This window comes from Streptomyces sp. 3-6 (genome assembly GCF_056323165.1).
Genome location: NZ_JBWHZP010000028.1, coordinates 1 through 48,809, shown reverse-complemented (window position 1 = coordinate 48,809; position 48,809 = coordinate 1). Strand labels below are relative to the sequence as shown.

The following is a 48,809-nucleotide window of genomic DNA, read 5'->3' as shown; positions in this document are numbered from 1 at the left end:
GGGCGGACAGTGCTGCGCTCCAGCCCGGGGAACAGCCCGGCCGTGGAACCGAGCGGCCGTCGAAGAGTCCGTGGCGGACATGCGGAAGGCCCGCGTCCCTCACGGGCGCGGGCCTTCTCGGTGATGCGGTCCTGACGGGATTTGAACCCGCGGCCTCCACCTTGACAGGGTGGCGAGCACTCCAAACTGCTCCACAGGACCAGGTTCGCGGCGCGTTCACTGCTCTGCGCTGCGAAAAGAGACTGTACAGGAGGGCGGCCGCCTGGTCGAACTCACCCTGGGTGGCCGTACCGTCACGGTGCCAGCGCGTCGATCGCCTTGATGATCCGCTTGTCCGAGACGGGGTGCGCGGTGCCCAGCGCGTGCGCGAAGTAGCTGACCCGCAGCTCCTCGATCATCCACCGGACGTCCCGCACCTGCTGCGGAACCGGGCGGCCCTGGGGCATCTGCTCCAGCAGCCACGCGTACTCGTCCTGCATCTCCCGGACCTTCTCCATGCGGGTGGTGTCCCGCTGGACGTTGGCCGGCATCTGCTGGAGACGCCGGTCGGCGGCCACCAGATAGCGCATCAGGTCCGGCAGCCTGCGCAGGCCGGCGGACGTCACGAAGCCCGGCCGCACCAACGCGTCCAACTGCTCCCGCACGTCCCGCAGGTTCGCCAGGAGCGCCGGGCTGCGGACCGACTTCAGCCGTCGCTCGCACGCCTGCCAGGCGGCCAGCACCTGCTGCACCTGCCCCACCGCCCGGACGGTGGTGTCCACGATCTCGGCGCGCACCCGGTCGAACAGCTTGCGGTAGGACTCCTCGTCCCACACCGGCCCGCCGAAGTCGGCGATCAGCCGGTCCGCCGCCGCCATCGCGCAGTCGTCGAACAGCGCCTGCATCGAACCGTGCGGATTCGCGGACAGCGCCAGCTTCTGCTGGTTCGTCAGCTTTTCGGATGCGAACTTCGCGGGGTTGACCGGGATGTTGCGCAGGACGAGGCGGCGGGTGCCCTTCCACATCGCCTCCTGCTGCTCGGCCTCGGTGTCGAACAGCCGCACCGACACGGTGTCACCGTCGTCCACCAGCGCCGGGTAGGCCCTGACCGGCTGGCCGGCCCGGCGGGTCTCGAAGACCCGGGTGAGCGTGCCGACGGTCCAGTCGGTCAGCCCCGAGCGTTCCAGGGACTCGCCGCCGCTGCGCTCGGCGGTGGCCGCGGCGGCGCGGCTCAGCGCCTTGCGGGCGCGCGGCTTCAGCCGCAGGCGCAGCGCCTCCAGGTCCTTGTCCTCGGCGAGCGTGCGGCGCCGCTCGTCGACGATCCGGAAGGTGATCCGCAGGTGGTCGGGGACCCGCGACCAGTCGAAGTCCTCCGCGTCGAAGGGGACACCCACCATGCGTTTCAGCTCGCGGGCCATCGTCACGGTCAGCGGCTCCTGGAGCGGGACCGCCCGCTCCAGGAACGCCTTGGCGTAGTTGGGCGCCGGGACGTAGTGCCGGCGCACCGGCTTGGGCAGGGAGCGGATCAGCTCCGTGACGACCTGTTCGCGCAGGCCGGGGATCTGCCAGTCGAAGCCCTCGTCGGTGACCTGGTTCAGGACCTGGAGCGGGATGTGGACGGTCACGCCGTCGGCGTCGGCGCCGGGCTCGAACTGGTACGTCACCCGGAACTTCAGCGGGCCCTGCCGCCAGGTGTCCGGGTAGTCGGCCTTGGTGACGGCCTCCGCCGACTCCCGGATGAGCATCTCCCGCTCGAAGTCCAGGTAGTCGGGCTGCTCATGCCGCTTGTGCTTCCACCAGGAGTCGAAGTGGGCGCCCGAGACGACGTGTTCGGGGACCCGCTGCTCGTAGAAGTCGAAGAGGGTCTCGTCGTCGACCAGGATGTCCCGCCGCCGGGCCCGGTGCTCCAGTTCCTCCACCTCGGTCAGCAGCCGGCGGTTGTCGGCGAAGAACTTGTGGTGGGTGCGCCAGTCGCCCTCCACCAGGGCGTGGCGGATGAACAGCTCGCGGGAGGCCTCCGGGTCGATCCGGCCGTAGTTCATCTTGCGGTGCGCCACGATCGGCACCCCGTACAGGGTGACCTTCTCGTAGGCCATCACGGCCGCCTGGTCCTTCTCCCAGTGCGGTTCGCTGTAGGTGCGCTTGAGCAGGTGCTCCGCGAGCGGCTCCACCCACTCCGGCTCGATCTTCGCGTTGACCCGTGCCCACAGCCGGGACGTCTCGACCAGCTCCGCGGACATCACGAACCGCGGCGGCTTCTTGAACAGGGCGGAGCCCGGGAAGATCGCGAACTTGGCGTTGCGGGCGCCGATGTACTCGCCGCGCCCGCCGTCCTTGCGGCCGGCCGGGGCGGAGTCCTTGGACTCCTTGACGTCCTTCATGCCGATGTGGGACAGCAGACCCGCCAGCAGCGAGACGTGGATCCGGTCGGCCGGGGCGTCCTGGTCGTTGAGGTGGATGCCCATCTGCTTGGCGACCGTGCGCAGCTGGGTGTAGATGTCCTGCCACTCGCGGATGCGCAGGAAGTTGAGGTACTCCTGCTTGCACATGCGGCGGAACGAGGAGGAGCCCCGTTCCTTCTGCTGCTCGCGCACGTAGCGCCACAGGTTGAGGTAGGCGAGGAAGTCGCTGGTCTCGTCGCGGAAGCGGGCGTGCTGCTGGTCGGCCTGGGTCTGCCGGTCGGCCGGGCGCTCGCGCGGGTCCTGGATGGACAGGGCAGCGGCGATCACCATGACCTCGCGGACGCAGCCGTTGCGGTCGGCCTCCAGCACCATGCGTGCGAGCCGCGGGTCCACCGGCAGCTGGGCCAGCTTGCGGCCGGTCTGGGTGAGCCGCTTGCGCGGGTCCTTCTGCGAGGCGTCCAGCGCGCCCAGTTCCTGGAGCAGCTGCACGCCGTCCCGGATGTTGCGGTGGTCGGGCGGGTCGATGAAGGGGAACTTCTCGATGTCGCCGAGTCCGGCCGCGGTCATCTGCAGGATGACGGAGGCCAGGTTGGTGCGGAGGATCTCCGCGTCGGTGAACTCCGGACGGGACAGGAAGTCGTCCTCGCTGTACAGCCGGATGCAGATGCCGTCCGAGGTCCGGCCGCAGCGGCCCTTGCGCTGGTTGGCGCTGGCCTGCGAGACGGGCTCGATGGGCAGCCGCTGCACCTTGGTGCGGTGGCTGTAGCGGGAGATGCGGGCGAAGCCCGGGTCGATGACGTACTTGATGCCCGGGACGGTCAGGGAGGTCTCGGCCACGTTGGTGGCCAGAACGATCCTGCGGCCGCTGTGCTGCTGGAACACGCGGTGCTGCTCGGCGTGGGAGAGCCGCGCGTACAGGGGCAGCACCTCGGTCGACCGGTACCGCTTCTTCGTCAGCGCGTCGGCGGTGTCCCGGATCTCGCGCTCACCGGACAGGAAGACCAGGATGTCCCCGGGCCCCTCGGCCATCAGCTCCTCGACCGCGTCCGTGATGGCCGTGATCTGGTCGCGGTCCGCGTCCTCGGAGTCCTCCTCCAGCAGCGGGCGGTAGCGCACCTCCACCGGGTAGGTCCGGCCGCTGACCTCGATGACGGGGGCGTCGCCGAAGTGCCGGGAGAAGCGCTCCGGGTCGATGGTCGCCGAGGTGATGACGACCTTGAGGTCCGGACGCTTCGGGAGCAGCTGGGCGAGGTAGCCGAGCAGGAAGTCGATGTTCAGCGACCGCTCGTGCGCCTCGTCGATGATGATCGTGTCGTAGGCACGCAGTTCGCGGTCGGTCTGGATCTCCGCGAGCAGGATGCCGTCGGTCATCAGCTTGATGAAGGTGGCGTCGGGGTTCACCTGGTCGGTGAAGCGGACCTTCCAGCCGACGGTCTCCCCGAGCGGGGAGTCGAGCTCCTCGGCCACCCGCTCGGCCACCGTGCGGGCCGCGATCCGCCGGGGCTGGGTGTGCCCGATCATGCCCCGCACGCCGCGGCCCAGTTCCAGGCAGATCTTCGGGATCTGCGTGGTCTTGCCGGACCCGGTCTCACCCGCGACGATCACCACCTGGTGATCGCGGATCGCCTCGGCGATCTCGTCCTTCTTCTGGCTGACCGGCAGCTGCTCCGGATACCGCACCTCGGGCACGCGCGAGCGGCGCGTGGCCATGCGCTCCTCGGCCCCGGTGACCTCCGTCTCGATCTCCGCGAGCACGGCGGCCCGCGCCTCCGGCTTGCGGATCTTGCGCGCGCCCTCCAGCCGCCGGCCGAGCCGGTGCGCGTCGCGCAGCGACAGGTCGGCGAGGCGGGAGGCGAGGGAACCGAGAGCGGGGGCAGGGTGCGTAGACATACGGATTCCAGGATCTCATCCCGCGGAAAGACGCGGCCAACGGTTTTGCCGGGGAGCCGGGCCACAGGACCCGGGGGACGCAACAAGGCCCCGATCGGTGATCGGGGCCTTTGCTGTGGCTGGGGCCGGGGTCGAACCGGCGACCTTCCGCTTTTCAGGCGGACGCTCGTACCAACTGAGCTACCCAGCCGCGATGTTTCACGTGAAACACCAGCGGTCCTGACGGGATTTGAACCCGCGGCCTCCACCTTGACAGGGTGGCGAGCACTCCAAACTGCTCCACAGGACCAAGCGTGTCGTACGACAGTGTCGCACAGGGTGGTGCGTGCCCCCAACGGGATTCGAACCCGTGCTACCGCCTTGAAAGGGCGGCGTCCTAGGCCGCTAGACGATGAGGGCTATCGGCCCGCCTGGGCGCTTCTCAGCGCGTCGGGGACGTGAGAAGCATATGGGATGGCGGGACCTATCGCCAAAACGGTTTACGGGGTGGCCGTCGGGCGGGTCGCGGGCGGGGACGGACGGGACGGCGAGGGCGCCGGGGTGGGGGCCGGCGAGGGGCTGGACGAGGGCGAGGACGAGGGTGAGCCCGACGGCGACGGCGAGTCCGCGCCGGGCTGGTTCTCCTCGGGCAGATGGCGGCTCACCTCGGCCGTCGTCAGACCGAGCCCGCCCAGCTTGATGGAGTCCCACGCCTGCAGCCGGCGGGTGTCGCGGTCGAAGTAGAGGATCGACGTCTCGATCGGATCCGGGTGCTCGCCCTCGACGGCACGCAGCCCGCTGCCGCCGGTCGACCCCTCGATCCGCAGCCGGGTGCCGTACTCCATGACCTCCATGTCCTGACGGTGGTAGTGGCCGGCGAGGACCAGCGGCACGGTGCCGTCCACCTCGCGTGCGGCGGACGGTTCGTGGGCGAGCGCCACGTCCACCGGCGTCCCGGCCGCCGCCTGGTCGCGCAGCGCGGAGGCGAGACGGGCGCCGGCCAGCTCCTGGGACTCCTCGGCGCCCTTGGTCTTGGAACGGTCGGGGGTGAACTGCGGGTCGCCGATGCCGGCGAAGCGCAGGCCCGCGATGGACTCGGCCCGGCCGTCGTCCAGGACGTGCACGTTCTTCAGGTCCTCCAGATAGCTCTGGGTGACCCGGGAGTCGTGGTTGCCGCGGACCCAGACATAGGGGGCGCCGAGGTTCTCGATGGGGTCGAGGAACCCGTTCTCGGCGGCGGTGCCGTGGTCCATGGTGTCGCCGGTGTCGACGATGACGTCCACCCGGTACTGCTTCACCAGCGAGCCGATGATCGCCCAGCTCGCCGGATTGAGGTGGATGTCGGAGACGTGCAGCACCCGGATGGTGGTCGGGTCCGGCTGGTAGGTGGGCAGGGTGGACGTGGCGTCGTAGAGCTTGGTCACGTTGGTGACCAGGCGGGCCAGCTCCTGCTGGTACACGTCGAACTCGGTGACGATGCTGCGCGCGTCGCCGACCAGCGACGGGGCGGACGACAGCAGGCCCGAGAACCGCGGCTCCAGGACGGAGTCCGGGTTCCAGGTGGCGTAGGCGGTCCCGCCGGAGGCCGCCAGCAGGGCGAACGCCAGCCCCCCGGCGGCCAGGGCCCTGCGCGGACGGCGGTAGACGATCAGGCCCAGGGCGGTGGCACCCGTCACCACGGCGATGCAGGAGCGCACGGCGAGGTCGGCCGTGCCGGTGCTGACGTCCCGGGTCACCTCGTCCTGGAGCCCGGAGATGCGCTCGGGGTGGTCGACGAGGGCCTGGGCGCGCTCCGGGTCCAGCTGGTCCACGTTGACGTCGAGACGCACGGGAGCGGTGTGGCTGTCGAGCTGCAGCGCGCCCAGCGGCGAGACGTTGATCTTCGTGCCGCCGGTGAAGGAGGGGCGCAGGGTCATGGTCGTGTCCATGGGCCCGACGGGCACCCGCACATTGCCCACCACCAGGAGCCCGAGCCAGGCGCCCACCAGCACCACCGCCACGAGGCCCAGGGCCCGCGCCCAGGGGTGACGGCGGGGGGCGAGTTCCACCGCGGCTGCGGAGCCGGGGCGTCGGGAACGGCGGAGGAGGGAGCGCGGCGCGCTCCGGGCGCGGCGGAGCACGGTCGACACGGCGGCGGGAACGCGGGCCATTGATCCCGTATGCCCATGTCGGCCGACGGATATGCGAGGTGCGGGGGTGACTCGTACGGACGGGTCGTGGACGACAATGGCGGTGTGCTGGAGATGACACGCGAGGAGTTCGAGGAGCTGGTCGCCGAGGCGTTGGACCGGATCCCGCCGGAGCTGACGCGGCTGATGGACAACGTGGCGGTGTTCGTCGAGGACGAGCCCCCGGCGGACGACCCGGAGCTGCTCGGCCTGTACGAGGGCACGCCGCTCACCGAACGCGGGGAGTGGTACGCCGGAGTCCTGCCGGACCGCATCACCATCTACCGGATGCCGACGCTGCGGATGTGCGCGTCCCGGGAGGACGTGGTCGCCGAGGCGGAGATCACCGTGGTGCACGAGATCGCGCACCACTTCGGGATCGACGACGCCCGGCTGCACGCCCTCGGCTACGGATAGGTCACTTGTGCGTCCCGCGCGTGTCCTCCTGCGGGTGCCGGGAGTTGGGCCTGTCGACCCAGAACTCCCCACGGAGGTGGCCCCGTGCGCCGCTTGTACGTACCCGCCCGTCTGGCCGCCACGCTGGTCGCCGTCGCCGCTGCCGCCGGCTGCGTGAGCGTCGGCGCCGACGGGGCCGACGGGAGCGCCGGACCGTCCCGGTCGGCTGGCCAGCGGGGCGACGACGCGCCGGGCGAGGAGCGGGCGGTGTCGGGCGGAGGCCCCGCCGGGCACGACGCGGCCTCCGCCGACGGGGCCCGGGGGAGCGACAAGGACGGGAAGGGCAAGGGCGGCAAGGACAATAAGCGCAAGGACGGCGAGTCCCCGGACGCCGACGCCTCGCCGTCGGCGTCGGCGAGCAGACCGGAACCCGGGGACACCGGCCCCGGCGGCCCGGCGCGGCCCCCTGCGGACGGCCCGGCACAGCCCGCCCCGTCCCGCACCCCGGACGCGCAGCCCACCGACCCGGCGCCCGAGCCGCCCCCGCCGGTCGAACCGACGGCCGCGGAGCCCTCCTCGTCGGCCCACGAGCCGCCGGACACCCAGTTGGAGCAGCGCGAACCGGCACCGAGGGCGGGCGCGCCGGCGTAGGGCACCGGCGTAGGCGGGAGCGGCTGGACGGACTGGTTCGTGGGGCCCGGTTGGACAGTTGGTCCGTGGGGACCGGCTGGACGGCTGGTCTGCGGGGCCTGGCTGGACGGCTGGTCTGCGGGGCGGCGTGGGCGTCGGTCGCCGGCAGGGCGGGGCGGACGGCGAGGCGGGGAGGGAGCAGGCCCCGTCGGAGGGCGGGGCGGGCGGCGACGGCGGCGAGCGAACGATCCGGTCTTCGTCAGGTTGACGGCCTGACCTGCGGTTCCTTTCCGCACGGGGGAAGCGGTTTGCTTTGAGGGGGGCCGGGTGCGTATGGTGGCAGATCGTTTGATCCTATTTGCCCGGCGCCATCGCAGAGCGCGCCGTGTGGCGCGTACTCTCCTTTGCCGTGGTGGACCGCATCGAGGCGGTCGTAATTTGCGAAGCAGCGAATCACGGAGTTGACGGGCGCGTGCCGAAGAGACTCCGGAAGGTTTCGCATTCGTATGCCCATCGCCAGTACTGATCACGTCGTCGTGCCCGAGAACGCCGAGAACGTCGTGGACCTCGACACCCTCGACGCCCTCGCGACCATCGAGGACACCGACACCGACACCGACGCGGTCACCGGCACCGATGACACCACCGACTCCGCCGACGAGGCCGCCGCGATGACGTTCGCGGATCTCGGCCTCCCCGAGGGCGTCGTGCGCAAGCTCGCCCAGAACGGCGTGACCAGCCCCTTCCCCATCCAGGCCGCGACCATCCCGGACGCCCTGGCCGGCAAGGACATCCTCGGCCGGGGCCGCACCGGTTCCGGCAAGACCCTCTCCTTCGGCCTGCCGACGCTGGCCACCCTGACCGGCGGCCGCACCGAGAAGCACAAGCCGCGCGCCGTCATCCTGACGCCGACGCGTGAACTGGCGATGCAGGTCGCCGACGCGCTCCAGCCCTACGGCGACGTGCTCAACCTGCGCATGAAGGTCGTCTGCGGCGGCACCTCGATGGGCAACCAGATCTACGCCCTGGAACGCGGCGTCGACATCCTGGTCGCCACCCCGGGCCGCCTGCGCGACATCATCAACCGCGGCGCGTGCTCCCTGGAGAACGTGCAGATCGCCGTCCTCGACGAGGCCGACCAGATGTCCGACCTGGGCTTCCTGCCCGAGGTCACCGAGCTCCTCGACCAGGTGCCCGCGGGCGGCCAGCGGATGCTGTTCTCCGCGACCATGGAGAACGAGATCAAGACCCTCGTCGACCGTTACCTCAAGGACCCGGTGTCCCACGAGGTCGACGCGGCCCAGGGCGCGGTGACGACCATGTCGCACCACATCCTCGTCGTGAAGCCCAAGGACAAGGCTCCGGTCACCGCGGCCATCGCGTCCCGCAAGGGCCGCACCATCATCTTCGTCCGGACCCAGCTCGGCGCCGACCGCGTCGCCGACCAGCTGCGCGAGGCGGGCGTGAAGGCGGACGCGCTGCACGGCGGCATGACGCAGGGCGCGCGGACCCGGACCCTGGCCGACTTCAAGGACGGGTACGTCAACGTCCTGGTCGCCACGGACGTCGCGGCCCGCGGCATCCACGTCGACGGCATCGACCTCGTCCTGAACGTCGACCCGGCCGGCGACCACAAGGACTACCTGCACCGTGCGGGCCGCACCGCGCGCGCGGGCCGCACCGGCACCGTCGTCTCCCTCTCCCTGCCGCACCAGCGGCGCCAGATCTTCCGGCTGATGGAGGACGCGGGCGTCGACGCCACGCGCCACATCATCCAGGGCGGCGCCGCCTTCGACCCGGACGTCGCCGAGATCACCGGCGCCCGGTCCATGACCGAGGTCCAGGCGGAGTCCGCCGGCAACGCGGCCCAGCAGGCCGAGCGCGAGGTCGCCCAGCTCACCAAGGAGCTGGAGCGGGCCCAGCGGCGTGCCAGCGAGCTGCGCGAGGAGTCCGACCGGCTGCTGGCCCGGGCCGCCCGGGAGCGGGGCGAGGACCCGGCCGTCGCCGTGGCCGAGGCCGCCGCCCAGGCCCAGGCCGAGGCCGAGGCCGTGGTCCTGCCGGAGCAGCCGACCGCGCGGGACGTCGAGCGCGGCGAGCGCACCGAGTCGTCCGCCCCGTACGAGCGGCGTGAGCGCCGTGACGACCGCCGTGACGACCGCGGCGGCGACCGTGGCGGTTTCCGCCGGGACGACCGGGGCGACCGTGGTGGCCGTTCCTTCGAGCGCCGTGACGACCGGGGCGGCTTCAACCGGGACCGCGACCGTGACCGTGGCGGCGACCGTGGCGGCTTCCGCCGTGACGACCGCGGTGACCGCGGTGACCGGGGCGGCCGTTCCTACGACCGTCGGGACGGCGACCGTGGCGGTTTCCGCCGCGACGACCGCCCCGCCCGGTCCTTCGACCGTGACCGCGACCGTGGTGGCCGTTCCTTCGAGCGTCGCGACGACCGTGGCGGGTTCAACCGGGACCGCGACCGTGACCGTGGCGGCGACCGTGGCGGCTTCCGCCGTGACGACCGCGGCGGTCACCGCGGCAGCGACCGCCCCTTCAACCGCGACCGCCAGGGCGACCGCCCCGGCTTCCGCGCCGGCGGCCACGACCGCCCGCACGGCCGCCGTGACGACCACCGCGGCGGCGGCAGCTTCGGCCGCCGAGAGGACAAGCCGCGCTGGAAGCGCAACGGCTGACCCACCCCGCCGAGCTGAACCCGTGAGGGCCCGCACGACTTCGGTCGCGTGGGCCCTCCCGCTTTCCCGCGGCACATCTCACGCCCCGCCGGGGGCAATACCCGATCGGAGAGGCGGTCACGTCCCGCTATGCTCGGGGAGGCAACATCGCCAAGGGCCCTTAGCTCAATTGGCAGAGCAGTGGACTTTTAATCCATTGGTTGTGGGTTCGAGTCCCACAGGGCCTACCGGGCAGAAGCTGCCCGACCTGCGGCGGAAGCCGGACGTCGGAGTCTTGTGCCCCTCTGGGTGCCGTCTCGGTGATCGTTCGCCCGCCCGGTGGCGGCCCCCGGTGCCGGGCGATCAGTACGTGCAGCAGTCCCGGCTGACGGCAGGGGGCGTCCGCCGGATCCGAGCCGCAGACGTCGTCCTGATCGAACGTCAAAGCCTGTGACCGATCAGGAACCAACGAACGGGCCGCGCGCTCACGGTTTTCGGGCCTCCGGCTGCTCCATGCACGTCCACGCCGCGACCGGCTCCGTGTACCGCGGTCGGTCGGACGCGCCCGCGCGATCCGCGAGGCCGACGGCCCCCGGCGGTTCTCCCCACGACGCCTCAGCGACGCCTGCGACGACGCCTCCGAGCGCCTCGTACAGCGGCGGCTGTCCGGGAACGACGGCAGTGCCCCGCATACGCGCCCCGGAAGCCGTCACCAGGCTGCCTCCCATGCTCTTGGGCTTCCCCCGCCCCCACGTCACCCGGATCGCCTGCTACGGGCACGACGGCCGTTCCCGCGGTGACGATCAGTCTTCGGGCGCGCACCACGTCTTGCGCAGGCCGGGGAGGTAGGACCGCATGAACGCCTCGATGTCGGCGTGGCGCCGGGCCAGGGCGTCCTTGCCCTCGACCTCGCTCAAGAGGTGGATGCTGAGCACCAGATGGGTGTAAGGCTGGTTGGGCACGGCTTCCCGTGGATGACCGGGCAGTGGCCTGCACGGCAGCCACACCTTTCCGCCGTCGTCCGCCACGCCCGCGCTGGTGACCTCGACACTGCCGGTCAGGGAGATGGGACGGTAGTTCTTGAGGTCGTTGTGCGCGGCCTCTTCCGCCTCGACGTTGAACCCGGTGTCGCGCAGGATCCGCAGCTTGAGTGCCACCTCGTCGTCGACGATCACCCGGCAGAGGTGGTAGCTGTAGTCGGTGGTCTGGTTCTGCGCATACCGGGCGGCCTTCCCCTCAGGGAGCAGCGGCCTGAGGTCTGACGCGTCGGTCCTGATCCCGCACATGTGCTGGGGGAGGGAATAGTCGTGGCCCGGCTTGTCGCCGGAGCACGCGGTGACGAGGAGAGCGAGCGTGCCGAGGAGACTGAGGAGTCGGCGGTTCACTACCCCTCACCTGCCAGGTCATCAGCCGTGTCGCCGCCGTCATTCACGGTGCCGTTGATCCTGGAGAGCATCGTGTCCTCTGAAACGTTGTCGTCCGGGTTCGCCGCCTTCCACAGTCTCGCCAGGGCCAGCACGCGGTTCTCCTGATCGATTGCGGCTTCCCGGTTCGCCTGGGTCAAGCCCTTGTCGATGCGATTCGTCTCATCCTCGAGCCACTTGGATGTCAGGACATCCACGCCTCGCTGGGCCGCGTCGCCCGCGTAGGGGACGAAGTTCACCACTCCGCCCCAGGTGTGATAGTCCATCTTCGCCTCCCAGGCCGCCTTGCTCTTCGCATCGTCGGCATCCACGGTCAGTCCCTGATAGCGGGCCTCCTCCAGAAAGCCGATCGTGTGCCCGGCCGCTCGCCAGCTCCACTCCGGCCCTCCCTCCCGCGTGTTGATGTCGTGCACGATCTCGCGGTTGATGGCGTCCTGCAGCGTCAGGTAGGAGAACCGGTCGCGTGAGACCTGCTTAGCCACCTCGAGGACGTCGGTGCGGCTCAGTGGACTCTGTGCATTGCTCTGGGCGCTGGTCGTGTCGTGTACCGCGTCACCGTGGTTTCCCATGATCACGGCCATGGGAGTACGCAGGCTGGGCGGGAAGTCGTTGCCCTCCGCGGCAAGGTGCTTCAGGGAGTCCTTGAAGACGCGGTTGTTCGCGTCGGAGTGCTCGACGTAACCGCCGTCCGCACGGTTCGGGTCGATGCCCGTGGTGCCCGCGATCAGCGCCGCGCCGAGACCGGCCCTGGTCTGTGCGTCCTCGGTGTCGTACTGCCGCAGGGCATCGCCCAGGATGCTGTCGGTGCCGGACGGGCTGCGCGCGGTGGGGTGGCCGTCGACGACGTCCCAGTCGCGTTTCCGGAGCAGGTACTCGAGCCGGTCGTTGCCTTCCTTCTTGTCGTTGTCCGGGTGCGGGTCGGACTGGGGGTCGAGGAAGGACGCCGCGGCCTCCGGGTCCTTGCTCATCACACCGAGGAGCCCGTCCAGCGGATCGTTGGCGAACCACTCGTCCCGGGGCCCGACGAAACGCTTGGGAAGGTCCCAGTCGTCGTTGCCCTTGTCGGCCTTCTCGGCAGCTATGAGATCGTCGCCGAGGTCGTGCAGGAACCGGTCCGAGTAGCCCTCGCCGTGCTGCATGAGCGTCACCAGGGACTGGTATCCGCGGACCTTCTCGCCCTGCCAGTCGTACCGCTTCATCCCGGCTTCCTTCATGCCGGCGTGGAAGTCCTTGTAGAACCGGGACGTCGGGTCCTGCGTCGCCGTGGCCAGCGCGTTGGCGAGTCCGCGCTCGGATCCCAGGTAGTGCTGCTTGTTGCCGGTGTCGGAGTCGTAGGCGAGGGTGTTGAGCTGGTTCGTCAGCTTGATGGTGCCCTCGGGGCCCAGGTGGTTGAGGACGGTGCGGCTGAACCCCTCGTCTCCGGCGTTGTCCCGCATCAGCCGCGCCCACTCCTCGGGATCGGACGGCTTCTCGCCGGCGAGGATCTCGTCCGCGTACTTCCGGGCCTCGCGCGCCTCCACGGTCTCGATGTCGCCGACCGCGTCGGCGTTGAAGTCGTGCTGGGTGCCGCTGATGGCGTCCACCATCTCCTCGACGAGGCTCTTGAGTCCGGCGGCGTCCCGCAGGGCCAGCTTCGCACCCTGATCGGCGTCGTCGACGGCCTGCACGGCCGACGCGATGGCGGCGGTCCACCTGGCCTCCGTCAAGGCCCGTTGCGTGGCGTCCCCCATGGGGCCGCCCCGGGCGGCGCCGACGGCCGGCTCCTTGCTCGTGTCGACGTGGGCTCTGCCTTTGGTGTCGATGTGGATGTCGGCCTTCTTGGCCTCCTCCACCAGGTTCTTCACGGCTTGGATGCGCTCGACGAACTGTGCGTGGATGTCCCGCAGGATGGAGGCCACCGCCCTGGCCTCGACCGCGGCGGCACTGAATTGCTTCCTGGTCGCGGTGAAACGCTTCTTGGCGGCGTCGGCGCTCATGCCGACCCACTGGCCGTCCGACGCCACAGCCTGGACCGAGGAGCCGTACGCCTCGCCGAGGTCGTCGAAGCCGTCGGCCATCTTGATCCAGGAGCGGGCCGCAGTGGTCAGCGGACCGAGCCGGATGGTAATGACGTCCTGGTAGGTGAGCATGCGTACTTCCTTGGTTCCGGCGCCGGGTCGGCCGGCGAGCCCGACGACCGTGGGGGGCCGGTGTCAGAGGTTGCGGAGCGGGTCCGGGCCGGGCGTACTGATGCGCCGCAGTGAGCTCTCCACCTCGTGCTCGACGTACTGGAAGTCCCGCCGCGTCTTGCTGAGGTCCGCCTGGTCCCGGACCAGCCGCGCCTTGAGACTCCTGACCTGAAGGGCCCACTCTGCGTGTGCGTCCTTGAGCCCGGCGCCCGTCGCCCACCCCGCGAACTCACGCTCAGCGGCGTCGGTGTCCTCGTCGGCGTGGATGGCGACCTTGTCGAGACCGGGAAGGATCGTGTCGATCAGTGCCTTGACCGCTCCGCGCTTTCCTTGGGTGTTCGTCCTCAGATCAGGCGCGGCGCTCCCGTTGCCCACCGTGCCGTTGAGCTGCATGGAGCCGCCCTGCCGCTCGGCGACATCGGCCTTGATCTGTTCCCACTCGTCCCAAGCCATTGCTGTCGCCCCCCGTGGTCGACCTCGTGTGCCGGGTGCACTGCCGCACCAACTTTCATACTAATCCCGGGAGTCTCGCCCTCCCCGCAGTAACTGCGCCGGTCCGGTCGTCACGTTCGGCGGAGTGTGGCGTCCCGCTCAGGAGTGAACGCGGTGGGTGCTCCGATGGCCGGAAGGGGTCGGCGGTCGCTCAGGGAGGGACCGGCGGCTCGGGGGTCCGTCGGTGCGGTCGCTCGAGGTCAATGCTTTCTGCACGGCTGCGCATGTGCGACTTTCAGCCATACACCCGATGTACTGGGACATATAACCTTCAGGTCCTTGCGGGTTGGCCGGTGGGTCCTTGGGCTCGCCACTGGTGCGGAGAGAACACATGAAGAGGGCTGTGTCGGCGGCGGGGCTCGTCGGATGTCTGATCGTCGGGGCGGCTGCCCCGACCCTGGCCGTCTCCGACACGGGGGCGACGTCCCTGCCGGGTACGGGAGCGAAGATCCAGGTGAACGCCTGGCACTGCAACGTCTACGCCGACAAGTGCTCGTTCAAGACGTCGACCAAGACCGTGAAGGGTTCGGCCAGGTACCGGGTCAGCAAGATCACGAACACGGCCACCGTGAAGGCCAACGGCTGGCAGGCCACCCTGTCACTGAGCCCCAGCGGTACCTACGTGAGCGAGGACACCCGTCGGGTCAGCTGGACGAACAAGAACACCTGGATCGCCGATATCAGCGGTATCGCGGACCCCGGCGGATCGCTCAACACGAGCATCACCACGTGCTCGGACGGCGGCGCCTTCAAGGCCGGCGTCAAGGCGTTCGCCTCCGCCTGCGCCAACGACTGATCCCGGCCACCGTGCAGCTGAGCAACCGCGTGAAGACCAGGCCCGGCCGAGAGGAGGCTCGGGTACGCGGGACCGTGGTGGCCGCCGTCGTGGCGCTGGCCGCCGTCACCGCGGGCGTCGCGCTCGTCGGGGGCGGGGCCGTGGAGCGGCCCGGCCGTCCCGGTGGGCATCTCGCCGAACAACTTGACGCCCTGCGCGGGGAGAACGACCTGGTGCGGTCCACCCGTGCAGATGTGGGCCGGGACCCGGCGCTGTACCCCACCGCGTACGGACGCCTGGAGGCCGGCCTCGCCGCACGTCACGGGGCCGGTGGGCCCGTGCCCCGGGTTCGTCCGGACGCCCTGGCGGACCTCGCGCGCACGGAGGCCCTGGACACCCCCGCCTGGCGTGCGCACTACGTGTGCCTGTCGGTGGGCGGGGGGATCGGCACGCCGGCTGCCGGAGCCGCGACGGTGCTGGAAGAGGCCGGCATCAGGGAGGAGGCGGAGCGCGAGGCACTCGGCTATCTGCGCCACCCGGAGAAGGACAAGGACGACCCCGCGACGTCGCTCGCCTCCCGAGCCGCGTTCCTGCAGACGTTGACGTGTCTGGGCCGGGACGATGACGTTCCCCGTGCGGCTCTCGCCCGCCTCGCGGCGGACGCCGCCCGCGCCACCGAGGCCGTGCCGGTGCTGTACGCGATCGAGGCCCTGCGGGGAGTGGAGGTGAAGGCCCGTGCCACCCGGGTTCTGAGGAACGTCGACACCGTCCTGGAGGGGGACTGCGACGAGGCCGAGCCCCTGCAGCGTGCCGCGTCGGCCCTCCTGCGGGGCCGGCTGACCGAAGGGGCCCGCGCGTGTCTTCGACCCGCGCTCGGTGACCGTGACACCCAGACCCGTTGGCTGGTCCGCCGGGCGCTCTCCCTGCCGCAGGCAACGCCCTCCGCGCCGCACGGCTCGGACGGCGCCACACCGGCTGCCGAACCGCAGCCCTCCCCGGTGGACGTCCGGCCGGACGGCCTCGTCGCCAAGTCCCCCGCCCAGATGGGTACGCTCACCGCCACCTACCACGCCGCGCGTGCCCTCACCGCAGCCGCACAGCAGCGCCTTGCCCCTCAGTGGCTGACGAAGCGGTTGAAGCACCTCGGCGCCGACCCCCGGATCGAACCCTCGGACCGGATCCCGCTCGCCATGACCTGCCACCGGCTCGACCTGACCTGTGGACCGCAGGCCGAGCGGGGACGGAAGGAGGCGGCCGCGTTGCAGGTACCCGCCCGCCGGACGGCCTCCAACGAGCGTGGCTGGTACGGAGCCATGGCCGCCCGCGCGGAGTTCGGACTGGGGTGCCCGCGGACCTTGGTCGAACTGCCGGACGCCGCTTCCGGCGAACTGTCCCTGCGGTCACTGCGCCTGGTGGCGGTGCTCGCCGATGCGGGGTGTGCCGCGCAGGCCGAACGGCTCACCCGCGGCGCCGACCTCGTCGCGCAGGTTCGGGAGTCGCTGCGCGAGGGTGAGCTGGTGCTCGCCTCCGCGGCGATGGAGGCGACGCTCGCCTCCGAGCAGGCCGTTCCGCAGGCCCTGTGGGAGGAGATCCCCCGACTGCTCGACCGTCACCGGGACCCCGACCACCCGGACCTGTACGCCCCCACCCCCGGCGGTACCGCCACCGCGGAAGCCACCCGCGCCGCCTACTACCTCCTGGCGTGACCTCGCCGGGCCGCTCCGCTCCGACGTCGTCGCCACCGACTCACCCACCCCGCCCGAAGGACACCCCGCCGATGAACACCGCGTCTCCCCCCGCCCTCGTGGCCGAAGGGCTGGCCTTCTCCTATGCGTCCGGGGGAGGGCTGTCCCGGGCGGATCTCGTGCTTCGGGCGGGGAGCGTGGTTGCCGTCGAGGGGCCCTCGGGGGCGGGCAAGAGCACGTTGCTCGCGGTCCTCGGCCTGATTCTCGACCCTGACGAGGGGACCCTGCACGTCGGCGGTGTCGACACCCGGGCGCTGTCGGCCGGGGAGCGGGACCTGCTGCGGCGGCGGTCGATCGGGATCGTGTTGCAGGACCTGGGGCTGCTGCCGTTCCTGAACGCCTGGGAGAACGTCGCCGCTGCCTTCGGGCCCCGGCTGGCCCGGCACCGCGGCGTGGCCCGGGACCTGCTCGGCGGGCTCGGCATGGGGGAGTGGGCCGACGCGCCGGTCACCGAGCTGTCCGGCGGGCAGCGGCGGCGTATCGCCGTGGCCCGGGCCGCGGTGAAGCAGCCGGTGCTGGTGCTCGCGGACGAGCCGACCTCCGGGCTCGACCCGGTGGCCGCGAACTGCGTGCTGGACGCGCTGCGTTCGTGCGCGGGGCGGGGTGCGGCCGTCGTCGTGGTGACGCACGACGCGGCCGTCACCGGGGCCTGCGAGAGGCGGTACGTGCTCGACGGCGGTGTGCTGTCGGAGGCCGGGGCGGGGGCCGGGGCCGGGGCCCGGGAAGGGGAACTCGCGTGAGTCTGTGGAGTCTGCACACCTGGCGGCGGGACCGCCGGTCGCTGCGCCGGGTGGTGCCGACGCTCACCGTGCTCGCCGCGCTGCTGGCCCTGGCCGCCGGGGTGGCGGGCGGTGCGTCGGGCGCCGTCGAGCGGGAGGTGCTGGGCTCGGGGGGCTTGACCCAGGTCGAGCTGTCCTCCTTCGAGGGCGACGCCTCGGTCCGGCCGCTCACCACCGCCGCGTTGCGGGAGGCCGGGGAGGTGGCGGGCGTCCGCCGGGTGGTCGCCGACTACCCCGCCGTGCTCTACGCCGAGGAGGCCGGGACGTACGACCTGACCAGCCGCACGCTGACCCCCGGCGACGACGTGCCGGTCACCGGGGGGACGCTGCCCGCGGTGCTCGGGCCGCGGGACGTCGTGCTGCCGGCCCGGGCCCAGGGGGCCGACTTCCGTCCGCTGCTCGGGCGGACCGTCACCTTCGGCCACACCAGAGCCACCGGGGACGGGTCCGGCACCACCGCCGTGATCGAGCTGCGGGTCGTCGCGCTGTACGACCCGGCGTGGCAGGTCGACGGTCCGGACGTCGCCTACCTCGCGGAGGACACCGCCGCCTTCCTGGCCGCCGCGCGGGCCGGACTGGACGCCGAGACCTACCGGGCGAAGGAGGGGGCCCGGTCGGCCGTCGTGGTGGCCGAGCACCGGGACCGCGTGGCGGGGGTCGCCGCGGCCCTGCGTGCCGAGGGGTTCTCGGCGTCCCCGGTGGCGGACCGGGTGCGCCGGCTGCCCGGGCTGTTCGGCGCGGCGGACCTCGGGGTGCGTGCCGGGGTGCTGGTGCTGACCCTGGCCGCGCTGGGGCTCGGCGCGGTCCGGGCGGCGGACAGTGCGCGGGCCCGGCTCGGGGAGTTCGCCGTGCTGCGGATCCTCGGGTCCGGCCGGCCGGAGCTGCGGCGGATCCTGTGGGGTGAGGCGCTGCTGTCCGGTGCGGTGGCGGGGGTGACCGGGGTGGCCGTCGGCACCGGGCTGTCGCTGGCCCTCGCCGGCCCGCTGAGCGGGGTGCTCGGGCTGCCGATCTCCCCGGCGGACGCGTTGCCGGGGCCGGTGTGGGCCGGGGTGGCGCTGCTGCTGCCCGCGGCCGGGCTCGCCGTCGGCACGCTGGTGGGCAGCCGTGAGGTGCTGCGCCGGGACCCGTACCTCACGGCGCGCGCCCACGGGTGAGCGTGCCGCCCGCGCCCACGGGTGAGCGTGCCGCCCGCGCCCACGGGTGAGTGCGCCGCCCGCGCGCGGACGAACACGCCGCCGGGCACGCTCCGGGGCGGCCCGCCGAGGCCGGACGGTGGCGGCCCACTCAGCCCGGCCAGCCCGGACGGTCCGGTCCCGGCGCCCGACCGGACCGCATGGGGCTCACGACTCGGCCCGGTCCAGCTCCTCGGCCCGGTCCAGCTCCTCGTCCAGGGCCAGGGCGGCGGTGATGAGGGCGAGGTGGGTGAACGCCTGGGGGAAGTTGCCCAGTTGCTCTCCCGTGGGGCCGATCTCCTCCGCGAAGAGGCCGACGTGGTTGGCGTGGGTGAGCATCTTGTCGAAGGCGTACCGGGCCTGGCCGGGCCGGCCCGCGCGGGCCAGGGCGTCGACGTAGAGGAAGCTGCACAGCGAGAAGGTGCCCTCGCTGCCGCGCAGGCCGTCGGGGGAGGCGGCCGGGTCGTAGCGGTAAACCAGGCTGTCGGAGACGAGTTCGGCCTCCATGGCGTCGAGGGTGGACAGCCAGCGCGGGTCGCGCGGGGCGACGAAGCCGACGGCGGGCATCAGCAGCAGGGCCGCGTCGAGGACATCGGTGTCGTAGTGCTGGACGAACGCCCGCCGCGTCGGGCTCCAGCCGCGCTCCATGATCTGGTGGAAGACGGCGTCGCGGGCGGTCGTCCAGGCGTCGACGTCGGCGGGCCGGGAGAGGTCGCGGGCGAGCCGGATGCCGCGGTCGAAGGCGGCCCAGCACATCAGGCGGCTGTAGGTGAAGTCGCGGCGCCCGCCGCGGGTCTCCCAGATGCCCTCGTCGGGGCGGTCCCAGTGCTCGGTGAGCCAGTCCAGGACGCCGGACAGCGCGAGCCAGCTGTCGTAACCCGCCCGGTGGACCGGGTCCCGGGTCTGCGAGAGGGCGTGTACGGCCTCGCCGTAGATGTCGAGCTGGAGCTGGCCGGCGGCACCGTTGCCGATGCGGACGGGGGCCGAGCCGCGGTAGCCCTCCAGGTGGTCCAGGGTCTCCTCGATGAGGTGGGGGTCCCCGTCGACCCGGTAGACGATCTGCAGCGGCTCACCGGTGACGGTGTGGTCCTGGGTGAGGCGGTCGCCGAGCCACTCGCGGAAGGCGCGGGCCTCCTCGGTGAAGCCGAGACCGATCAGGGCGTGCACGGAGAGGGAGGCGTCCCGCACCCAGGTGTAGCGGTAGTCCCAGTTCCGTTCGCCGCCGAGCTGTTCGGGCAGGCCGGCCGTGACCGCGGCGACCGGGGCCCCGGTGGGCGCGTAGGTGAGGAGTTTGAGGGTGATGGCCGAGCGGTTGACGGTCTCCTGCCAGCGGCCCCGGTAGCGGCTGCGGCGGATCCAGCGGTGCCAGAAGGTCCAGGTGGCGTCGAAGTCGGCGCGGACGGACTCCGCTGTGGGCGGGGCGGGGGCCGCCGACCCCGCGGCGCAGACGGTGAGGAGGGCGGCGGCCCGTTCGCCCTGGGCCAGGTCCACGGTGGCCCGGACGTCGTCGCCGTCGCCGCCGTCGCCGTCGCGCTCCAGGGCGACGGGGCCGAGGCACTGGAGGTGGGCGTCGGTGCCGGGGCCGGCGAAGTGCGCGTCCGCCGAGCCGGGGTTCAGGTGGAGGTGGTGCGGGGCGCGGGCGTAGTCGAAGCGGGGGCGGCAGGCGAGGCGGAAGCGGACCCGGCCGCGGGTCACGCGCAGCACGCGGACCAGACGGTGGCGGTCCGTCACGGTCTCCGGCTCTTCGACGGGCATGAAGTCGACGACCTCGCCGACGCCGTCCGGGGTGAGGAAGCGGGTGACGAGGACGGCCGTGTCGGCCAGGTACAGCTGCCGGGTGGTCACGTCCGGGCCGTCCACGGTGACGGCGAAGTGGCCGCCCCGGTCGTGGTCGAGCAGGGCGGCGAAGAGGCTGGGCGAGTCGAAGCGGGGGGCGCACCACCAGTCGACGACGCCGTCGGAGGAGATGAGAGCCGCGGTCTGGAGGTCGCCCACCAGCCCGTGGTCGGCGATGGGAGGGTAGCGCCGCATGTGGAGTCCGCCTTGTGGTGACGCCGGGGGGATCACGGATCGTCGGTGGGGCGTGGGGGATCGTCGGCTGGGGAGCGCGCGTCGTGGGTGGGGCGCGCCAGGGAGGGGGCATGGGGCAGGGCGTGGGGCGTGCAGGTCGCTCCGAGGGGCGCGTGGGTCACTCCGGGGGCGCGCTGCCCGGGACGGCGTTCGCCAGGGACCAGATGACGAAGAGGTTGATCGCCATCATGATCACCGACCAGACGGGCGCGTACGGCAGGAACAGGAACTGCGCCACCAGGCTCAGCGACGCGAGCGCGATGCCCGTCGCCCTGGCCCACTCGCGGCCGGAGAGGATCCCCCAGCCGACGACGGCGGCGACGACGCCGAGGACGAGGAGGATCCAGCCCCAGCCGATGAGGCTGACCTCGTAGACGTAGTCGCCGATCCGGGCGTAGACGTCGTCCTCGACGATGGCGGCGATGCCCTGGAACATGGCCAGGACGCCGTTCAGCAGGAGCAGGACCCCGGCGAACGTCGCGCCGCCGGCCGCCCAGGCGGCGCCTTCCGGGGACACCGGTGGGCGGTGGCCGCCCTGGGGAGGACCGGAGTGTGGCTGTGCGGTCATGGAACGCACCCCCGTTTCTCGTGGCGCGGTGGTGCGGCCACCACCCGTCGGCCCCTCCGACCCTCCGCCCGTACGGCGCCGCCGACCACAGGGGCTGAGCCGAACGAGTGAGGGAGCCCGCCCGCGGCAGTGCCGGGACGGGAGTGCCGGGAGCGGTGCACCGGGGCCGGGCCCGGTGCGGTGGCCGCACCCGGTTCCGCCCGAGCCGGGACGCGGGGGCGCCGGGGCCGGTTCACTCACGCGCCCGTGCGGCCGGCCCGGGAACCGGCATCGGCAGGTCCGTCAGTGGAGCCGTCCGTGGCCCGGGTCGTCCCACCCGGCCGTGGCGGTCAGGCGGTGGTACGCCGCGCGGGCGTGGGCGAGCCGCGAGACGGTCGTGCCGACCAGCGCCGCGCCCAGGAGGCAGCCCAGCCAGGCGGTGTCGCGGGGGCCGGCCCAGCTGAGGGTGCCCGCGGGCGGTATCCCGAAGCCGTTGAGGAACAGCCAGCACAGTAGCGCCGTGCCCGGTGCCGCGGCGAACCGGGCGCACCCGCCGAGGACCGCGCAGAGCAGGGACAGGGCGGCCAGCGCGGGGCCGGGGCCGTCGGGGCCGGACAGCGTGTTGACCAGCGCCACCAGCAGCGGCGCGCCGGCAAAGGCCCCGGCCCACACCAGCGGGGTCGCCACCGGCCGGGGCACCGGTCGCGGCCCGGTGTGCAACGTCACCCACTCGACCATGCCGTCGCTCCCCTTCCGCTACGGGTTCCGGCCGGTGCCGGCCACGGGTGGGCGGCCGGTCGCCCGGACGGGCGGGACGTGCGTCCCGGTCGGATTTTTCCACCGCCCGGCCGACGACGGGGGCCGCCTGCCGGCCGGTGGCCGAAGGCGTGCGCCTGCCGGGCTTGCGGTGGCCGGTCACCCACCGGCGTGGACCGGTGCCGTCTGCTCGACCGGTGCGTCGGTGCCCTGCGGACCGCCCGGGGGCCGCCGGGTGAGCCGGCGGGCCAGCGGCTCGGTCCAGCGGGCGGCGAGCGGGCCGACGACGACCAGGATCAGCACGTACGCCGTGGCCAGCGGGCCGATGCGCGGCTCGGTGCCGACGGCGAGCCCGGCGATGACGATGGAGAACTCGCCGCGTGCCACCAGCGTGCCGCCGGCCCGCCAGCGGCCGGCCACCGAGACGCCCGCGCGGCGGGCCGCCCAGTACCCGGTGCCGATCTTCGTGAAGACGGTGACGACGGCCAGCGCGAGCGCCGGGACCAGGACGTGCGGGATGTTCGACGGGTCCGTGTGCAGGCCGAAGAAGACGAAGAACACGGCGGCGAACAGGTCCCGCAGCGGGGACAGCAGGTTGTGCGCGCCGTCGGCGACCTCCTTGGACAGCGCGATGCCGACGAGGAAGGCGCCGACCGCGGCCGACACCTGGAGGTGCTGGGCGACCCCGGCGACCAGCAGCGTCAGCCCCAGCACCACCAGCAGCAGCATCTCCGGGTTGTCGGAGGAGACGGCCCGGCTGACGAGCCGTCCGTGGCGCAGGGCGATGTAGAGGACCGCGCCGACGGTGCCCAGGGAGATCAGCAGGGTGAGGCTGCCGCCCGCGAGGCTCACCCCGGCCAGCAGGGCGGTGAGGATGGGCAGGTAGACGGCCATGGCGAGGTCTTCGAGGACCAGGACGCCGAGCACCACCGGGGTCTCCCGGTTGCCGACCCTGCCGAGGTCGCCGAGCACCTTGGCGATGACACCCGACGACGAGATCCACGTGACCCCGGCCAGGGCGAAAGCGCCCACCGGGCCCCAGCCGAGGATCAGGGCGGCGATGGCGCCCGGCGCGGCGTTGAGCACGAAGTCGACCGCGCCGGAGGGGTACTGCGTCTTGAGGGTGGTGACGAGGTCGGAGGCGCTGTACTCCAGGCCGAGCATGAGCAGCAGCAGGATGACGCCGATCTCCGCACCGGTGGCGACGAACTCCTCGCTGGCCTGCAGGGGCAGGATGCCGCCGTGGCCGAAGGCCAGACCGGCGAGCAGGTAGAGGGGTATGGGCGAGAAGCCGACCCGGCCGGCGAGACGGCCCAGCAGGCCGAGGGCGAGGATGATCGCGCCTAGTTCGATGAGCATGGCCGTGGTGTTGTGCACGGGCGTCTGTCCTCCGTGGGGTGGGTGCGGTGGCGGCGTCTCGGCCCGGGGCGGCGCCGGTCGCCTGCCGGGGTGGCGGCGGCCGGTCGTGCCGGTCGTGGGCGGGTGGGCGGTCGGACGGGGCGTCACGGCTGCGCGGCGCGCGGAGGGGGCGCGGACGGGCCGGGGCCGGTTCACGCGGTCGGCTCGGTCGAGGAGCTTCGGTGCGCTGGTCGCTGTCGCGGTGCCGGGTGGGTGCGGGAGGCGGGAGAGGTGAGGGGAGGTGTGGGGAGAGCCCGGGGCGACCCGTAGGGGGCCGGCACCGCGGTCCGGGTGACGAGGGTCAGCGCCGTGCGCGGCCGGTGCGGCGGCGGGCGGCGCTGCCGGTATCGGGGAGGCGGTCGCGGGCGGCGTTGTCGACACGTATGGGGATCACTCGACCCATGTCACGCCCCCTGCCCATGTCTCACCGGTGTGGCCGGTCGTCCACCGAACGTCGTCAGCCGGCCGTCGACCGGCCGGGTGGCGCCGGTCGACGACGACCGGCCTCGCACCCACTGCCCCCGGCGCCGACAACCCGGCGCTTCCGGAGGAACGCACTCAACGCTCGACGAACGAGCGGAACGCGGCTCAACGGAGCGTAAGCGCTTGGCAAAAATTTTAGCGCACCCCATATCGGGATGCGCCAGGGTAAAAATTCACATATGCGAAGAAAAGTGCGCGGGATCGCGTCGAAGCATCGGTCACATCGCGTATCCGGGACGGACGGCGTTCGTATCCGGGAACCTCACGTGCGCCCCGCGCCGCACGGGACGTACCGCACGCGCACGCGCCGCGAGCTCCACGTGAACCACACGAACCGCCGCTGCCGCAGGACCCCGACGGCCCGGTCCTCACCCGCCGGGAACCTCCGGCACCTGGCTCGGGGCGCGGGCCCCGGGCCCCGGGGCCCGACCGGCAGGCCGGGAGCGCACGCTCCGCACGGCCCGCCCACCACCCCGAACGTGTACGGAGCCGACGTCATCACCCGCGTCGGACGGCCGGCGTCGAGGCGGACGTGCGACGGCCTCGGCTGAGAACCGCCCGCGTCCGTCAGCGGGAGGGCTGTCCGCCCCCGTCACTCCCGGTGCCGCCGCCGGCTCCGCCCTCGCGCCGGCGCGGCGGGTACGGGTCGAAGAGCTGGACGCCGATGCCGCTGAGCACCAGGCCCGCGGCGATCAGGAGCCCGTCGGGCATGATCAGACCCGCGATCAGCAGGAGCAGCCCGATGCCCAGCACCCACCAGGCACGGGTACGCCGGTACTCCCGGGGCAGGGCCGGCCGGCCGCTGGACAGGGAGCGGGCGAAGCGGGGGTCGTCCCGCTCGAGTCGGGCCGCGAGATCGACGAGGCGCTGGTCATCGGACGTGGGCACGTCTCCTCCTTCCCGAAACGGAGGCAGCCCCGGGCTACCGGGGCCACCACCTCTGAGAGACCGCCGGGCATCGGTCCCGCGACGCCGGGCGCAAGCTGAACGGCCGGCCCGCGACATCGGGCCGACGCTGGGGGGTGTGCCCGTGGGCCTGGGTGGTCATCCGCTTCGGTGGGGTGGGGCGAAGCCGGGCTTCCCTCGACTTCAAGGGTCTCGCGCGGGGGCCCCTTCCACCATCAGGTCCGACCCTCATCTTCCGGGGGGCGCACCCTGTACACCGGCTGTCGCCTACAGGTCTCGGCGGGGTGAAAATGGGGACTGTCACGGATGGCGCACCGCGGGAACAGCACTCACGCTGGGACGTGTCGGCCCGCGCCCGTGTCCCGCCGGTCCGTGGTCCGGCGGCGGCTTCCGTCGGACGTCCGACGGCCTGTCCGGCTCCCTCGACCCAGGGAGTCACCGGGAGCCTACGACACACGGCCCGCGGTGGGCAGGGCGAGGAGGCGGTAACGGGTGCCACTGTTCTGGCGGATCTTCCTGCTGAACGCGATCGTGCTGATCACCGCCACGGCCCTGCTGCTCGGCCCGGTCACCGTGTCCACCCCGGTCCTGCTCACCGAGGCCGCGGTGCTCACCGTGGGACTGGCCGCCATGCTCGGTGCCAACGCCCTGCTGCTGCGCGTCGGCCTCGCCCCGCTGGACCGCCTCACCCGCGCCATGACCACCACCGACCTGCTCCGCCCCGGCCGCCGCCCCGAGGTCTCCGGGGGCGGGGAGATCGCCGAACTGATCAGCACGTACAACACGATGCTGGACCGGCTGGAGGACGAGCGCGCCACGAGCAGCGCCCGCGCGCTGTCCGCGCAGGAGGGTGAACGCCGCCGCATCGCCCAGGAGCTGCACGACGAGGTCGGGCAGAGCCTCACCGCCGTGCTGCTGCAGCTGAAGCGGGTCACCGACCACGCCCCGCCCGAACTGCGCGACGAGCTGCGCCTGGTGCAGGAGACCACGCGCAGCAGCCTGGACGAGATCCGGCGCATCGCCCGCCGGCTGCGCCCCGGTGTGCTCGACGAACTGGGCCTGGCCAGCGCCCTGAAGTCGTTCGGCACGGAGTTCGGCGGCGAAGGACTCGGCGTCCAGACCCGGATCGACCCGGACCTGCCCGACCTGGGGCCCGAGGCCGAGCTGGTCCTCTACCGGGTGGCGCAGGAAGGGCTCACCAACGTCGTCCGCCACGCGCGGGCCCGCCGCGCGGAGATCGTCCTGCGGCGCATGCCCGGCGGCGTCGAGCTGCTGGTCCGCGACGACGGCCGCGGCATCGTCGACGCGGCCGAGGGGGCGGGCATCCGCGGCATGCGCGAACGCGCCCTGCTCATCGGCGCCGACCTGAGCGTGGGCCCGGCCGCCGGCGGCGGCACCCAAGTACGCCTGGCCGTCCCCGTGCCCGTACGGGGACCCGCACCGACGTGGACTCCCGTGATCGACGCCCCCGACCGGAAACTCTGAACCATGACCGACGAGGCCCCCGCCCCCACCCGCATCCTCCTCGCCGACGACCACGCGCTGGTCCGGCGAGGGGTCCGTCTGATCCTCGACGGCGAACCGGACCTGACCGTCGTCGCCGAGGCGGACGACGGTGCCGAAGCCGTCGAGCAGGCCCGCGCCCACCGCCCCGACCTGGCCATCCTCGACATCGCCATGCCCCGCCTGACCGGAATCCAGGCGGCCCGCGAGCTGGCCCGCGTGGTACCGGAGACGCGGATACTCATCCTGACCATGTACGACAACGAGCAGTTCTTCTTCGAGGCGCTCGGAGCCGGGGCATCCGGCTACGTGCTCAAGTCCGTCGCCGACCGGGACCTCGTCGAGGCGTGCCGCGCCACCATGCGGGGCGAGCCGTTCCTCTACCCGGGGGCGGTCAACGCCCTGATCCGCAACTACCTGGACCTCACCCGGGACAACCGGAACGTGCCGACCAAAGCGATCACGGACCGGGAGGAGGAGATCCTGAAGCTGGTCGCGGAGGGCCACACCTCCCAGCAGATCGCCGACCTGCTCACCATCAGCCCCAAGACGGTGGAGCGGCACCGGGCCAACCTGTTGTCCAAGCTCGGCCTCAAAGACCGTCTGGAACTCACCCGGTACGCGATCCGGGTGGGACTGATCGAGCCCTGATCCCGCCTTGACCGCGCCTGGATCCAGGCGCGGTCGGGCCCCCGACCTGGCCCGATCGGCCCCGACCGGCCCCGACAGGGCCAGGACCCAGCTCCGCCCGGGCCCGGTCCTGGCTGTGTGGCAGGAGAGCGTGGCTCGCGGCCGGTGGTCGACGACCGGTGAACCGTCCTCACGCGTGGCCCGACGTCAGGAGGAGAGCCCGTGGCCGACCGGCTTCACGACGGGGGCGCGTGACCAGTCCTCACGACGGCGGCCGTGACCCTGACCCCTGACCCCGTGCCCCCTGCCCCCGTGGCCTCGTGACCCCGTGACCGGTGTCCGGTGCGGCCCGGCCGGTTGCCAGACTGGCACCGGCCCCGGCCGCACCGTCCCGGTCGTCGGCCGCCGCGCACCCTCCCGGCCCCCGCGCCGGCCCGTACCGCTTGGAGTCCGCCGATGCCCCACCCGTACGTCCTGCTGTCCGCCGCCGTCTCCCTCGACGGCTACCTGGACGACACCGGACCCGAGCGGCTCCTGCTGTCCAGCCCGGCCGACTTCGACCGGGTCGACGAGGTGCGGGCCTCGGTGGACGCGGTGCTGGTCGGGGCGGGCACCCTGCGGGCCGACAACCCGCGGCTGCTGGTCAACTCGCCCGAGCGGCGCGCCGCCCGGGTCGCCGAGGGCCTGCCGGAGTACCCGCTGAAGGTCACCGTCAGCGGCTCCGGCGACCTGGACCCGGCGGCCCGCTTCTGGCACACCGGCGGCGACAAGCTCCTCTACACGACGGACGAGGGGGCGGCCCGCGCCCGCACGCTCGGCCTGGCCACCGACATCGTGCCGCTCGGCGACACGCTGGACTGGCGGCGCCTGCTGGAGCACCTGCACGACGTCCGGGGCGTCCGACGGCTCATGGTGGAGGGCGGCGGCCTCATCCACACCCAGCTGGTCACCCAGGGCCTCGCCGACGAACTCCAGTTGGTCCTCGCGCCGTTGTTCGTCGGCGACCCGGACGCCCCCCGCCTCTTCGGTCCCGGCTCCTACCAGGGCGGGCGGCTGCGGCTGCTGGAGACCCGGCAGATCGGTGACGTCGTCCTGGCGCGCTACGCGCCCACCGCGCCCGGAACCGGCGAACTCCCCCACGCCGCCGACCTCCACTGGCTCGCCGTCGCCTGCGACCTGGCGTCCCGGTGCACGCCCTCGGACACGGCGTTCAGCGTGGGGGCGGTCGTGGTCGCGGCCGACGGGACGGAGCTGGCACGCGGTCACTCCCGGGAGGGCGGGGACCCGTTGGTCCACGCGGAGGAGGCGGCGCTCGCCAAGGTCGACCCCACCGACCCGCGGCTCGCCACCGCCACGGTGTACTCCAGCCTGGAGCCCTGTGCCCGCCGCGCCTCCCGGCCCGCGTCCTGCGCCCGGCTCCTGCTGGACGCGGGGGTGCGACGGGTGGTCACGGCCTGGCGCGAGCCCGGCACCTTCGTCCAGGACGCCGACGGCAGCGGTCTGCTGAGGGCCGGCGGTGCCACGGTGGTCGTCGTGCCGGAGCTGGAGGAACGCGCCAAGGCGCCGAACGCGCACCTGATCGGCCGCTGACCCTCGGGGAGGGCCCGGGGGAGCGGTGGAGAGGGAGCAGGCGAAGGGGAGGGGTGAGCAGGGAGGGGCCGGAGAAAGGGGTGTGCGGAGCGTTCCGCGCATGCCGTACACTGGTGTCATACCGACGCGGGGTGGAGCAGCTCGGTAGCTCGCTGGGCTCATAACCCAGAGGTCGCAGGTTCAAATCCTGTCCCCGCTACTGAAGGCCGAGGGCCGGAACCCACAGGGTTCCGGCCCTCGGTGCGTTGTGCCGCCGTGCGTTGTCCCGCTGTGCGCGCGCCGGCGTGCGTCGGCTCCGACCGCTCTGCCGCCCGCGGCTCCCCCCTCATGCGCACCGCGTGGGTTCTCCTCTCACGCTCACCCTCTGTGGTCACCGCGCGTGTCCGGGCGGCCCTCCCCCGGTAACAATTGACGTACCGTCAGAAAGTCACGCGTCCGTCGACGGGGAGTCAACTCGCCCGATTTGGCCTGCTCGTGGCCGGTAAGTCCGTAGGGAATTCGTTAACGATCAAGAGGAACCGCTTGGAATCCGGCCCCGGGGTCTATTAACGTTCGATAACGCAGCGCGGTCGTCCCAGCCGTCACACGAGTCGGCTCCGTGCGCACGCGCCGAATCCCGCAAGGGAACCGGGGAACCACCACCTTGGGGTGAATCGCGTGGATGCCCCCGTGGAGACACGGGCGGTATACGCGCGTAGGAGACCTTCCTGCTCCGAACCCGTCAGCTAACCCGGTAGGCGGAGAAGGAAGGAAAGGAGTACGCCCACGTGGCGTCGAACCGGTCTGTCCCCGAGGCCCCCCTCATCCCGAGCCAGCGCGACGGCGACACCTTCGTCTACGGCGGTGCCCGTCCCGACGAGGGCCCCTTCGAGGAGTGGAACCCCACCGCGGAGTCCATCCGCCCGGTGCGCGGCCGGCATCGCGTCAGCAAGCAGCGCGGCGGAGGTCTCGCCCGCAGCTCCACCGTCCTGGGCGTCGGCGTCATAGCCGCCGTCGGCGCCGGTGGCATGGCCAGCGCCCAGACCGGCAAGCCGCCGGTCTCGATCTCCATGCCCGATCTCCCCAACGTGGGTTCCCTCATCTCCGACGAGGAAACACCCGAGGGTTCCGCCACCCCGCTCAGCAGCATCGGCACCGCGGGCGCCGACTCCGAGCAGGGCGCCGGCGAGGCGCTGCGCAGCCGGATCATGGCGCAGGTCGAGCAGCAGCAGGACCAGGCCGAGAGCAAGGCCGCCGCCGCTGCCGCCGCTGCCGCCGAGAAGGAGGCCGCCGAGGCCGCCGCCAAGGCCGAGAAGGAGGCCGAGGCCAAGGCCGCGGTCGCCAAGAAGAAGGCCGAGGAGGAGGCGGCGAAGAAGGCGGAGGCCGAGCGCCTCGCCAAGCTGGCCACCCAGTACGCGCTGCCGACCTCCTCGTACACGCTCACCTCGACCTTCGGTCAGGCCGGGGCCTACTGGTCCTCCGGCCAGCACACCGGCCTGGACTTCGCCGCCCCCAGCGGGACGCTGATCAAGGCGGTCCACACCGGCACGATCACCTCCGCCGGCTGGGACGGCTCCTACGGCTACAAGACGGTGCTGACCCTCGACGACGGCACCGAGATCTGGTACGCCCACCAGTCCTCCATCAGCGTCAGCGTGGGGCAGAAGGTCACCACCGGCGAGGTCATCGGACGGGTCGGCTCCACCGGCAACTCCACCGGCGCCCACCTGCACCTGGAGGTCCACCCCTCGGGCTCGGGCTCCGGCATCGACCCCCTGGCCTGGCTGCGGAGCAAGGGCCTCAACCCGTAACGAGGCGGTTCCCCCTCGCGTCCCGAACCCCGGCAGCCCGGACGGCATCCCCCCGCTGTCCGGGCTGCCGGTCAGGCGTCCGTGGGGTGCCCGTACGGGCGGGCCCACCCGGACGCGTACCCGGGGTGGGGGCGCTCGGCCGGGCGCGGGGCGGGGGCGGACCCGGATCCGTACCCGTATCCCCAGCCGTGGCCGTAGCCGTAGCCATGGCCATGGCCCCAGCCGTGATGCGGGCCGGGGCCGCCCGGGCCGGGGTGGCCACCGTGGTCGGGGCCGTACCCGGCGGCAGGGCCGTAGCCGTAGCCGTATCCGTGGAGGGTGCCGGGCGGCGGGGCGGTCACTCGGAGCGGGGGCGCGGTGATCCGGGCCGCGTGCTGCAGGGCCGGGCGGGCCCATTCCCGCCGCCGCCACACCGCACCGAGCAGCTCGCTCTCCCGGACGGCGAAGTCCGCCGGTGCCCGGCCCGAAGCGCCCCGGTGCCGCAGGGACGCCAGGGCCGTCGCCTCCGCCGCGTACCGTGCCACCTCCCGGGCCGCGGCCCTTCCACCGTGCCGCCGGGCGTACTGCCGGGCCAGGCGCCGGGCCCGCATCGAGCCGAGCGCGAACGGTTCCGCCGGCGCCAGCCATCCGGCCGCCGCGTAGGCGGGCAGCTCCGTGCGCACGATGCGCAGTTCCCGCTGCCGGGTCCACACCACCAGCCAGGTCAGCAGCCCGAACAACGGCACCATGAACGCCGCGTACACCGCGAGGAAGCCGTACTCGCCGAAGTTCGGCGAGGCGTTCCACAGCGCGTGCAGCCCCATCGCGAGCAGCAGCCCGGACAGGGGCAGCAGGGCCCGCCGGACCCGGCGGCGCTCGCCGGCCAGGGCCGCGAGGCCGAAGCCGATGCCGGTGAGCACGGTGAACAGGGGATGGGCGAACGGCGACATCACCGCGCGCACGAAGAAGGTGGCGGCGGTCAGGGAGGTCAGGCCGCTGTCGCCGGTCAGCCGGTCGGTACCGAAGGCGTTGCCGAAGTAGAGGATGTTCTCGGTGAACGCGAAACCGGTGGCCGAGAGACCGGCGATCACCACTGCGTGCAGGATGCCGCCGACGTCGTGTCTGCGGAAGAGGAGGACGAGCGCGACGGCGGCGGCCTTGGCAGTCTCCTCCACCACCGGGGCTATGACGGTCGCGCCGAGGGTGTCCGCGCGGCTCGGGTCGGCGGTGGCGGACGCGATCCACCGGGTGGCGAAGCTGTTGGCGACGATCGACATCAGCGCGGCGGCGCAGGCGCCCCAGGCGAACGCGAAGACCAGGTGTGTCCACGGGCCGGGCGCCACCCGCTGGAGCCAGCGGAAGGCGGTCACCAGCAGGGGCACCGGCAGGGCGGCCAGCCCGAGGCCGACGAGGAAGCCCTCGGTGCCGGTCTGGTCGCGGACCAGGGCCAGGATCACCAGGCCCGCCACGGCCAGCAGCGCGGCCGGCCCGCCGTACCGGGCCCAGGGCCGCTGCCACCACGGCGGGTGCCGTCGGGTGGTGCCCGGCGGTACGGCGACGAGGGCCGCGCTCCCGGCGGTGGGGGCCGTGTTTCCGGCGGCAGGTGCCGTGCTTCCGGCGGCGGCCGGGTACGGAGGCGGGGGACTGGTGGCCACGACATCGACCCTCACGAGACGGGGCTCCGCCCGCAGGAGCGCGGAACGGCTCAGGCGCCGGTGGAAGGCCGGTCGTCGTGCGGTACGCGACGGAACAGCAGGTCGTTCACGACATGGCCCTTGTCCAGTCCCTGGCTCTCGAAACGGGTCAGCGGCCGGAAAGCAGGCCGTGGCGCGAAACCGCCGTCCTCCTGGGTGTTCTCGAAGTCCGGATGCGCGCTCAGCACCTCCAGCATGTGCTCCGCGTACGGCTCCCAGTCGGTCGCGCAGTGCAGCACCGCGCCCGGCCGGAGCCGGCTCGCCGCCAGCGACAGGAACTCCGGCTGGATCAGGCGCCGCTTGTGGTGCCGCTTCTTGGGCCACGGGTCGGGGAAGTAGACGCGCAGCCCGTCCAGCGAGTCGGGGGTGAGCATCTCCCGCAGCAGGATGATCGCGTCCCCGTTGCCGACCCGGACGTTGGTGAGGCCCCGCTGGTCGGCGAGGTTGAGCAGATGGCCCTGGCCGGGGGTGTGCACGTCCACCGCGAGGATGTTGGTGCCGGGGTCGGCGGCGGCCATCCGCGCGGTGGCCTCGCCCATGCCGAAGCCGATCTCCAGCACGACCGGGTTGCCGTTGCCGAAGAACCGGGCGAGGTCCAGAGGCCCGCGTCCGTCGATGTCGAAGCCCCACCGGGGCCAGAGCCGCTGCAGGGCGTCCGCCTGCCCGGCGGTCACCCGGCTCCGGCGCGGCTGGAAGCTGCGGATCCGCCGCTCGAAGTGGGACCCGGCGGGGTCGGCCTTCGGGCCGTCGGGGAACCGCGGTTCGCCCTTCGCGCGGGTGTGCCGGATCGACACCCCGGGCGCGTGCGGGGTGTCTTCACCGGGCGCGGGGCGGGGTGCTTCAGGGGTGTTCACGGAGTCAGACACAGTGCTTCCGAGTCTACGGCGGTCCGGTCGGAGGGCGAGATCACGCCGGGTCGGAGGCGGAACGGTGCGGTGGGGTGCGGTCCGGTGCAGTCCCGTGTGTCCGGTGCAGCCCGGTGCGGTCCGGTGTCCGGTGCCGCCCGGTCCGGAGGCTGACGGGTCCGGTGCCCCCGGTCCGGAGGAGGAGCGGCCGGTGCCCCCCGGTCGGCGGGGGAGGGTTCGGCGATCACGGGGTTCGCAGCCCCGGGCCGGTGTGGTGGTCAGCGGTTCGGCTGCCCGAGCCGGTTCGGGGATCAGCGGTCGGCGCTTCGCGCTTCGCGGCCCCGCGACGGGGTCAGCGGTCGGTCTCCGCCAGGGCGGCCAGGGCGCGGCGGGCGACCTCGCGGCCGATGGGGAGGGAGGCGGTGGCGGCGGGGGAGGGGGCGTTCAGGACGTGCACCGCTCGCGGTGTCTCCCGGATGAGGAAGTCGTCGGCCAGCGTGCCGTCCCGCAGGACCGCCTGGGCCCGTACGCCCGCCGGCGCCGGGATCAGGTCGTCCTCCGTCACCGCCGGCAGGAGCCGTCGCACGGCACGGGTGAACGCCTGCTTGGACAGCGAGCGGTGCAGCTCGCCCGCGCCGTGGCGCCAGTGGCGGCGGGCCAGCCGCCAGGAGCCGGGCCAGGCCAGGGTGGTCGCCAGCTCGCGGGGGCGGACCGCGCGCCGGTCGTAACCCTCGCGCGCCGAGGCGGGCACCGCGTTCGGACCCACGTGGACGCCCCCGTCGACCCCGCGGGTGAGGTGGACGCCGAGGAAGGGGAACGCGGGGTCGGGCACCGGATAGACCAGCCCGCGGACCAGGCCGGGGCGGGCCAGTTCGTAGTACTCGCCGCGGAACGGCACGATGCGCACGCCGGGGTCGTCGCCCGTGAGCCGGGCGACCGTGTCGCAGTGCAGCCCGGCGCAGTTCACCAGGACCCGGCCCCGGACGACGTCACCCGCCGCCGTCCGCACGGCGACCCCGCGGTCGGGTCTGCGGTCGACGCGCACCACCCGGGCGCCGTAGCGGATCTCCGCGCCGGACGCCTCGGCCAGCTGCCGCGCCACGCCCGCGAAGTCGCAGATGCCGGTGGCGGCGACGTGCAGGGCGGCCAGGCCCTCGACCTCCGGTTCGTACGCGGCGGTCTGGGCGGTGCCGAGCTCGCGGACGGTCAGGCCGTTCTCCCGGCCGCGCTGGGCCAGGGCGTGCAGCCGGGGCAGTTCCTCGCGCGCGGTGGCGACGATCAGTTTGCCCGTGACGGCGTGGGCGATGCCGTACTCGGCGCAGAACTTCACCATCTCGGCGGCGCCCCGCACCGCGTATCGGGCCTTGAGGGAGCCGGGGCGGTAGTAGATGCCGCTGTGGATGACGCCGCTGTTGCGGCCGGTCTGGTGGCGGGCGGGACCGGTCTCCTTCTCCAGCACCGTGACCCGGGTGCCCGGTGCCGTGCGGCCGATCGCGTACGCGGTGGACAGGCCGACGATGCCGCCGCCGATCACCAGCACATCGCAGTCGTACGCCCGCCGCACCCGCGCCACCTCCCGGTCCGTCCGTTCGTCTGTTTCAGATCGTCTGTCTCGACCTGCCCGCCTCGGCTCGCCCGTCTCGATGTGCCCGTCTCGGCTCGTTCATCGTCCGGTCGTCCGTGTTCCGGTCGTCCGGCTCGTCACCGTGCCGGCTGCCGTCCTCCAGCATCGATAGTGCACCCTGCTACTGACAACGCCGCCCAACCGGGAGCCGGGCCAGAGAGCCGGGCCAGGAGCCAGGCCAGGGAGCCGGGCCCGGGAGCAGCTCCGCACCCGCCGTCCCCGGGTCCTGCCCGCCCCGGGGCCTCTCCTGCCCAGCAGCTCGCGGTCTTCCCCTGAAGGGGGCCACGGCCCCGCCCGGTGCCCTGCCGTGCTCCGCACAGCCGCCGTCAGGCGGGGGCGACCAGGAGGGGGCGGGCGCGCTCGCGCAGTTCCACCACGCGGGGCTCGTCGCCGTAGGGCTCCAGCCGGTGCAGGAGGTCCTTGACGTACTCGGTGGTGCGGGCCGAGGAGATGCGGCCGGCCACCTCGACCGCCCGCACGCCCTGCTCGCAGGCGGCGTCCAGGTTGCCCGACTCCAGTTCGGCGACCGCGGAGACGACGAGCCGCAGCCCGTGCGAGCGCACGAACTCCTCCGTCGGTTTGGACAGGGCCTGCTCGGTGAAGCGGCGGACCTGGCGGGGCGCCTTGAGGTCGCGGTAGCACTCGGCGGCGTCGGCGGCGAACCGGTCGTAGCCGTAGAAGCCGAGCCAGGAGGGGTCGCTGTCGCCGGGGCGGGAGCGTTCGAGCCAGCTCTCGGCGGCCTTCAGGGCGGCCCCGGCCGCCTGGGCGTCACTGGCGCGCGCGTGCGCCCGGGCCTCGACGAGGCGGAAGAAGCTCATGGTGCGGGCGGTGGCCAGGCCCCGGTTGCGCTCCAGGGCGGCCTGGGCGAGGTCCACGCCCTCGTCGCCGAACCCGCGGTAGGTCGCCTGGAGGGACATGGAGGCCAGCACGTATCCGCCGAGGGGCACGTCCGCGGCGGCGCGGGCCAGGCGCAGGGCCTGGATGTAGTAGCGCTGGGCGGCTTCCTGCTGGCCGGTGTCGAAGGCCATCCAGCCCGCGAGGCGGGTGAGTTCGGCCGAGGCACCGAAGAGGGCCCGCCCGACGTCGTCGGAGTACGAGCCCAGCAGCAGTGGCGCGGCCTCGACCCGTAAGCACTCGGGGACCATGGACGAACGCCAGTCGCCGCCGCCGTACTTGGAGTCCCAGCGCCGGGCGTCCTCGGCGGCCTCGCGCAGCTTCTGCACGTCGCTGTGGCCGACCTTGATCGGTGCGCCGGCGTTCTCCGCCGGGTTCGCCTCGCGGGCCACCGAGCTGTCGGCCGGGGTTATCAGCCAGCGCGAGGCGGGTGTGGCGTAAGCGCTCACCGCGAAGGAACCGGCCAGGGACTGCCAGATGCCGCCGGAGCCGGCGCGGCGGCCGGCGAGGTCGAGCCGGTAGAGGTCGGTGGCGGACTTCACCGCCTGGCCGACGTCCCGGGGGAAGGCGAGGCCCACCTCCGGTGCCGGGTCGGCGTCCGCCAGGCCGATCTCGTGCAACGGCACCGGGCGGCCCAGCTTCTGGCCGATGGCGGCGGCGATCAGGTGGGGGGCGGCGCCCTGCGGCACCATGCCCTTGGACACCCAGCGCGCCACCGACGTCTTGTCGTAGCGGAGCGTCAGTCCCCGCTGTGCGCCGAGGTCGTTGACGCGCCGCGCGAGGCCCGCGTTGGAGATTCCCGCGAGGGCGAGAACGGCGCCGAGTTTCTCGTTCGGCCCGCGTTGCTCCCTGGACATGCGCCACCCCTCGACACAGACGGCTGCCGCGCTGGCATAACCGTGCGGCATTCGTAAACCCAGCGTAGTTCGCCGCATCCCAAGCGTTAAGGGGCATTCTTCCGGATGGCGGGATTGTGGTCCGTACTGAAGTGCGGGTCCGATACGCGCAGTTGCGGCGTGCTCCGGTCGTGTGGCCGTGCGCCCGTGCATGCGCCTTTCTCCGGCGTTCGCGGGAGCGATTCCATGGTCCGTGCGTGGGTCGGCCCGCTGTACTGGATCCAGTGGGCTGGGGGACACCGCCGCCTACATCCCCGCGGGCGGCGGAACGGTCCGGGGGGTGTGCCTCGCCTCCCGGACCACGCGACCGCCCGGCGGTGCGCAGAACCTGCACGGAGCGTGTTCGAGGGTGCTCTCACCGCTCCGAATTGGCCGAAAATCGACCCCACGCTCCCCGGGTCAACCCCTTGATTACCACGGTACTTGACGGCGCGTCGGTGGTATTCGGGGCGCGTCAGGGGGGCGCATTCAGGTCGCAGCCGGCAGACGCCCGACGCGTCGGCCGACCGCGATCTCCCGCGGGCGAGCGGGCGTTCGACCCGGGGGAGGCGTATCCGCCGGGGCGCACTCACCGGAGCACATGCCGTTCCGGCACCCCTCTCCTGCGCCTCCTTCATGGCAGCATGGGGAACCGGTTCGTACGGTGCACTGGTTGTCCACAGCATGTGGAGGCGGCGATGCGGTGGTTGGTGGGGTGGAGCAGCACCGCCGCGGGGCCCGTGGCCACCGGATCGGCCGGGGCGACCGGCTACGACGGCGAGACGGTGCACCCGGTGGGCTCCCACCTCCTGTGGGGCGACCCCGACCCGCTGTGGGCGGTGGGCGACTGGCGCCCGGACGAGGTCCGCATCGTGCAGGCCGACCCGCAGACCCGGATCGCCGTCCTCGGCACCTGCGGCGCCTCCGACGAACAACTGCGGGTCGCGCTGTTCGCGGCGCGCGGCGGCGCACTGCGGCACCTCACCGCATGGCCGGGCAGCTACACCGCCGTCGTCCAGGTGGGCCGCCGGATCACCGTCTGCGGTGACCTCGCCGGTGCCCGGCCCGTCTTCCACACCCCGTGGTCCGGCGGCACCGCCTACGCGACCGCCGCGCTCCCCCTCGCCGACCTCGTCGAGGCCAACCTCGACTTCGGCCACCTCGCCGCGCTGCTCGCCGCCCCCGACGTCCCCGCCGCCCTCTACGACTCCACGCCGTACGACGGAGTGCGGCGCGTCCCGCCCGGCCACGCGCTGATCCTGCGCGCGGGGGCCCGGGAGATCGCCGGCTACGAGCCGGTCGCCTCGCTCGCCGTCGCGGCGCCCCCGGCCGACCCGGAGAGCGCGGTCGACGCGGTGCGCGACGCGCTCGTCGAGGCCGTCCGCACCCGCCTCGCCGCCCCCCGGCACGTCCCCGGCGCCGGCATCGACCCCGGGCCCGTCCCCGGCATGGGCCCCGCCGAACGCCGGGCGGCGCGCGGCATGCCGGTGCCCGGGATCGGGGCCGACCTGTCCGGCGGCCCGGCCTCCGCGACCCTCGCCCTGCTCGCCGCGGGGCTCCCGGGGATGCCGGGGACCGTGCTGGGCCACGGCACCGGGGCCGGGGAGCGGCTGCTCGCCGTGACCTTCAACGACCTGGTGGCCGGCGGACCGGACGACGAGGTGGGCCGTGCGGGCGCCCTCGCGGCGAACCCGCGCCTGCACCACGTGGTCGTCGCGGGCGGCGAGGACACCCTGCCGTACGCCGATCTCGACGGACCCCTGACCGACGAACCGGGCCCCTCGCTGGTGTCGGCGGCCCGGCACCGGGCCCGGCTCGCCGCGGGCAGCGCCGACCACTTCACCGGGTACGGCGCCCGCCAGGTGCTGGACGCCCATCCGGCGCGGCTCGCCGACCTGTTGATGGACCGCAAGCGGCGCCACCTGGTGCGGCCGGTCGCCGCGCTGGCGAAGGCCGACGGCTCCGTGATGGTCCCGGCGCGCGTGTACGCGGCGGCCCGCCGCCTGGCCCGCACGCCGTACCGGGCGGGACTGGAGAGCCTGGCGGAGCGCCTGCTGCACCACCGGCTCGACGACGACCCCGCCGGCGCGGCCGACGCCTCGCTGGCGGCGCTGACCTGGGGCAGACCCGGGCCGGCCGCGCGCTGGCTGACCGGGGAGGCACTGGCTGAAGTATCGGTTCGCCTCCAGGCGTCCACCCGGCGGTCCGAGTTCGGGCCCGTGCAGCGGCCCGGCGACTTCCGGGCCCGTGCCGCCCTGGCCCGGCACGCCGCCGACCTGCGGGTACTGGAGCAGGCGGCGGAGATCCGCTTCCAGCGGCTGCACGCGCCGTTCCTCGACAACCAGGTCGTACGGGCCTGCCGGGCCCTGCCCGAGGCGCTGCGGGTCCGGCCGGGCGCCCGGGCGGCCGTCCTGCGCACCGTGCTGGAGGGCGCCGGCGTACGGGAGTTGCCCGAAGGGTGGGGCGCACCGCCCCGGGTCGCCCCGACGACCGCCGCGCGCACCGGACTGCGGGTCGCCTCGGATGCGCTGATCATGCTGTTCGACACGCCCCTGCTCGCGGAGGCCGGGCTGGTCGAGGCCCGCGTGGTGCGGAAGGCCCTGCGCGGAGCGGCACAGGGCGAACCCCTGCCCCTGGACGGCCTGGCCGACCTCGTCGCCCTGGAACTGTGGCTCCGGCGGCTGCTGGCCCGGCGGGGCACCTGCTGGACGGGCACCCCGGCCCGGCAGCGCGCGGTACCGGGCGGCATCGCGCCCCGCCGCGGAGCCCTCGGCGCGGGCGCCGGCACCCCGTAGACCCGACGACCACCGCGTCCGGGGGCCGGCCGCGGCGGACCGTGCGCCACCGCCCGCCGGTATCGGCCGCGGTGGGGTGGGCGGTGCCGCTCGGCTTGCCCGGTTCGGCCGCGGTGGGGTGGGCGGTGGTCCTTGGGCCCGCCCGGTTCGGGCGGGGTGAGGTCGGCGGTGGCCCTGGGGCCCGCCCGGTCCCGGATCAGCCGCGGGTGGGGTGGAGGGCGCCCCGGCCCGCGCGGTGCGGTGGCGGGCGAGGGGGAGCCCTGGCCCCCCCGCGCACGCCGCTCAGCCGCAGGTGAAGCGGGACTGGGCCCAGTCGGCGAGCGCCAGGCCGTCGAAGGGGCCGACCGGTCGCACCACCAGGCGGACGGTCTCGCGTCCCGTGAGATCCACGTGGACCGGAACCGCCGGGTCACCGCCCTGCACCACGCCGGAGTTCCACAGCGGGACCCCGTCGGCGTGCACCGAGAAGGTGACGCTGCCCCGTTTCATCAGCAGGTCGTCCACGCCGACCAGCGCGTCGTACGCGGTGCAGGGGCGGTTGAGGTCGATGGTCACCGAGGACCGGCCGTGCACGGTCACGCCGTGCGCGTACCGCTGACCGGCGACGGACAGGCCCGACCGCTGCCACACCCAGCTGCTGGCACCGATCCGCATCTCCGGGGCGGTGCCGTCGCCGGTGATGTCGTACGACAGCCCGCTCCACGGGTGGACCGCCGGGGCGGGCGGCGGCGGGGGCGGCTGGGGAGCCGGCGGGGGCGGCGTCGGCGTGGGCGTGGGCGCGGGCCGCGGGGGCGGCTCGGCACCGGGGGCCGGCGGCGGTGTCGGGGCCGGGGTGGGCCGGGGACTGGGCGTCGGGTCGGGTGACGGGGGCGGCGCGGGCGTGGGCCGGGCGGGCGCCGCGGCCGGGGGAGCCGGCGGCGCGGGCTCGGGTGTCTTCTCCGGGGGCGGAGGCGGTTCCTCCTCCTGCACCACGGGGGCGGAGGGGGCCGGGGCGGCGCGCGGTGGCTCCGGCGGGGCCTCGTTGCCGGACAGGGCGATGGCGAGGGCGGCGGCCGCCGCCACCGCCGTGACACCGGCGGCGATGCCCGCCTTCATCGGCGCCCCCATGCCCTCGGACGCGAGACCGCCCGCCGCACCGCCTCCGGTGGCACCACCGCCGGCCGCGCCCCCGGCGGCGGCGCTCGCGGCGCCCGCCGCACCGGCCGCCGTGGTGCCGCCCGCGACGAGCGCGGCCACCTTGGCGTAGCCCGCGGCGCCGAACCAGCCGATGACGGCGACCGGGACGACGGCCGGGATGCCCCCGGCGACCTCCTGGATCTGCGCCGCCGCCAGCCGGCACCGGGCACACTCGTCGAGGTGCTGGCGCAGTCCCCGCTCGGCGCGGGTGCGCAGCCGGCCCCGGGCGTACGTGCCGAGCTGGTCCGCGTGCCGGGCGCAGTCCTCGTCCTCGGCGAGCGCCGCGCTCACATGGGCCTGGAGGTACGCCTGCTTCAGGCCCTCGCGGGCCCGGCTGGCCAGGACCCGGGTGCCGTTGGCGTCCAGGCCGAACAGCGGGGCGACCTCGCTCGGCGACTCGTCCTCGACCTCCGTGTGCCACAGCACCGCCTGCCACCGCTCCGGCAGGGACCGGAAGGCCTGCATGGCCAGCGACTGGTCGGCCTCGTGCAGGGCGCGCACGTCCGCGGCCAGTTCGAGGGTGTCGGTGTCGGAGGCGTCGGACAGCTGGGCGGCCTGCACGGCGAACACCGCGAAGTCGTCGACGAGTTGCTCGCGCTTGGCCGACTGCGTCCAGGTCGCCGCCACCCGGCGCACGGAGGTGAGCAGATAGGCCCGCACGGCGTGCTCGGGACCCGAACCGCCGCGCACCGCCTGGAGCATGCGGGCGAACACCTCGGCGGTCAGGTCGTCGGCGGTGTGACCGTCCCGGCAGCAGGTGCGCGCGTACCGGCGCACCGCGGGCGCGTGGCGCCGGTACAACTCCTCGTAGGCCGCGTCCTCACCGGACCGCATGCGGGCGATGAGGTCGGAGTCGGCCGACGGCAGTCCGGACCCGGTCAGCCGGTCGCGCTGGGCCGGGACGCCGTCCTCCGGCGGCACGCCGGTGCGCCGCGCCTGGCTCGGTACCTGCGGCGAACCGTCACTGCGCGGCCCGTCACCGCGGGACTCGTCCCGCCCCTCAACGCTCATCGCGGAAAGCCCCCGCCACCCTGCCCACACCCGTTCCGGACACGGGTCAGGGTGTCACAGCGGTACCGGGAGGGGGACCGGGAGCGGCTGTCAACCACCCGTCCGTGGGACGGACCGCACGGGAGAACCGGCGCTCACCCGCGCGCGGGGCACGGGACGCCGGCCGCCCGACGCCGTCCGCGGACCAGCCGGCCGGGGACGCCTCGGTCCGGGCACGAGCCACCGTGCCGCCCCGGAGCGAGCTCCGTGCCGCCGGCCTCCGCCCCACCCGACGAGGCACCACCCCGGCGAGCCACCACCCCGGCGAGCCACCACCCCGGCGGGGCACCGCGAACGAGGCACCGCGAACGCGGCACCACACCGCGGCACCACACAACGCGGCCCCACCCCTACGAGGTGCGAGGCACCGCGACGACGCACCGCACACCGGACGGAGCCCGACGCGTTCGACCGGGCCCGACGCGCCGACCGGGCACGCCGCGCCGACCGGGCCCGCCGCGCCGACCGGGCCCGCCGTGGGGTGCCGCACGGTGCGCCTCACGCGCGTCCTGCATGGCGGTCCGGCACGGCGGTCGTGTACGGGGACCCTGCACGCGGGTCCTGAACGGATACGCCTCACGCCGGGCGCGAGCGCAGGCCCTCCAGCAGGATGTCCAGCAGCCGGGACGAGGCCGCCGCCTGCTGCGCCGCGTCCGGCAGGGACGGGGCGGCCGTGGCGATCACCAGGAGGACGTCCGAGACGGAGACGTCCGGCCGCAGCTCACCCGCCGCTCGGGCCCGCTCCACGAGCCGGCCCACGACCTCCAGCAGTTCGCCCGCCCCGGCGTCGTCCCGCGGGGCGACCGCCGCCGTCTGTTCCGGCACCAGCCGCAGCTCGCCCGCACCCGGCTGCACCCGCTGCTGCGGCACGCGCGCGTGCTCCGCCGTCCCGCGCTCCTCCGCGACGCCCACCCGCAGCACCTGCGGCGGCAGCAGCCGCCCGGCGCCCGAGGCGACCGACGTGCGCAGGAAGCGCGACAGCGCCGACCACGGCTCGTCCTCCTGCCCGAGGGCCGCCCGCGCCTGCTCGGTCAGCCGGGAGGTCTCCTCCTCGGCTATGCGCCGCACCAGCACGTCCTTGCTCGGGAAGCGCCGGTACACCGTGCCCACCCCGACGCGTGCGCGGCGGGCCACGTCCTCCATCGGGGCGCCGTAACCGAGCTCACCGAACACCTCGCGCGCCGCGCGCAGGACATGCTCGAGATTGCGCTGGGCGTCCACGCGCAGCGGCGCCGTGCGCGGTCCGTCCGCGCGTCCGTTCTTCGTCGCCGCGCTCATCGTGGTGCCGGGCACCACGGCGGACGCGGACGACCATTGAGAATCCTGAACATGCATACGCTTTCCCCCGGTAATGACGTCTCCCCCCGGAGACTTCTCCGCGCCATTGATGGCCGGGGCTGCGGAACGAGCCCGGTGACCGACCCCGCCCGTCGCGGACCCGATGAGCGCATCCCCCTACACCCCGTCGACACACGAACATAGTTGAGAGGAAGTCAATTCAGAAGGGGGACGTTCCGCTCGGGAGGGTCCCCGACCGGAGCACACGGCGCATTCGTCCGGAATGCGCCCCCTTAGCGATGCCCCGACATGCCGCCCCACCTGCGAAAAGTCTCCTTGGCCGGGCATTTCGGCCAAGTCCGCCGGGATGCCGTCCGGCCGTCACACAATGCGTCGGGGCTGTGGACAAACGCGAGCGGCGGGTGCGTCATGGGATAGTGAAGGAACGTGCGCGCATTCTCGTTGTCGGCGGCGGCTACGTCGGGATGTACACGGCTCTGCGGCTGCAGCGGAAGCTGAAACGGGAACTCGGCCGGGGCGAGGCCGAGATCACCGTGGTCACCCCGGACCCCTACATGACGTACCAGCCCTTCCTCCCGGAAGCCGCCGCCGGGGCGATCTCCCCCCGGCACGTCGTCGTCCCCCTGCGCCGGGTCCTGGACCGGTGCCGCATCGTCATCGGTGAGGCCACCGCCGTCGACCACGCCCGGCGCACCGCGACCGTCACCACGCTCGCCACCGGCGAGGAGGGCACCGGCGGCCGGGTCCTGGCCTACGATCACCTGGTGCTCGCCCCCGGCTCCGTCTCGCGGGCCCTGCCGATCCCCGGCCTGGCCGAGCACGCCATCGGCTTCAAGACCGTGGAGGAGGCCATCGGGCTGCGCAACCACGTCCTCGAACAGATGGACATCGCCTCCTCCACGCGGGACCCCGCGCTCCGCGACGCCGCCCTCACCTTCGTCTTCGTCGGCGGCGGCTACGCCGGGGTGGAGGCCCTCGGCGAACTGGAGGACATGGCCCGCTACGCCACGCGGTACTACCACAACCTCCGCCCCGAGGACATGAGGTGGGTGCTGGTGGAGGCGACCGGCCGCATCCTCCCCGAGGTCGGCGAGGAACTCGGCCGCTACACCGTCACCGAACTGCGCCGCCGCAACATCGACGTCCGCCTGGAGACCCGCCTGGACTCCTGCGCCGACCGCGTCGCCGTCCTCAGCGACGGCTCCCGCTTCCCCACCCGCACCGTCGTGTGGACCGCGGGCGTCAAACCGCACCCGGTGCTCGCCGCCACCGACCTGCCCCGCACCGCACGCGGACGCCTGCGGTGCACCCCCGAACTGGCCGTGGAGGGCACCACGCACGCCTGGGCGGCGGGTGACGCCGCGGCCGTCCCCGACGTCACCGCGCGCGAGGCCGGCACGGAGTGCGCCCCCAACGCCCAGCACGCCCTGCGGCAGGCCCGCACCCTCGGCGACAACATCGTCCACGCCCTGCGCGGCGAACCCCTCCGGACGTACTCCCACGCGTACGCGGGCTCCGTGGCCTCGCTCGGCCTGCACAAGGGGGTCGCCCACGTGTACGGCCGGAAGCTCAAGGGCTACCCCGCCTGGTTCATGCACCGCACCTACCACCTCAGCCGCGTGCCGACCTTCAACCGCAAGGCGCGGGTGGCCGCCGAATGGACCCTCGCCGGGCTCTTCAAACGGGAGATCGTCTCGCTGGGATCCCTCGAACACCCGCGTGCCGAATTCGAACTCGCGGCCGGTGGAAAGCCCTCTCACGACCCCCCGCACAACCCGAAGGGGTCGTCCTGACCGGACACGGGAACTGCACCGGCCCGCCCGGCGTCTGACGGATGTCGGCCCGGTCGGCGCCCTGTCAGACTGGTCCACCACCACGGGCGGGCCGCCCGCTCACCCGGCGCGTCCCGGCACCGGCCGGTCCCGGACTCCTGCCGGTCCCGGTGCGCGGCCGCCGACCACGACACGAGGCAAGGATTCGTGAACTTCACGCGCTGGAGCGCCCGGCTCCCCGGAACGCAGCGCCGCGCGGCAGCGCGGGCCGAGCACACCGCCGCCCCGGACCGGCGGGGGGAGGGCTCCGTCCCGGCCGCCCGCGCCGAACACCTCACCGACACCTCCCCGGTGCCCGCCGTCGACGAGCTGGGCGTGCGCGACGTCCTCGACCGCGTCCCCTCCCTCGTCACCCTGGTGCACGGACCCGACCACCGCATCGCCTACGTCAACGACGCCTACACCGCGGCCTTCGGCAGCCGCCCGCTCGGCGCACCCGCCCGCACGGCCCTGCCCGAGCTCGACGAGATCGGCCTGCTGCCCCTGCTCGACCAGGTCCTGCGCAGCGGCAGGCCCCGCACCGTCAAGTCCCGCAAGGCCCCCGGCGGCCGCTCCTACACGTTCACCTGCACCCCCGTCACCACCGGGGCGGGCGGGCAGCGCGGCGCGAGCGGGGAGACCGACGGCGGCTCGGGCGCCGCCGACGGCGTCCTGGTCTTCGCCACCGACGTCACCGACCACGCCGAGGCCGCCGAACGCCTGCGCGCCAGCGAACGCCGGCAGCGCGAGACCGCCGTCACCCTCCAGCGCTCCCTCCTCCCCCAGGAACTGGAGGAGCCCGACGACCTCCGCATCGCCGCCACCTACCACCCCGGCGGCACCGAGGCGGCCGTCGGCGGCGACTGGTACGACGTGATCACCCTCGGCGGCGGCCGCACCGCCCTGGTCATCGGCGACGTCATGGGGCGCGGCGTGCGCGCGGCGGCCGTCATGGGCCAGCTCCGCACCGCCGTCCGCGCCTACGCCCGGCTCGACCTCCCGCCGCACGAGGTCCTCCAGCTGCTGGACGGCCTCGCCACCGAGATCGACGCCAACCAGATCGCGACCTGCACCTACGCCGTCCACGACCCCAACGAGGGCCGCCTGGTGTACGCCTCGGCCGGCCACCTCCCCATCCTGGTGCGGGACGAGCACGGCACCGTCCGGCGAGCCGGCGAGCCCATCGGCCCGCCGCTCGGCACCGGCGGCTGGATGCACTCCTCCGGTGCGGTCCCCCTGGGACCCGGCTCCACCGCCGTCCTCTACACCGACGGCCTGGTCGAACGCCGGGACGCGGACCTCGACGAGGGCATCGCCGCCCTGGAGCGCGCCCTGGCCGGCGCGACCGGCACCCCCCAGGTCGTCTGCGACCGCCTGGTCCGCTCGGCGGGCGTCACCCCCGAGCACGACGACGACGTCGCCGTCCTGGTGCTCCAGCACCCCGCGCGCAGGGGCCCGCAGGGCGAGCTGTTCCGCAACGCCGCCCTGGATCTCCTCGGCGGTGTCGAAGCCGCACCCCGCGCGCGGGCCTTCGCCTCCGGCGTCCTGACCAGCTGGCGCTTCCCCACCGACCTGCACGACCTGGGCGTGCTGGCCGCCAGCGAACTCGTCGCCAACTCCCTCCAGCACGGCACGCCCCCCATGCGGCTCCGGCTGCGCCGCACCGACCGCCGCCTGATCATCGAGGTCACCGACGGCGACGACCACCTCCCCAGACGCCGCCGCGCGGAACCGCAGGACGAGTCCGGCCGCGGCATCTCCATCGTGGCCACGATCGCCTCCAACTGGGGCAGCAGACGCACCCCGGACGGCGGCAAGGCCGTCTGGTGCGAGTTCGCCCTGCCGAAGCCCGCCCCCGCCCGCTAGGGAACCCGGAACCGTCACGGACCGCCCCGCGAGACGGCCACGGAGGACGGCCACGGAGGACGGCGGCGAGGGAGCGGCGAGTGAGCGGCGAGGGACGCGCGGGGATCACTCCGCCGGGTGGCCGAGGGGTCCCCGCCGAGGGGTCCCCGCTGTCGGACCCCGCCCGGACCGGCTCAGGCGTGCGCCGCGGTCTGCCCCGCCGCACTGCCGCCCTGCGCCACCACCCGGCTGCGGGCCGGCAGCGGCTGGTTCTGCGCCTCGGTGAGCTGCCGCCCGAGCCGCACCGCGAGCACGGTGATCGACAGCGAGATCAGCAGGAAGACCACCACGTACGGGGCGTGCAGGGAGGCCCCCAGCGGCCCGCCGACCGCTGGCCCGACGGCCAGCGCCAGCTGCTTCACCAGGGCGAACGCCGAGTTGTACTGCCCCGCCATGCCCGTCGGCGCCAGATCGGCGACCAGCGGGGCGAGCGTCGGCGACAGCAGCGCCTCCCCGAGCCCGAACAGCGCGTACGTCGAGATGAAGGCCGCCGTCGCCATCGCCTGGCTGCCGTTGCCGAGCCCCGCGTACGCGGCGGCGGCCCAGGCGACGGCCCAGATCAGACCCACCGACGCGATGACCCGGGACCGCTTGCGCCCCTCCACGAACCGCAGCACCGCGAACTGCGCCACCACGATCACCAGGGTGTTCGCCGCCAGCGCCGTGCCCAGCGCGGACGTCGAGATGCCGGCCGCCTCGACCCCGTACGCGCTCAGCCCCGACTCGAACTGCCCGTAGCAGGCGAAGAACAGCACGAAGCCCAGCACGCACAGCTGCACCATGGCCCGGTTGCCCATCAGCTCCTTCCAGCTGCCCCTGGCCGACGGAGCCGCGGCGCCGTCCAGCCGCGGGGCGCGCGGCATCCGCACCGTCGCCATCACCGCGACCAGCAGCAGGAACATGGCCGCCTCGATGGAGAACAGCAGGGTGAACGACCCGGCCCGGTCGGCGTCGACCAGGTGCCCGCCGATCAGCCCCCCGACCCCGAGCCCGAGGTTCTGCAGGAAGAACTGCATGGCGAACGCCCGTGACCGGGTCCCCACCGTCGAGCAGTCCACGATCATCGTCGCGAGCGCCGGCTGCATCACCGCCTGTCCGGCACCGAGCAACGCGGCCGACGCCAGCACGGTGCCCGCGCCGGTCGACAGCCCGAGGCTCAGGGCACCGACGGCGGCCGTGGCCAGGGCGGTGAGCAGCACCGGCAGCGGGCCCCGCCGGACGATGGCCCGTCCGGCGAACGGCAGCACGATCAGTGCCGCCACCGCGAAGACGGCGAGGACCAGCCCGGCCGTCATGGCTCCCAGCCCGCGCACCTGCGCCACGTAGACGTACAGGTACGGGACCGTGAAACCCAGCCCGAAAGCGCTGAGTGCGTTGCCCACGTGGATCCGGCGCATCGCTGCGCCCATCGCCCTGGTCACGTTCACCTCTCTCACACGTTAGGAGTGAAGACTTAGAACCTAAAGTTCGAAGGTGAAGAGTACAGAGTGAAGGACTTCGATGCAAAGGTGAGGCGTGCCATACTGCGCCCATGAGCGACGCCCCCGGCCCCCGTGAACCGACCCTCGAGGAACAGGTCGCCGCGTACCAGCGGGAGTTCCAGGACCTCGACCCCCAGGTCGAGAAGATCGTCTCCGCCTTCACCCGGCTGAACCGCCGCATGAACGTCGCCTACGGGCGGCAGACCGCCGAGCTCGGCATCACCAACGCCGACTGGGAGGTCCTCAAGGCCCTCGTCCTCGCCGGCGCCCCCTACCGGATGGGCCCCAGTGATCTCGCGAAGCGCCTCGGCCTGACACCGGCCGCGATGACCCACCGCATCGACCGCATGGTCGCCGAGGGCCTGGTCGACCGGCAGCGCGACGAGGCCAACCGGGTCCGGGTCATCGTGGAGCTGACCCCCGCCGGGCACGAGAAGTGGGTCGAGGCCATGCGCCTCGCCACCGTCTTCGAGGCCGACCTCCTCCAGGACCTCTCCCACGAGGAGCGCGTCTCCCTGGGCGAGATGCTGACCCGCCTGCTGCGCAGGGTGGAGGACGACCAGCCGGACGCCGAGGGCCGGCTCTCCGACCTCGACGACTGAAGCGCCGGAGGAGCCGGGGTGCTGAAGGGTCGGGCGGGTGGGGTGGGGCGAGGCGGGGAGGCGGAAAGATCTTGACAGGGGCCCCTTGACACCGCCTCCTCCGGTCCGTAGTGTTCTCCGGGTTGCCACCGAGCCGTAACGGTTCCTCGGCAACACCTCCCGCCGCTCAAGCGGCACTCAAAACCTCAGCACGACCTCCCAGCGGGAACAATTTCGGCGTGCCCGAAATTGAATTCCCCGCCCCGATTTGGGAAACGCGGAGCAAGTCCGCTAAGGTTTGAGACGTCGGAACGGCCAACGGCCGGGAAGACGAACCCCGCTGACTGGGGATCAGGTCGAGAAAAGGATCTGATAGAGTCGGAAACACCGAAGGGAAGCGCCCGGAGGAAAGCCCGAGAGGGTGAGTACGAAGGAAGCGTCCGTTCCTTGAGAACTCAACAG

Annotated in this window: 32 protein-coding genes, 6 tRNA genes and 1 riboswitch; of the genes, 17 read left to right on the top strand and 21 right to left on the bottom strand. The window is 73.5% G+C overall.

Annotated features, from left to right (window positions below; genetic code table 11):
• Nucleotides 1–126: 126 nt before the first annotated feature.
• The 6 genes from AC02VZ_RS24675 to AC02VZ_RS24650 form a co-directional block, all read right to left on the bottom strand.
• Nucleotides 127–201: transfer RNA gene (locus AC02VZ_RS24675), tRNA-Asp, on the bottom strand.
• A 92-nt stretch (nucleotides 202–293) separates the two neighbouring features.
• Complete coding sequence (hrpA, locus tag AC02VZ_RS24670; RefSeq protein ID WP_476476409.1) at nucleotides 294–4,271, bottom strand: ATP-dependent RNA helicase HrpA; 3,978 nt, start codon at nucleotides 4,269–4,271, stop codon at nucleotides 294–296.
• Nucleotides 4,272–4,387: 116 nt separating this feature from the next.
• Nucleotides 4,388–4,461, bottom strand: a tRNA-Phe gene (locus AC02VZ_RS24665).
• A 24-nt stretch (nucleotides 4,462–4,485) separates the two neighbouring features.
• Nucleotides 4,486–4,560: transfer RNA gene (locus AC02VZ_RS24660), tRNA-Asp, on the bottom strand.
• A 37-nt stretch (nucleotides 4,561–4,597) separates the two neighbouring features.
• Nucleotides 4,598–4,670 (bottom strand) — tRNA-Glu (locus AC02VZ_RS24655).
• 80 nt (nucleotides 4,671–4,750) lie between these two features.
• Nucleotides 4,751–6,400 (bottom strand): metallophosphoesterase family protein, encoded by a 1,650-nt coding sequence (locus AC02VZ_RS24650; RefSeq protein ID WP_476476408.1) that lies wholly within the window; start codon nucleotides 6,398–6,400, stop codon nucleotides 4,751–4,753.
• Between the two features lie 84 nt (nucleotides 6,401–6,484).
• On the opposite strand from AC02VZ_RS24650, the gene AC02VZ_RS24645 reads away from it, so the two are divergent.
• From AC02VZ_RS24645 to AC02VZ_RS24630, 4 genes are all read left to right on the top strand, one after another.
• Nucleotides 6,485–6,835, top strand: coding sequence for a metallopeptidase family protein (locus AC02VZ_RS24645; RefSeq protein WP_432058073.1), 351 nt, complete (start codon nucleotides 6,485–6,487; stop codon nucleotides 6,833–6,835).
• Nucleotides 6,836–6,919: 84 nt separating this feature from the next.
• The gene (locus AC02VZ_RS24640) at nucleotides 6,920–7,465 is read left to right on the top strand and encodes a hypothetical protein (RefSeq protein WP_476476407.1); all 546 of its coding nucleotides are present in this window, start codon (nucleotides 6,920–6,922) and stop codon (nucleotides 7,463–7,465) included.
• Nucleotides 7,466–7,950: 485 nt separating this feature from the next.
• Nucleotides 7,951–10,131 (top strand): DEAD/DEAH box helicase, encoded by a 2,181-nt coding sequence (locus AC02VZ_RS24635; RefSeq protein ID WP_476476406.1) that lies wholly within the window; start codon nucleotides 7,951–7,953, stop codon nucleotides 10,129–10,131.
• Nucleotides 10,132–10,285: 154 nt separating this feature from the next.
• Nucleotides 10,286–10,358, top strand: a tRNA-Lys gene (locus AC02VZ_RS24630).
• 555 nt (nucleotides 10,359–10,913) lie between these two features.
• Here the strand turns inward: AC02VZ_RS24630 and AC02VZ_RS24625 are convergent.
• The 3 genes from AC02VZ_RS24625 to AC02VZ_RS24615 form a co-directional block, all read right to left on the bottom strand.
• Nucleotides 10,914–11,495, bottom strand: a complete 582-nt coding sequence (locus tag AC02VZ_RS24625; protein WP_476476405.1) for a hypothetical protein — start codon at nucleotides 11,493–11,495, stop codon at nucleotides 10,914–10,916.
• Nucleotides 11,495–13,663, bottom strand: coding sequence for a hypothetical protein (locus AC02VZ_RS24620; protein WP_432058048.1), 2,169 nt, complete (start codon nucleotides 13,661–13,663; stop codon nucleotides 11,495–11,497). The genes AC02VZ_RS24625 and AC02VZ_RS24620 overlap by 1 nt, the downstream gene beginning before the upstream one ends.
• Before the next feature lie 63 nt (nucleotides 13,664–13,726).
• Complete coding sequence (locus AC02VZ_RS24615) at nucleotides 13,727–14,155, bottom strand: hypothetical protein (RefSeq protein ID WP_432058049.1); 429 nt, start codon at nucleotides 14,153–14,155, stop codon at nucleotides 13,727–13,729.
• A 370-nt stretch (nucleotides 14,156–14,525) separates the two neighbouring features.
• On the opposite strand from AC02VZ_RS24615, the gene AC02VZ_RS24610 reads away from it, so the two are divergent.
• The 4 genes from AC02VZ_RS24610 to AC02VZ_RS24595 all read left to right on the top strand — a co-directional run bounded on the left by AC02VZ_RS24610 (nucleotide 14,526) and on the right by AC02VZ_RS24595 (nucleotide 18,647).
• Nucleotides 14,526–14,990 (top strand): hypothetical protein, encoded by a 465-nt coding sequence (locus AC02VZ_RS24610; protein ID WP_432058050.1) that lies wholly within the window; start codon nucleotides 14,526–14,528, stop codon nucleotides 14,988–14,990.
• A gap of 11 nt (nucleotides 14,991–15,001) precedes the next feature.
• The gene (locus tag AC02VZ_RS24605) at nucleotides 15,002–16,675 is read left to right on the top strand and encodes a hypothetical protein (RefSeq protein ID WP_476476404.1); all 1,674 of its coding nucleotides are present in this window, start codon (nucleotides 15,002–15,004) and stop codon (nucleotides 16,673–16,675) included.
• Nucleotides 16,676–16,746: 71 nt separating this feature from the next.
• A complete protein-coding gene (locus tag AC02VZ_RS24600) occupies nucleotides 16,747–17,454 on the top strand; it encodes an ABC transporter ATP-binding protein (RefSeq protein ID WP_476476403.1) in 708 nt (235 codons plus the stop codon).
• A complete protein-coding gene (locus AC02VZ_RS24595; RefSeq protein ID WP_476476402.1) occupies nucleotides 17,451–18,647 on the top strand; it encodes an FtsX-like permease family protein in 1,197 nt (398 codons plus the stop codon). Before AC02VZ_RS24600 ends, AC02VZ_RS24595 begins: the two co-directional genes overlap by 4 nt.
• Nucleotides 18,648–18,833: 186 nt before the next feature.
• Here the strand turns inward: AC02VZ_RS24595 and AC02VZ_RS24590 are convergent, their stop codons facing one another.
• From AC02VZ_RS24590 to AC02VZ_RS24570, 5 genes are all read right to left on the bottom strand, one after another.
• Nucleotides 18,834–20,696, bottom strand: a complete 1,863-nt coding sequence (locus AC02VZ_RS24590; RefSeq protein ID WP_476476401.1) for a glycoside hydrolase family 15 protein — start codon at nucleotides 20,694–20,696, stop codon at nucleotides 18,834–18,836.
• Between the two features lie 157 nt (nucleotides 20,697–20,853).
• Entirely contained in the window at nucleotides 20,854–21,303 is a 450-nt protein-coding gene (locus AC02VZ_RS24585) for a DUF7144 family membrane protein (protein ID WP_476476400.1), read from the bottom strand.
• Between the two features lie 282 nt (nucleotides 21,304–21,585).
• Complete coding sequence (locus tag AC02VZ_RS24580) at nucleotides 21,586–22,020, bottom strand: hypothetical protein (protein ID WP_432058056.1); 435 nt, start codon at nucleotides 22,018–22,020, stop codon at nucleotides 21,586–21,588.
• Between the two features lie 177 nt (nucleotides 22,021–22,197).
• Complete coding sequence (locus tag AC02VZ_RS24575) at nucleotides 22,198–23,415, bottom strand: cation:proton antiporter (RefSeq protein WP_432058057.1); 1,218 nt, start codon at nucleotides 23,413–23,415, stop codon at nucleotides 22,198–22,200.
• 1,071 nt (nucleotides 23,416–24,486) lie between these two features.
• Nucleotides 24,487–24,807, bottom strand: a complete 321-nt coding sequence (locus tag AC02VZ_RS24570; protein ID WP_432058058.1) for a DUF3040 domain-containing protein — start codon at nucleotides 24,805–24,807, stop codon at nucleotides 24,487–24,489.
• Nucleotides 24,808–25,317: 510 nt separating this feature from the next.
• Between AC02VZ_RS24570 and AC02VZ_RS24565 the strand changes: the two genes are divergently transcribed.
• From AC02VZ_RS24565 to AC02VZ_RS24545, 5 genes are all read left to right on the top strand, one after another.
• Nucleotides 25,318–26,310, top strand: a complete 993-nt coding sequence (locus tag AC02VZ_RS24565; protein WP_432058059.1) for a HAMP domain-containing sensor histidine kinase — start codon at nucleotides 25,318–25,320, stop codon at nucleotides 26,308–26,310.
• Between the two features lie 3 nt (nucleotides 26,311–26,313).
• Nucleotides 26,314–26,979, top strand: a complete 666-nt coding sequence (locus tag AC02VZ_RS24560) for a response regulator (RefSeq protein WP_432058060.1) — start codon at nucleotides 26,314–26,316, stop codon at nucleotides 26,977–26,979.
• 435 nt (nucleotides 26,980–27,414) lie between these two features.
• Nucleotides 27,415–28,548, top strand: coding sequence for a dihydrofolate reductase family protein (locus AC02VZ_RS24555; RefSeq protein WP_476476399.1), 1,134 nt, complete (start codon nucleotides 27,415–27,417; stop codon nucleotides 28,546–28,548).
• 125 nt (nucleotides 28,549–28,673) lie between these two features.
• Nucleotides 28,674–28,747, top strand: a tRNA-Met gene (locus AC02VZ_RS24550).
• Between the two features lie 398 nt (nucleotides 28,748–29,145).
• Nucleotides 29,146–29,303, top strand: a riboswitch (cyclic di-AMP (ydaO/yuaA leader).
• 12 nt (nucleotides 29,304–29,315) lie between these two features.
• Nucleotides 29,316–30,338 (top strand): M23 family metallopeptidase, encoded by a 1,023-nt coding sequence (locus AC02VZ_RS24545; protein ID WP_476476398.1) that lies wholly within the window; start codon nucleotides 29,316–29,318, stop codon nucleotides 30,336–30,338.
• Between the two features lie 71 nt (nucleotides 30,339–30,409).
• On the opposite strand, the gene AC02VZ_RS24540 is transcribed toward AC02VZ_RS24545, so the two are convergent.
• The 4 genes from AC02VZ_RS24540 to AC02VZ_RS24525 form a co-directional block, all read right to left on the bottom strand.
• The gene (locus tag AC02VZ_RS24540) at nucleotides 30,410–31,972 is read right to left on the bottom strand and encodes a PrsW family intramembrane metalloprotease (RefSeq protein WP_476476397.1); all 1,563 of its coding nucleotides are present in this window, start codon (nucleotides 31,970–31,972) and stop codon (nucleotides 30,410–30,412) included.
• Between the two features lie 50 nt (nucleotides 31,973–32,022).
• Complete coding sequence (gene trmB / locus AC02VZ_RS24535; RefSeq protein WP_432058064.1) at nucleotides 32,023–32,877, bottom strand: tRNA (guanosine(46)-N7)-methyltransferase TrmB; 855 nt, start codon at nucleotides 32,875–32,877, stop codon at nucleotides 32,023–32,025.
• A gap of 331 nt (nucleotides 32,878–33,208) precedes the next feature.
• Entirely contained in the window at nucleotides 33,209–34,420 is a 1,212-nt protein-coding gene (gene lhgO / locus AC02VZ_RS24530) for an L-2-hydroxyglutarate oxidase (RefSeq protein WP_476476396.1), read from the bottom strand.
• A 386-nt stretch (nucleotides 34,421–34,806) separates the two neighbouring features.
• On the bottom strand, nucleotides 34,807–36,231 hold the full coding sequence (locus tag AC02VZ_RS24525) for an NsdA family TPR-like regulatory protein (protein ID WP_432058066.1): 1,425 nt from the start codon (nucleotides 36,229–36,231) through the stop codon (nucleotides 34,807–34,809).
• Between the two features lie 716 nt (nucleotides 36,232–36,947).
• Between AC02VZ_RS24525 and AC02VZ_RS24520 the strand changes: the two genes are divergently transcribed.
• Nucleotides 36,948–39,044 (top strand): asparagine synthase-related protein, encoded by a 2,097-nt coding sequence (locus AC02VZ_RS24520; RefSeq protein WP_476476395.1) that lies wholly within the window; start codon nucleotides 36,948–36,950, stop codon nucleotides 39,042–39,044.
• A gap of 282 nt (nucleotides 39,045–39,326) precedes the next feature.
• Here AC02VZ_RS24520 and AC02VZ_RS24515 read toward each other — a convergent pair whose 3' ends face one another.
• Both AC02VZ_RS24515 and AC02VZ_RS24510 read right to left on the bottom strand, forming a co-directional pair.
• Nucleotides 39,327–41,231, bottom strand: coding sequence for a sigma-70 family RNA polymerase sigma factor (locus AC02VZ_RS24515; RefSeq protein ID WP_476476394.1), 1,905 nt, complete (start codon nucleotides 41,229–41,231; stop codon nucleotides 39,327–39,329).
• A gap of 615 nt (nucleotides 41,232–41,846) precedes the next feature.
• The gene (locus tag AC02VZ_RS24510; protein WP_432058069.1) at nucleotides 41,847–42,605 is read right to left on the bottom strand and encodes a TetR/AcrR family transcriptional regulator; all 759 of its coding nucleotides are present in this window, start codon (nucleotides 42,603–42,605) and stop codon (nucleotides 41,847–41,849) included.
• A gap of 377 nt (nucleotides 42,606–42,982) precedes the next feature.
• Between AC02VZ_RS24510 and AC02VZ_RS24505 the strand changes: the two genes are divergently transcribed.
• The gene (locus AC02VZ_RS24505) at nucleotides 42,983–44,362 is read left to right on the top strand and encodes an NAD(P)/FAD-dependent oxidoreductase (protein ID WP_476476411.1); all 1,380 of its coding nucleotides are present in this window, start codon (nucleotides 42,983–42,985) and stop codon (nucleotides 44,360–44,362) included.
• 186 nt (nucleotides 44,363–44,548) lie between these two features.
• Nucleotides 44,549–46,246 (top strand): ATP-binding SpoIIE family protein phosphatase, encoded by a 1,698-nt coding sequence (locus AC02VZ_RS24500; protein ID WP_476476393.1) that lies wholly within the window; start codon nucleotides 44,549–44,551, stop codon nucleotides 46,244–46,246.
• Between the two features lie 173 nt (nucleotides 46,247–46,419).
• Here the strand turns inward: AC02VZ_RS24500 and AC02VZ_RS24495 are convergent, their stop codons facing one another.
• Nucleotides 46,420–47,694, bottom strand: coding sequence for an MFS transporter (locus AC02VZ_RS24495; RefSeq protein ID WP_476476410.1), 1,275 nt, complete (start codon nucleotides 47,692–47,694; stop codon nucleotides 46,420–46,422).
• 122 nt (nucleotides 47,695–47,816) lie between these two features.
• On the opposite strand from AC02VZ_RS24495, the gene AC02VZ_RS24490 reads away from it, so the two are divergent.
• Nucleotides 47,817–48,368, top strand: coding sequence for a MarR family winged helix-turn-helix transcriptional regulator (locus AC02VZ_RS24490; protein ID WP_432058072.1), 552 nt, complete (start codon nucleotides 47,817–47,819; stop codon nucleotides 48,366–48,368).
• Nucleotides 48,369–48,809 lie beyond the last annotated feature (441 nt).

What these genes read in the sequence shown, in the direction of transcription:
- AC02VZ_RS24610 (WP_432058050.1), top strand. Translation starts at nt 14,526, where the DNA reads ATGAAGAGGGCTGTGTCGGCGGCGGGGCTCGTCGGATGTCTGATCGTC.
- AC02VZ_RS24585 (WP_476476400.1), bottom strand. Translation starts at nt 21,303, where the DNA reads ATGACCGCACAGCCACACTCCGGTCCTCCCCAGGGCGGCCACCGCCCA.
- AC02VZ_RS24510 (WP_432058069.1), bottom strand. Translation starts at nt 42,605, where the DNA reads ATGCATGTTCAGGATTCTCAATGGTCGTCCGCGTCCGCCGTGGTGCCC.
- AC02VZ_RS24615 (WP_432058049.1), bottom strand. Translation starts at nt 14,155, where the DNA reads ATGGCTTGGGACGAGTGGGAACAGATCAAGGCCGATGTCGCCGAGCGG.
- AC02VZ_RS24560 (WP_432058060.1), top strand. Translation starts at nt 26,314, where the DNA reads ATGACCGACGAGGCCCCCGCCCCCACCCGCATCCTCCTCGCCGACGAC.
- AC02VZ_RS24635 (WP_476476406.1), top strand. Translation starts at nt 7,951, where the DNA reads ATGCCCATCGCCAGTACTGATCACGTCGTCGTGCCCGAGAACGCCGAG.
- AC02VZ_RS24525 (WP_432058066.1), bottom strand. Translation starts at nt 36,231, where the DNA reads ATGTCCAGGGAGCAACGCGGGCCGAACGAGAAACTCGGCGCCGTTCTC.
- AC02VZ_RS24490 (WP_432058072.1), top strand. Translation starts at nt 47,817, where the DNA reads ATGAGCGACGCCCCCGGCCCCCGTGAACCGACCCTCGAGGAACAGGTC.
- AC02VZ_RS24495 (WP_476476410.1), bottom strand. Translation starts at nt 47,694, where the DNA reads ATGGGCGCAGCGATGCGCCGGATCCACGTGGGCAACGCACTCAGCGCT.
- AC02VZ_RS24580 (WP_432058056.1), bottom strand. Translation starts at nt 22,020, where the DNA reads ATGGTCGAGTGGGTGACGTTGCACACCGGGCCGCGACCGGTGCCCCGG.
- AC02VZ_RS24520 (WP_476476395.1), top strand. Translation starts at nt 36,948, where the DNA reads ATGCGGTGGTTGGTGGGGTGGAGCAGCACCGCCGCGGGGCCCGTGGCC.
- hrpA (WP_476476409.1), bottom strand. Translation starts at nt 4,271, where the DNA reads ATGTCTACGCACCCTGCCCCCGCTCTCGGTTCCCTCGCCTCCCGCCTC.
- AC02VZ_RS24650 (WP_476476408.1), bottom strand. Translation starts at nt 6,400, where the DNA reads ATGGCCCGCGTTCCCGCCGCCGTGTCGACCGTGCTCCGCCGCGCCCGG.
- AC02VZ_RS24555 (WP_476476399.1), top strand. Translation starts at nt 27,415, where the DNA reads ATGCCCCACCCGTACGTCCTGCTGTCCGCCGCCGTCTCCCTCGACGGC.
- AC02VZ_RS24590 (WP_476476401.1), bottom strand. Translation starts at nt 20,696, where the DNA reads ATGCGGCGCTACCCTCCCATCGCCGACCACGGGCTGGTGGGCGACCTC.
- AC02VZ_RS24600 (WP_476476403.1), top strand. Translation starts at nt 16,747, where the DNA reads ATGAACACCGCGTCTCCCCCCGCCCTCGTGGCCGAAGGGCTGGCCTTC.
- AC02VZ_RS24515 (WP_476476394.1), bottom strand. Translation starts at nt 41,231, where the DNA reads ATGAGCGTTGAGGGGCGGGACGAGTCCCGCGGTGACGGGCCGCGCAGT.
- AC02VZ_RS24620 (WP_432058048.1), bottom strand. Translation starts at nt 13,663, where the DNA reads ATGCTCACCTACCAGGACGTCATTACCATCCGGCTCGGTCCGCTGACC.